The organism is Arthrobacter sp. ok362, assembly GCF_900102785.1.
Classification (GTDB): domain Bacteria; phylum Actinomycetota; class Actinomycetes; order Actinomycetales; family Micrococcaceae; genus Arthrobacter.
The window spans coordinates 54,964-112,046 of sequence record NZ_FNGC01000014.1; the positions used below are offsets into that span (position 1 = coordinate 54,964).

The window sequence follows — 57,083 nt, forward strand, 5'->3', positions numbered from 1 at the left end:
TCTTAATCACGATGTCTTTCCCCATCCATAACGCGGCTGTCCGGAGAGCATTATCCCGTCCTCGGTTGCCAACCGTAGATTTCGTGTTCTCATATTTTCGTGAAGCCGAGGTCCTGTATTTTTTGCAGCGCGCCCAGGATGAGTGCACTTTGGCGGTCTGTAGGGATGGAGGGGGTTGCCTTGGCCACGAGTTTGAGGACGCTGAGTTCTTTTTCCGTGAGCGCGCGGTGCTGCTGCCCGTAGCTGATGGCTTCTGCCCAGTCTGCGGGCTGGATCTGCAGTACTTTCATGGTTGCGTTGATTCCATTGTCTATTTTTTGAGTAGCGGCGGCTTGGCGCCGGCGGTCGATCTGTTTCGTGGGGGAGACCAGCACCTCCATGAACGATTCCGGGAAGTGGACAGGAATCTGCTGGATAAGGGTCCAGCATTCGGCGCGTTTGGCCCATTCAGTTACGTTGTCGACGGTTCGGTCCGGGGAAATTAGCGCTCCCAAGACGAGGCTGCCCACGTGGCCAGCAAAATCCCGGACCGGCAGAGGCAGTGATTGCTGCGCCCATATGGTGTTGAAGTCCATCAGATAACCACGGCCGTTTTTCTCGATTTCCCACGCGATTTTGGCCATTGTGTAGGTGACGATGTTTGCAAGGTAGCCCTTGTCGTACCACTCGGCCTTGGCAACGTCGGCGCGGATGGTGTTGAACATGATGGCACGGGCAACGACATTCTTGAAGTACAGCTCGTTAAAGTCCGCCTCCGAACGCTCCCATATGTCTGCCACGGAGTTGGCGAAGGCCATGAAGTTCTTCTGAGCGCCTTGGCTGACAATGTGGGGCTTTTGCTGCCATGAAAGCTCGAACTTCGCGACATCCGTTTTTGTCATCACCTGTGTCTTCGGATTGCGTGCCTCGAACGCCTTTGCTTGGGCAGCACCGCCGCGGGATCTTTCGTTCAGGTACTGTCCCCGGGTCCGCTCGTAGAACCAGTAGGTTTGGTAGGACTTGCCTGCCAATGCTGGTGCTACGACTCGCCGGGAGAGGTCTTCGATGCGGCGGTGGAAGGCGCTGTTAGAGAAGAAGTCAGCTGCGCTGACCTTGTTTTGGCTGTTCGCGTAGCGGGAGACGTCCGGAACGATCTCTTCTGCCTTGGCTGCGTCAACGACGATGAGTTTCATCTGGACGAAAATGTCGGACAGGTCCGGTTTAGGGGATGTGTCCTTCCGCAGGTTGTAGAGCGACGCTGTGGTTTGGCCGCCGTTGACAATCTGGAGGTTGTCTATGCCCCGAAGGACCGGCATGCCTGAAGACGCATCGACGGACACCGCCGTTGCGGTTGCAGTGATGCCGTTGTTGTACGCCAGGAACATCTCCGGCTTGGAAAGCGCCGTTGTTTTGATGCCTTTGTTTACTTGTCCACGGGCGCTGAGGTAGCTGCGCACGTTGCTTTCGAGGAGCCGGCTTCCATACTGACCGTACAGGTCGGCAACGACATTGCCCGGCACGGATGCGAGGTACGTGACGAAGTCATTGCTTCTTCCCTCGGTCTTCAGCACCGGAAGGCCTTGCGGGAGCCACTGGTCAAGATCGATTTCGATTTCTGACCGGCCACTGTTGGATTCCTGGATCTGGTGAAGCCGCCGCAGATCCCAGATATGGTATTCGATGGGAACCCCGTTGAGTTCGGTGCTGACGACGTCCTTCATTCGGTCGCTGGTGCGCCCGTCTGTCAGAAGGTAGAGGCGATAGCGGCTCACGTTGCGCCCGCGGGAGCGAAGGTCCCGGGCTAGCTGGTAGGCAATGGAACTTTCCTCCAAAGCGTCTTCAAGGAAGTTTTGAACGGATTCCGTGAGGAAGTACTCCAGTGCTTTGAGGTGTTTTTTAGCATCAGTGGTGGAAAGGACTGCGATGTTTTCGGAGTCCCTCCAGTCGACGACGGCGAGGGAGATCTGGCCATCGGTGTCGTCAAGGTCGAATCCGTCGACGGCAAGATTCTGTCGTTTGGAGCCTAAGCCTTCGTAGTGCATCACTTGAAGGTTGTCGATTTCTTCGACGTCGGACAGCCGCTCCGCCATCAGGCTGGCGAAGGCGCCGGCGGCGAAGTCGTTTTCTGCTTCCGCCCGTGCTCTTACGTCGGAGTTCAGGTTCAGGTGGAATTCTTCGATATTCACGGGCTGACTTCTCCGGGGTTGGGAAGGAATTCTGGTTCTCGGTTTTCGGCCGTGTACGTCAAAAAACGTTTCAGGGCAGGGATCTTGATGCTGTAGGAAACGTCGACTACGTCGGTGGCGATATTTGAGGCGCAGATCGACGGGAAGTCCGGGGAAACCGCAAATCCCCGGTAGTCCACTGGAAGGTAGTGATGCTCGGCGTAGAAGGGGTTGCTCTTGTCCACCCGCAGCTTTTGTTCCAGTTTGAAGGTCAAGCGTTCTAGGCTGGAGAGGTCGCCGGCGTGCAGCCCTTCCACGTGGGTGATGAGATCACGCAGCGTCCACGAACCATCCACCTTCACAGGAGTTTCGGTGAGTGTCACCAAGACGAGATCCATGGACGGTGCGTCCAACTGCTCGGCCGAGGAGATTCTGACTGTCGTGGAATCCGTGTGAACGGACTTGACCTCATAGACGTGATCCGTGAACTTGTAGTCTTGGTCGCTTCCCAACGGGCCTTGCCATGCCTTCTGAATCTGTTCGAGGGGAGCGTGGACATGGCCGGAGACGAACCCGAACCACATTTCCGCGATCAACCCGCGGACTTGGGACTCTGACAGGGTGTCGGAGTCGTGGAAGGTCATCAGTTTCTTCCACTCCCCCAGAGCGGCAGCAAATAGTGACAGGCCGTCGGCTTCGGAGGATGCGTCCTTGCTGCGTTCGGCAAGGTCCCAGCACAGACTCATGAACGTTTTCTTGAAGCGCAGGTCCGTCAGAGCGAACGTCATGGCCCACTGCCCGTCGTGCCGCAGGCCCAGATCGACGCGGACGGCCGCCGAGATCTCAGGTTTCCGCGGCCGGATGCTGGAACGGACAAAGAATATCGGTTCGCCATCACCTCCGTCACCGAAATGAATTTTCAGGGGATGCCCCACGGCCAGGAGCCGCTGCCGGCCCTCTTTGCGTTGGAGCAGCTCCTCCCATGATGCGACGACGCCGTCGGGAACCTGGTTATTCATCGGCCCCACCGTCGATATCTTCCAGGTCCATCATCTTGCGGAGCATCGATTTCGTGATCATGTACTCGATGTCTTCCGTCGCGTCCGACGGATCGGATGAACCGGGCGGGAATGCCAGTTTGATGGCAACAATGGGGTCTTTGGGCTTTCTGTGCCCTGAACCGTTGTCCTCGATCTTTTCGGGATCCATTCCATAGACGAAGAGGGCCGGGCGGTCCAGTATCCGGATGTACTCCGACTCTGGAGGGTTCGAGGAAGTGTTGTTTTCCGCGTACTTCTTCTCCATCTCTGCCACAGACAGGGAGTCCGTTACCAAACGAAAGTCACTGCCGCTGCCAAGTCGGCGGCTGCTTCCGGCCACGGCGTAGGTCTCGTCCGCCCAAGCGATCGTCCGTTGGTTCAAGGTAATGGTCCTGCTCCCGATTTCCCGGGTGGGCGCTTTCGCCGTTCCTGCCATAAAGACGACGTCCCAGTTGTCATAGCGGGATCCTGAACGCACGTGTCGTTCCAGAGCCGTCGAGAACTGGAAGTCCTTGACATGGGCTGTGAACCCATCGAGGAAGTCCGCGACGTGCCGGCGGTCGACATTCGTCCAGCGGTGACTGAGGGTCTTTTCCCGCGGGACGTACGTGGGCGTGCTGTCCTCTTCAATGGCGAGGACCAATTTTTCCGCCGCCGCGTAGTTGCTCTTGACGTGAGATGCCCGTGCGGACAGTTTCGAGGTTTCGGGTGACCGCCCCGCGAAGGACACCGGAACTTTCCACTCGGTTGCTGTTTTCATCTTATTCCGCGCGGTGATTAGCATGGCGCCCGGGTGTTTACGGACCGCGACACCGAAATCGGCCGGTGTGTAGCCGTCGTTGTGCATGCTGACCAAGTCAGCTCTGAGCTCCTTCACGGACCGGTCGATGTAGGCGAAGTTGGCAGCTTGCTCAGCGGTAATCCATACCCGGCAGAGATCCTCATAGCCCTCCCTGTAGCCAAACCAGCGCGCCATTTGAAGAAGGGTGTCCGTCGCCGTCGCATGGCGGAAGAAGTAGCTGACAATGAGGCCATCAAGTGTCAGGCCCCGGCTAAGGACGTCCCCGCCGACCACAATCTGCCGTGCCTGCTGTTTTTGACTCAACGGTTCGGCCGTTTGTTTCTTGTTCAGCGAGGAGTTGATCACCACCGGTGTGATGTCGGCGACGGCCGATGGCAGCTCCGCAAGCACTTGTTCCCAGGTGACTCCGGCCTTGGCGTATTGCTTGGTGTAAGTCGCCTTGAGCTGATCCATCACTTGGTTGGCCTGGCCGGCCGCGTAGGTTTTCGTGTGGAGTCCGATGGTGTTCTGCAGGTGGGTCAGTTCGCTGGTGACATGCGTGAGCACCTGATCCTGGACGTTGATGAACCGTGAAACATTGACAAGCATGGACCTCAACTCGTCTTTATCTCCCCGGATGTCCCGGATGGCGTTGGCAATCAGGTATGTCCTGATCGCCTCGCGCAGGCTCTCGGGGATCCCGGATACGGCCAGTGAAGACTTGTGCTTAGGAGGGAAAAACCCGTCGGCATCGGTCAGGTCCACCACATGGTCAGTTGCGTTGCCGTCTTCGGAGTTGAAGACCTTGTCCGCCCCTACATAGTTCGAGGGTGCCTGCAGAGCGTAGATGTAGTCCTTCGGAAACAGGTCGTCCTCGACATCGCTGTCGATGAAGATGTTGGCAAACGGTGTTGCAGAGAACCCGATGTAGGAGCTGCGCTCGAACTTTTTGAGCAGTTCCCGGATGAGGGCGTTGATGACCGTTGGATCGTCATCTTCCTTGCTCGTGTCAACGGAGGCATAGTCCGATTCGTCATCCAGCAAGATCATTGGCAGTTCGAGTTTTCCGTTGGAACCGGTCTGTTCCTGGAATTCGTTGACCAGGCTTTGGAGTATGTGTTTGTTTTTCTTAACCACAAACACGAAGGTCTGATCCGGCATTTTTCCGACATGAATCAGCGTCGTCTGTTGGGTGGCGGAGTTGAAGTCAGACCACACGCTCGTCCTCGCGGCGACCCGGCCGACGAGTTCCCGGTTGTTGACTCCGATGCCAACGTAGCGTTCCGGAGACGCATCGGTGCCGAGCTTGGACCCTGGCATGGGTTTGGACATACCCACGACACCTTCATCGACACGTTTTTGCGTCTGCTGGCGAAGGTATCCGGTGTGCCCGCCCAGAACGACGATCAACCTGTATCCGGCGTCGATCGCTTTGTTGAACAGCCCTAGATAGGTTCCGGTCTTGCCGGACTGGACATCTCCCAGTACAAGGCCGACCCTGTTCCATGCGCCGGAACGATGTGGGTCGCCCACGAGGTCAAGAATGTCATCGGTCAGCACGCCCATGTCTTTTACTACACGCGGGGAGATGTCCTTTTCGTTCACCAGCCAGTCCTGGTAGGCGGTCCATCGTTGCCAGTCAATCTGGCCCCGTTGCTGTTTCACCCACGGTTCATGACCCTCGGCTGCCAAGACTGTGCCGCGGTCCATGGAGACACCCATCGCGGCGTGGATGCGCTGGGTAATGCCAGCCAAATCGTCCGGCTCCAAGTGCTGTCCGAACATCCCGGCCAGCAGGACGAGGTTGTTGTTCACCATTTCTTCGGTCACAGACTCGCCAATGAGCTGGGATTTCAGCATTCGCTCCAGTTGAGCCGCCTCTTGGGCACGGATTTCTTCAAGATTCGTCATGGCGTAACTCCCAGTCCAGTAACTTCAGTCAGTAAGGCATGCGTGTCCCGGCATCGGGAAAACTGTTCGGCGGCCTTGAACCCGTTAATGAAGTCTTCAGCGGATCCTCCGCCCGCGGACCACTGCCGCCAGTATCCGATGGCGAGGTCCCTTAGAGCAGTCTCTGTGGTTTCGGGCGACTTCTGCGGCTGGTCCCCGCTCAGCTTCACATAGGCATCCGTGACGGGAAAGGAAGACTCAATGGCTTTCAGAGCCGTATCCAAGGCAAGCAACTGCTCCGCGTTGAGCTGATCCACAAGGTTTTCCACCAGAGGATGTTCCCGGTTGATCTGGTAGTAGAAGCCCTCCCTGCTGCTCAAACCCAGCCAAGTGCGCATCACACCGCGTCCGGAATCATCAGCGACACCTTTATGGCGGAACGCCCTTTCGCTGGGCTGGATAATGCGATCGATCACCTGCTTCAAGGCCCGACGAATCGCCGGCGGAGGACTGGCTGCGGACTTCTTGATGTCCAAGGCCCATAGGTGGTCAAGTGTGTTGGGAATATCAACCTGAACCCGGGCGAGCTTCCCCAGCTCACCTCTCGGAACCAACCGAAACCACGTTCCCCAGATCACCAAACGCTTGGCACGGTAGATATAGAACCCTTGGTTGTCTCGCAGTGGGCCATTGAGTTGTGCTTGGCTCCGTTCTTTGGCAGACATCCTGTTGATGAACGGCAGTGTGTACGGCCGGAAAGTGATCTCCCCGCCCTCGACAGGGATCCGTTCCCGGTGCCCTAGCTGGGTAGCCCTGTTTTGGCTGAGAAAAGGGTCCGCTGGTGCGATTCTGTCCAGGTTCAGTCTGATGGTGATTTTCTGCCCATCTTCACCTTCCAGGAAGCGGTGAAAGACAAGGGCCAGATGTTCCTTGGCGTCAGCCATCCTGGCCGTAAAATCTTCGGTGAACCCGGCCTGGTCGGGGTCTGAAAGGTCGATCTCTTCCCACAGGACAACTGTCCCGGACACTTTGTCGTCGAGATAACGTGCGTGTGGCAGCCCGAGAAGATCATCCTCGGAAAGGACCAGCAGTTGCCACTCGCCTGATTCAGCGAGATGGTCCAGGTTCCACTGGACGCCAACCAGACTTCCATTCCGCTTACTTATCAGCGTTAGAACTCGGCACTGTGAGAGAGAAGCCGTTTTCAGGCCAAGACCGAACCGTCCCAGGTCACCGGCTGCTCTGGCAGACGTGGAGTTCCGGCCAGCAAGTTTCATCGCCTGGCGCACGCCGTCGGCATCCATGCCGAACCCGTTGTCGCTGATCGATACGTAAGTGCTGCCTGCTTCTGCGTTGAAGCTGATGTCGATTGTTGTCGCTTCAGCAGTGATCGAGTTATCGACGATGTCCGCGATCGCCGTCTTCAGCGAATACCCCACGGCCCTCATCGATTCCATGAGCTGCGGCCCCGGCAGCACAACTTCAGATTCCAATATTTTCCCTATCCTTGAATACTTCGTAAACATATAGCAGGGCTGCGATATCAACCGATTCGACACCAGGATGTGCCGCCACTAGGTCACATGCCGGGTTCGCACGCCCCGTCGCCCGGAGCCGGGTGAATGCACCGGGTTTCGGCGACGTGATCGAATTTTCACTTTGGTGTTTCGGGGGGTTCGGCCCAGCTCTCAGAGCAGCGAGGGCTGCATGGGTCCCCGTCGATCGCGTTCCCTTGCCGCGCTGATGAAGTCGCCTACACTCATCAACCACTCCCGCTGCTCGGGTTTGTACGGTTCGTGCAGGGTGCGGGGGATGACGAGCTGGATTCTGTGGTCCTGCATCTCGTCTGTTTGGGCGGGGCTGATTGGGCTCTCCAATGTCAAGAGATGCTTGTCTTCGATGCGTTTAGCTTCACTGAGGACCTGCCGCCATCGGTCTTTGCAGGTGGTTTTGACTCCCAGCATGGTCAGATCGAGGGCTAGGAAATCCGGGTCCCGGTATTCGTTGATGCCGGGGAAGATGAAGTCCGGGCGTGCCCGGTTTTCCGTCACCGGGTTGAAGGTGTGGCGCACGTCCAAGGCGTCGAAGAGGGCGATGAGTTGGTTCTCCAGTCCCTTTCCGGCCCGGCTTTTTCGGCGGTTGTGAAGGGACAGGGAGACTTCAATGAACCGGTCCACGTCCACATGCCCCTCGCTGTAGAGGGCATCTAGGGTGTCAGTGGCCAGGTGACGTTCCAAGGTTCTGAAGAGTATTTCTTCCTGCTCCAGCCAAGCCATCAGAACCTTGTCGGGGTCGTCTGCCGGGTGGAGGTCAGGGAGGGTGGAGCGGGCGAAGGCTCCGAACTCGGCGGAGGTGGGGAAGCGGGCGCCGAATTTGGCGAGGATTCTGTCGAGCCAGTCGTCGTTGGCGGGTTCGATGGCGATGCCGAGCTTGTCTAGCAGGTACATGGCGGTCAGGCCCAGACTGTCGTGCCCGCTTTCCAGCCCGGAGCGGACGGAAAAGCCATGGTGCTCCAACACATCTGTGCCGAAGAGCCAGTCCAGCTGGGCGGCGATGCTGGATCCTGACGGGGCCACGATGAACAGGGCGCCCCCGGTCGTCTGTTTTGCGATGAAGACGACGTCGCCGGGCTGCGCCATCTTCATCGCGTCCACCGAGGCCGGGTAGTACAGGCGGTATTCGGAGCGGTTGGGGGTGTTGAGGCGGGCATCGTAGAAAGTCAGGGTGCCGTCTTCTGCAACGGGCTCGTCGGTGTCATCGGACACCAGCAGGAACCGCGTTGGGATGATCACCTTCTCCGTCGGGCGCCCGAAAAGCCCTTGGAGTGCTTTGACGCCGTCGAGTTCGTGCTGGTTTGAACTCCGTCCGACGGTTTCCACTGTGCTGAGGATCTTGGCGGCCACGCCGTCGAAGTGATCGGCCAGGTCACCGAAATCCATATATGTTTCCCCCAAAGCTGTAGGACAGATGTGTGCACGCCGGAATCGACCGTATCGTGGCGCCGTTTCAGACGGGCGCCACGACACGGCCGCACACATGGCGCAGGTCAGGCTGAGAGGGACTCCACAGCGGCGGGCTGGTTCATGATTTTGAGTACGTGCGGGGTCATGATTCGGGCGATCTCGCTCATCACGGGCGTGACGACGCTGTTGCCGAACTGCTTGTATGCCTGGGTGTCACTGACGGGGATCCTGAAGGTGTCTTCATAACCCATCAGGCGTGCGCATTCGCGGGGGGTGAGCCTGCGGGGGCGGAGCCCGTCCTGTGCAACGAGAATCTCTGAGCCGTCCTTGTAGTACCGTGCAGAGAGTGTCCGTGAGGTTCCCATCGGGTGAACGAGTCCGAAGCCGAAGCCGTTGCCGGCAGCCTTGTGCTTGGCAGCGTAGGCCTGCAGGTAGGCCCACAGATTCGGCGTCAGGGTGAATTTGGGCTGCACTTCGGCATTTTCGTGATCAAAGAAACGGTCTCCGTCCCATTCGAGGAACGGTTCAGTGCCGTCGGTCCTGTGCAGGATCGTGTGAAGTTTCGGCCCGACCGGCGGGACTTCCAGATCCTCCCAGCTAAAGTCCGTGGGTTCGCGGAAGCCGACGATGATGATCCGCTCCCGGTGCTGCGGGGTGAAGTTGATCGCGTCGATGACCTTCACGTGGACCTCGTAGCCGAGTTCCTCCTGCAGGGTCTCCATGATCACGGCAAATGTCCGTCCCTTGTCATGGGACCGGAGGTTCTTGACGTTTTCGAGCATGAACGCCGCCGGGCGCTTTTCGTTGATGATCCGGGCCACGTCGAAAAACAAGGTGCCCTGGGTGGCGTCCTCGAAGCCGTGCAGGCGCCCGAGGGAGTTCTTCTTGCTTACGCCGGCGATGGAAAACGGCTGGCACGGGAAACCGCCCAACAGAATGTCATGGTCCGGGACTTCCTCGGCGGGGTAAGGCTGGATGTCCCCGACAAACGTGTGGGAGTCTGCCTGATCGTCCGGGAAGTTGGTCAGGTAGGTCTTTTCGGCGTACTTGTTCCACTCGCTGGTGAAGACGCAGCGGCCGCCGTGGGCCTCGAAGCCCTTCCTGATGCCGCCGATACCGGCAAAGAGGTCAATGAACTTGAAGTCATCCGCGCCCGCGGATGTCCGGAGACCCAGCAGCTCTTTCAAGGCGGGTGCGAGCATGGTCGGGCAGGCCGTCTCACCGCTTTCCCAGCGCGCCACGGTCCGATCGGAGACGTTGAGCTGATCAGCGAGCTGTCGTTGGGTGTACCGGGCGCGTGCCTGGCTGAGGAGATTATTTGCAGTGTCCATCAATGTCCTATCTGGGCGATTCACCTGACATTCTGTCGCACAAATGACCCAGACGAGAATCGCCGCGCCGTACGGGCGGTAGATTCCCACCCGTGGCTCCAGCTTGTGAAGTATTGCCGCATGGAAGCATCTCACGTTGGTCTGACAGTCTTGTTTGAGCAACTCCCGCCACATCCATTGGCGACCGACGCAAACGATGATCTCGCTTGCGAAATTGCCAGTGACGTCGCCGATCCCGCCCGATAGGACCACGTGAGGCCAAGCAATCTAGTTGGGTGAAGTGACCGGACTGAGTATGTCGACCGTTTCAAATACATCGTAAAGCGTGGGCAGCTGGGTGTGGGTCACCCGGAATTGGTGCCGATGGTGCTTGTCCCAGCTGCCATCGTCGAGCTGTTCGATGTGCGAGCCTGGGTCGTAGAAAATGTGGCCCCGCGCCATTGCGGAAATAAACAGGTTGAAGCTTGTTCCCTCGCCAATCTTGACGCGACGGCCGAAGGCGAACTCGAGGTCGGGTTCGGAACGATCCAGTGCGGGGACATACACCGCTTGGCGATGCTTACGCCCCCAGCGATCGATGAGCTTTTCAAAGGTCCAGCCAGCAGCCAATTCCCCCGTCCGGTCGTCCCACAGCCCAATCATGCCGTTCCCGGTAATGATCTGGCTGTTCGGGTCATAGCCTTCGACCCGAAGGGTTAATTGGGTCGATCCGTTTCGTTTGAGGGCGCGGTGCCGTCCGTTGAAGTCGATTCGCTGCCGCGTCCGGATCGTCCCCCATCGTCGGACAAGCTCCTCGGGACTGTGTTCCGAATAGGCGCCCTTGTCGGGTGACGGGGTGAGGAGTGTCACCGGACTCGTTGGCTTCCGCTCCCAGCCGGCAACTTTGAACTTCTTTACCTCCCAGCCAGCGAAATCCGGATCAGGTTTGGCATTTCGGTTGACGCCTAGGTGAGCTTCGAGGGTCATGCCGCCGCAGGTGTTCCCTCGGCACGCCTTTATCTGACCGTCCTTTTCTAGGGCAATTGAGGGGGTCCACTTGAGGTGATGTATTCGTGAGAGCTCGGCGAACAGTAGCTCCCGATTTGTCATTCCAACGGGAGGTGTGCCGAGGAAATACGGAACGAATAGAGGACTTCCCTTTACATTGACGATGCGGAGTTCAGCAGCAGCGGGGCTGTGTTGCGACAGGATCAGAGCGAAGACTTTCTTGGCATGTCCAACCCCGAAGACAAGAATTCTCCCGGGCTCCCGCCCTCTCCTCCGCTCATTGAAAAGTATCGTGGGCCTGCCGGGTCGGCGACCGAGAATGCCTGAGAGGCGAACCTCCGGATACTGCGGGTAGTAGATGACTTGGGCGCCAGACACCGGGATGGTTCCCTCTGGAGATACCCAGTTCCAGTCCACGTGAGAACGGTAGACCAAGTCCGTCTCACCGCTATGGCGACTGTGTGATTCTCGCGCCAGGGTGCCGCTCTGCAAAGGCAACATGGAGAAAGTGGTGATGTCACCTGGAGCATAGATCTGGTTTTTGGAGTTGTCATTTGGCGCTAGAAATTTCAGGAAGACCTCACTGCAACCTTGACTTTGCAGCAACGCAGTCATTTGATCCAGATTGATCGTGTCCTGCCATATCCGTTCATCCATCTGGGCCACATTAGATGCATTGTGCGTCGCATTTACGCATTGACGTGCTCGGGTCGCCGCAAACTCTGATGTTTTCCAGGAGCCCATGCGTGGCAAGCGGTTCGCGGCGGAGCGTGGCGGTCCGAAAGGTGGAGTGGGTGCCGGCGGGCCTGACTCGCCAGTATTTCGATGCTTAGCAGATCGCCGCTGCCGAATCCGCCAGCGCACCGAACTAGCGCGTGAGTCCGCACCTATGGCAACCGAGTGGTGCCCTGTTGCGGACTGGGTTGGTGCTGCCGTGACGTTCCTGGGCTTTGTGGGTGCGATCGCCGCTCTCCGGGTCCAAAGGAAGTCCGTCGCCGCGCAGCTAGAGCAGCACAACAAGACAAAAGAGGCCGAAGAAGCCGAGAAACGCAGAAAATTGGAAGAGCGGGCGGCGACGGCTCTGGAGGAGAAGGAAAAGGACGCTAGGGCTGTCGAGCTCGCCGTTTTTGCTGGCCGTCGCAAGGCTGACCCGGGTTCTCAGTTCGTTAACGAGCCGCCATTTGTTGTGACGTGCCGCCTTATCTTCCCAAGGAATATCAAATACGCAGACGTAGAGTTCAAGCATCCGGACAAACCGGACGGATTCACCGTAAGCATGGACGACTTCGCCGACACTAACTACGGACCCGTTACTCGGGGTGCTCGAATCTTCTGGCAGATTTCCGGAGCGGCATGGCCGCTGGGTAACGAAGACGAGGCATTGGCCTGGGCGAAGGCCCGCACCTTTGCCACATTCACTGATTCATCCAGCCTCAAGTGGAAGCTCGACGGCCACGAGGAGCTCGCTGAAGTCACTCAGGATGTCGAGGTTGAAGTTTGAGACTGACCGGCCGTCGACCTGGATTTCGTCAGATCCCGCATTAGCAGTCAGCCGGTCGGGAGTATGAGGAAAGCCTCCGCGCGAGTCCAAGGACTCAAGCGCGGAGGCTCCGGCTCTCCACGCTGGGGGACTGAATAGCCAAATCTGAGTCTACTTGCAGGCGTGACGTCATGACCGCCGGCCGGCCGGGCAGGCGCGGCCTTCGGGTCATCGCCGGGGACGGCGGCCGCGGGTTCTCCCCGTCTGCCATCCGGGTACGGCGGCGTCCAGAAGCTTGACCTTCGCAGGGTCGAGCTCGCCACGGCGTCGCTTGAATCGCTGGGTATGGATCCAGACTCCGAGGGTGTGCTCACGCACTGAGTCATAGTCGTGGTGGCGGGGCCAGTCGTGGCCTTCCTCGCGGTATGCCGCGAGCTGGTCGAGGCGGCGGTGCCAGCGGGCTTCGTCCTCGGATTCCCTGCGGTTTTCCTGCCACCCCGGCACCTGGGCCAAACCGTCACGGTAGGCCGGGTCCAGGGTCCCCGCGGCCGCTTCGTGCCGGCGCCCGGACAGCCACCGGGCCATCGACCTTTCGTCCCGGTCACCCGAACGGTCCTCGGGGATCCGGCCTTCGGCCGAGACCCAGGCGATGATCCCTTTCATGCGGGCGAGATCCTTGGGGGAGGGGTAAGGAGCGGGCGCGGCGCCGGCGGCGGCCTGGTGCTCGGCCTCGAGGCCGAGATCTTGGCGGCGAGCGATAACCAGGTGGTATCCCACGGTGTTGGGCTCGGCGCGGACGAGGGCAGCGATGCGTTGCCGGCTCAGCCCGAGCCGGTACATCAGCACCCATTCGGCGTCAGGAGCGCGCCGCAACCGCCTGTCCATGATCGACATCCTGCCACGACCTCCCACGATTCGGGCGGTCACCGCGGATCCACGGACACGGCCTTCGGGCGTCGGCTGTCGCGGTCGGCTGTGGGGTCAGGGCGCGCCGTCGCAGAGCTCCGGACACCCTGGCCCTGCCCTGTCTACGAAGTTTCTGGCTGCTGTCCGTTGTTACCGGGTGCAGTTCCGCGGCCGTTGTAGGGTCGTGGCTACCCAGAGGAGGTGCGTATGGCTTTGGCGGGAGCGTCTTGCCCAGGTACAACAAATCTCATGAGGATGAGATCGAGACTCAGGCTGGAGTTTCAGCCGCCTTCGAACTACTGGCAATCCTCATGAGAAGAGCCCCCGCGAGGTTGTCCTTGATCTTCTTCCGCTGATCCCCCGTTGCGTTCGGCCATTGGCTGGCCAACACCTGAAAACGGCTGCTTGCGCCCTGCAAGGCGTCGAACGCCGCGTTCCTGGCGGCTTCGTTCTCGTGGTCTGCGTCTGCCGCCATCCTCAGCTCATACAACCACTGCGGCCACGCAAGCAGCAGGATGAGGTCCAGCTCGCCGGCGTCCTCAATGGCCCAACGGTGCGCCGCCGAATATGCCTGACGGTAGTTGGCAAGCAGAGTTTCACGGTCGCGCCGGTATTCAATACTCATTTGGTGCACCGCAGCGATCATGTCTGTGACGGCGACAATCATCCTGTCCCTGCTGGCTTCTGCCCGTTGATCCCGGAGCTGCTGTGTCAGGATGTCCTTCTGGGCTTTTAAAGCTGCCGCCGACTGAAGACGTTGCTCCTCTAGTGCCGCGTCAGCCAATACAGCTTGCAGCTCCAGGGCTTCCTTAGCCAGCTTTGACTGATGCCTGTGACTCCGGCCTTCGTTGCGTACTGGATCTTGCCTCTAGGGCCGTTGAAGGTATGCCAGCATCGCCGGCGTCGTCAGCAGAACACGCGGTGAAGACTTCGTCTGCAGCACTATACCCTCCAACTCCCCTCCGCTGTCCAACAATTCTGAAACCCACTTGGCTCGCTGCTTATTGACGTACCCGACCTTCGTCGCCCCGCGGTCAACAGTAATGGCCACCGCGTTGGCGTCGTGTTCGTTGTCCGGTTCCCGCTTGATACCCACACGCTGGCCGTTACGGAACTTGAACGGCTTGTCCACATCGTCGTAGTAACCCATGCCGACGACGCGAAACGCGAAAATGTTGAAATGCCGCAGAGACAAGGTCTTGTAATCGACAAGCTGCCCGTCAGGGAGCGCGAAGTCCATGCCATTATTCGAAGAAACTAGCTTCAGGGGCGGCATACCGTCAGGCCCGGCCACCAGTTTCGCCTTCGCCTTTTCGGCCGGGATATAGCCGGCTCTGTAACCCTTGACCGTCTGACCCGCCGCCTTGGCACGGGTCTTTTCGGCGTCGTAGAACCTGGCCGTCGCGTCGGTCTGCTTGTAGCTGCGGACTATGGCCGGCGCGGGTTCGTCGGCTAGTTCTAGAGCCGGCCCGGTCCGGACATTTGTTGTCGACGCGGGAGCCGGCTCCGGCGTCGCTGTTGTCTTGTCGTTAGCAAATACCGATTTGAACCGCTCCCATATCCCCATGGCCTGACTATAACGGCCCGGCAGCGTCTCCCCTGGGGTAAGGGGGTCCGAATCGCTGGGTCTGGGCTAGAAAACGCGAGTTGCCGGCAGTGATCCGTCTCCCCCTAGGCGATACCCGGGGGTCGCGCGCGCGAGAATATGTCCACGCCTGCTCCAGCCAGACAACGCGCTAACGTGTGAGGCATGACGCCCTCAACAGTAGCCGGGCCCTCCGGCTTCATCAGTCCTGCTTCCGCACCTCGAGCTTGGCTTGCGCTCTCGGTTGAGAAGCGTTCGCATGGCGGTAACGCCGGGTACGACGACAAGCCTCGAGAGCATTACAGCTGGGACAGCACTGTCGAGCGATGCAAAGAAGTTGCGGTGGGTGACCGCTTGGTGCTGTGGAATTCAAAGACGTTGCTCGGGGCCTCGGTAATCCAAGACATCGCAAAGGGGGAAGATATCAAGCCCCTTTATCGGTGTCCTAATCCTAATTGCGGCAGGGCAAAAATCAGGCGTCCGAAAAACGGCTCTGACGGTATGTGTTATATATGCAATAACCCGTTTTCCGAACCGACTACACTTCTGACGCCAGTGACGACCTACCGCTCCCGGCACGACTTGGCGTGGGTCGAGCTGGATGGAGCCTTGGACCGCTATCAGCTGCGGGAGCTCACGGAGAAACCGGACTCTATACATAGTCTGCGCCCACTCCGCTGGAACGATTTTGTCGCTGCCCTGCCCGATCCATCGTTGGCCGATTCGCTCCAAGTGCTGGACAAGGCAGCAGCCAGCATTCAAGGTGGACACAAGTCCGCCGTCGTCCGCGTCCGTGTGGGACAGGCTGCCTTCCGGGCCAGCCTCCTGGCCGACCTCGGCCCGGTGTGCGCGATGACGGGCATTGCTCCGCCCGCCGCGCTTGAGGCCGGTCACCTGTATAGCTTTGCCGCTACCGGGGAGCACTACGAAAAAGGCGGGCTCTTGCTACGCCGCGACATCCATCGGCTCTTTGACGCCGGTCAGCTTGCCGTTGACCCCAAAACACTGACCATAGATGTGGCCCCTTCGGTCCGTGACTTCCCTGAGTACGGGCGCCTGCACGGCCAACAGGTCGCGGTCACGGTGACCTCCGCCCACTGCAAATGGCTTGCCCGCCACTGGCAGCAATTCAGGGGTAAACAGTGAAAAGCTGCATACGCTCGTGCCAACTAAAAGGGGAACTCCGATGGGTATTTGGGACAAAGTACGACTGGTTGCTGTGGGGCACGGGTGAACGCCTGGCCGCTGGCCGTCTCCCTCCACGGGCAGAGATCGCGCGGGCCATTCGCCTGTCATTGGTTGGATTTAACTTCCCCGCAGGTAGGCTGTGGGCGTGGGTACAGAGATAAAGCTCGATTATGCGTTCGTAGCGGACTACGCGCAGGTGATCGACAACAAACTTACTGTCGTCGGGGCCAGCTACACTTATGTTTTCACTGACGTCTTTCCTTCAACGCACATGCTGTCCGTAGCCGGACGGCTCCGCGCACCTGAGGGCATCGACACTGTTCCTCTTCGCATCGAGGTAGTTCCACCAAACGAGGCCTACACCATAGGCGTCGACATGGAGCTGGACCACGGCCCCCACGTTCGACCGTACGATGGGAAAGTGGGCCTGCTCTTCGCGATAACCATGCAGGTCCCGCTTATCGCCCCTGGGTTGTACGAGGTATTCCTCTACGTCGAGGGGGAGCAGGTCCGTCGCCTTGCTTTCGAAGCTCAGGCAATTGAACAGCACAAGTGATGCGAATCATCTGGACGAGGCACGCCTTGGAACGGGCTGCCGAGCGTGGCATCAGTAAGGAAGACGCTGAGGCTGTGTTGTTCAATCACCACACGTCCCTACCGGCCACGCCGTCTGGAACCTGCTATATCGGGCAGACTCCAAGCGGTGATACGCTTCAGATCTGCATAGTCGGGAACATGCGTGACGGCACGATCGCTAGAATTAAGACTGTGTTTATTAAGGAAGGATGATAAATCCGTGAATCCAAAAATGCGCGTTCATATTGACCACGAAGCCGACGCCGCCTACATCGAACTTAGTCAGAACAAGGTTGTTCGGACTGTTGAAGTAACTGAAGCTATTTTGCTGGACCTTGATGAGTTCAATATTGCAGTGGGCGTTGAGGTCTTGGAACTTTCCGCTGAAATTCCATTTACGCGTCTGCACACGGAATTTCATGTGCACTCGGAAGTAGTAGAGCTTCTGCGCCTCGTTCGGCCAAGCGTCTCCGGTTTTATAAGCGTCACCAGCGGTTCAGATAGCGACACCGCTACCTCCGGTGCAAGGCGACTCGCGCACGCATAGTCAGCTTTATGGCCCCGATCCCTTTCTTTGGGGTCGGGGCTTTTTAGCGCCCTAAAACCCGGGCGATGGCTATTCTTGTTTGCTGAGGGTGCCGCAGTCCGTGGACCCAAATGAGAATAGGAACAACATTGTGACCATCCCATCGCGGTACGACGTAAAACCGACCATCCAGGACGACACTGAGACTGTCCTTGCAGCCAAAAAGTACCTACTCGAGAAAGTGATGTCTAGTTCGTCGTCCGAGGAAGCGCGAGACTGGGCCGAGGCGTTCGCGTACATAAGCGGAACCAGCAAGGTCTAGTCCACACACTGAAGCCGAACGACTCCTTGGCAGTAGGGGGAGTCGTTCGGCCTTCGTAGTCTCTTTCAGGAAAGAGATAACGTAATAAATCCCCGGATTGTCGCCTCGTTGTTCTGGCAGATACGCGTAGGTAGAGCCTCGGGACCGGTGGTCCCTGTGGTGTCCTCGTACCTGGGTGTCACGCCTGATACGGGACAAGGCGGGAAACCCAAGGCACCAACCGAATCTGATAACTTTCAGGAAATGCATGCTTCTTGCCGGGGAATGCCGTGACTGCCCCCGGGCCCTGGGCTGTAGGGCAAGGTTGGCGGCTGGGCTCCCGTGGCGCTGGAAGGTTTGCCAATTCTTTGCCAAAGGGCCCATTCAAGGCAAAGCAAAGGCCCCTGCTTCCCTTGTAAACAAAGGGAAGCAGGGGCCTCGTTACGTGGCAGTGACGGTGGGATTTGAACCCATTTCGGAGGTCAAGCCGGGTCAGGGTGTTGTGTCGAAAGCCCCGCAAGTTCAGCGATCTCTGCCATCTAGCTCACAGGAAAGCACGGGTGCTCACAGGCATTACTGCACCAAAATGCACCACGGTGGGTCACTCGTCTATCGCTGCCCGTCGTCATCGGTAACGTCGGGAGAAGCTGAGGGGCCGGCGCTAAGCCGGCCCCTCAGCTATGCCGCTAAGGCGGCGACGATGCGGGGAGGGAGCGAGACGGTATCCGCCACGTGGCGAACGAAGGTCGCCCCTTCCGGGTAATCAGACAACTGACCCGCCACCATGAGGATGTCCTGAGGAGAGGTCAAGCCACTGATGACGGAAACGTAGATATCCCGGACGGCCCAGCGGTTGTGTTCGGTACCCAACCGAAGTATGCGCCCCAACACCATCTGACGAACGGCGGGGTCGTCCGAAACACGGAAAACGCGCTCAAGGAACCGGGCGGCTGAATCCGTCCAAGAGAAGGGATGGCTTCCGGCGCATACTTTGTCGAATGCGCTGACTATCTGGGTGAAGGCACTCTGATCATGGGAGTGAATTGATGCCAGTACAGGAGGGGTCACTGATGGAAGGAATCCTCCGAGGAAGATGTCATCTGAGATGTTTGTCAGGACGAATCGGATTAGTCGGCTGACGGCATCGGGGTGGCCGGCCAAGACGTCCTCCGCGAGTTTCTGCGCATGGTCTATGGGGAGAGCCAGGTCATCTTGGGATCCTGTGAGCGCTTGTAGATCCGTCATGAAGGCTTCTACCGAGACGTATCTCCCAGCCGGTTGATCAGCTAAGCACTTGGTGATGATGTACTTAAATCGATCGGGCACGAGGTCCATCTGTACGCTGGGCCATGGGACTTTGCCGGTCAAGCATTCATAAAATACGCGCCCCATGGCAAAGATGTCAGCCGACGCATTGACATTGTGGGGATCCGTCCACTGCTCTGGGGACATGTAGGGCAGGGTGCCAAGTACACCCCCTGCCTTAGTGAATGTCGTGCTGTCGGAACCAAAATCGCGGCAGAGCCCAAAGTCAGAAAGAACCCATCTGTCGTTGAATCGCAGAATGTTCTCGGGTTTGACATCGCGGTGAATGACACCGTCCTGATGAGCGAAAGAGAGGGCCTCTGCAACCTCAAGGATGACGGCGGTGCATTCGTCTTCTGAGAGGGTCTTGCCAGACACCAAAATATCCCTCAGAGATCCGGCGGCCAGGGGCATAACAAACCACGGAGGAGAATCCACAAAGTTAGAGGAAACGACTGGCATTATCCCTGGATGAGTCAATGTGGACTGTGCCCTGACCTCACGCCCAAAACGTCGTTTAGCACTCTCGGCATCCCCATCGTGCGGGCCTGTGAGGAGAACCTTCAGTGCATACTGCTTCTCAGACCCCTCTAACTCGGCACGCCATACTTCGCCCTGGCCATGGCGGGCAATCAGGTCCTTTTTCGTAAACCTCATCACGCGGGGGGCGGGGGCGGGCTGTGCCCAGGGGTCAGGCATTGGCGTTGGGGTGGCTTGACCCCAAGGATCGGGTGCAGGCTGGCCCCAAGGGTCGGCTTCCGGCATGGGGGGCTGACCCCAAGGATCCTCGTTGGTGGCGTTGCCCCAGTTATTAGTCATGGGTTGAGGGTACCAAGGTGTGCTTTGCAGCTATTGCACCGCTAGGACAGTGTCGTCAAGCGGTGCAGGGTCAATCAGTCGGGACGGCTGGGTAAGCCACGAGAAATCAAATCAACCTCCTGGCTTTCATAGTGATGCGTCGCCTCCGGGCCTCAGGCTGCGCGCGTCAAGCAAATACCACCACCCTTTGTGATGGTCTCTTTGGCAGTTGGCTTCCAATGAGCATGATTCCAGAGAATTTGCAGAGTTCGAGACGATTACATTGGTTCGTCCCGAGCTCCTGGGAGAGGGCAGAAGCCTTGGCCGAAATTCAACAGCGTCAAAACGCCGTGAGCATCGGTTTTGGAAGATGATGAGCTGACTCTCGGTAGGATTCCTGTAGGAGCGCAGCCGTATGTCTTTGGTCTCTCATTGAGTGCTTTAGCTGGCGACTCCTCAACCAAATCCAAGGATCACGCGAAGGTGAAGCCGATGAGCGAAAGTGTTTGCCTAAATCTCTCTCCGGGTATGCCCGGAGGCATAGGAAGCATTCCATTACATGACGCGGTGGCACGAGTGGTGTCTTTTTGCACTCATCCGAAGAGTGGATGGCAGACCTATGACATGCTCGGCGCGATGGCTCGTCGCCGGGGACACTTTAACGAGATCGCTCCTTGGTCACTTCTGTGGGCCGACACGCTGGCCGGGCGACTTTCCGTTGCGGACGTAGCCGGCTTCACACACGAGCTCCGGTCGGATTTGGTGGAGCGACTCCGGGCGCTGCCCGCCAAGGACCTCCTCAGCATGGATGATGGTGAAGTCGATCGTCTTACTCGATTGTGTCGTTTCGGCTTTTCGGGGGTCTGGGCTCCGAAGATCACGAAGATGCTGGCCCTGTACAGGCCAGATGCGGTTCCGGTCCTGGACGGTTATGTTGCGATGGCCATGGGATTCACCCGGAATGGGTTCAGCTCGGGCAAGGAACCGCGTTGGCAGCGTATTCAGCAAACCCTGCTGGCACTTCGTACCGTTCTCCGCCATCAGTCGGCGGAACTCCAGCAGATCCGGAAGGAAGTCTCGCTTTCGGTGCCGGGTATCAGCGAAGCAACCGACCTGCGGCTGCTGGACATCATCATCTGGACCTCTCAGGACGACAGCATGCCTCGTCCAGGAAGCCCGGCGAACTACTGGCTGCACCGCGGGCCGGAGGAGTATCGGACGGTGCGCCTGGACCCGGTAACGCTGCAGTAATTCCTGGCACCTAAAAGGGCCGGATTGAAATCGATAGAACCAGCACGATTATTGATGTTCAGATACGCGTCGCCATTTGTGGCTGACCTTCTTCATCAGTAGTCTCAAAGATCTTTTTGTCTCGTAACTGCTCCACACGTTGCCGGCCGAGGGCGCCAACGACGTTGTCTAGGTCATCGGGGAACAGAGCGGCGTAGGTATCTTGCGTGACTTTGGCCGACTTGTGGCCGAGCATCCTCTGGATTACCTTCACGTTGGCCCCAGCGCTGATCGCAAGCGAAGCAGCCGTATGCCGCAGGTCATGGGGAGTGACTCGCCGGAATGTCTTATCGGCTGACTGGGCGCGCTTAACAGCCCCGGCAAACCAGCCCGAAGCAGCATTGCCTGGCCGCAGGTAGCCGCCCTCCTCGGAGTTCCACAGGCGGTCTTCCTGACCTTTGCCCCTGCATGCAGCCGTGACCGCGGCGTCGAGGAAGTCCGGGTATGCCACGGTGCGTCTCTCGTGGTTCTTGACTCTCCCCAGTACGGCCTTGCCGTTGACCTCGGCCACGGCTTCCCGGATGTTTACTCGGCGTGTTTTGGGGGCCACGTTCCGCACCCGCAGCGCCGTGGCCTCCCCCCACCGGAGGCCTGTGTAGGCGAGGAACAGTACAAGATCGGGGTGCCGCGATGTGCGCGCCAGTGCCTCGACCTGGGAATGCGACAGGAACACCTCATCGGGGATTGGCTTCTTTTTGATCGTGAGGTCGCGCGCTGGGTTTTTCGTGATTCTGTTGTCTTCAACGGCGTGGTCGAGGATGCCAGCTAGGAGGTCGCGGACCCGGGCAACGGTCGTGTGAGATCGTTTCTCGCCTAGTTCATTCAGCCACGCCTGTACGTCGCGCTTGGTGATTGCCCCGACCGCGTAGCTGCCCCACTTCGGCTTGACGTGGATGCGCCAGGCGCTTTCAACGGAATGATAACTCGATGGCGTGATCTTCGGCTTGTGCTGTTCGAGCCACTGGACGCCGAGCTCCGTCCGGACTGTAGCCCTGGCACGGGCCGCGAAGGCCAGGGAAGCGCTGGAAGCCCAGTGCGGCGCACGCGTGGAATCCTGGCGGCGTAACACGGCCGGCTCGGTGGCACGCCTGAAGCCGACGCAGCGCCAGGAATTTGAAACCATCTTCGCCCCCATCGGTTCGGCACTGGCCAGCGACCTCGGTATGCCCGAGACGATCTCCCAGAAAACGGAGATCCTGAACAAGGACACCGGCCTGGTCGAGGAGCTCCCGCTGTATGCGGGACATCTCTACGCGCTGCCCGAAACCAGGCTGTTCCCCGACACCTTCACCGGATGGGAGGAGAGTGTCCTTGAAGCCGAGCAGGCCTCCGGCTCGCTGTTGGGGTGGTACCGCAATCCTGTGGGCGGCAGCCATGCCCTGTCGGTGCACTATCTGGACTCCGAAGTGTCCAAGAACCTCTATCCGGACTTCCTGTTCTTCCACGATGACGGTGATGGCGGGGTGGCCATTGACCTGGTGGATCCCCACAATCACTCTCTGGCGGACACTTCACCAAAGTGGGCTGCCTTGGCGCGGTACGTCCGGGAAAACGACGGGGATTTCCGCCGGGCTGCCATCGTCATCAAGGACACCGCGGGAATGCTGTTGGCCATCCAGCTCTCCGGCCAAACCGACGACAGCCTGGAGAAAAAGTTGGCCGCGGCAACCTCCAAGGAAGCCATTGAGCAGCTATTCCGTGAGCTGGGCGGATCTTACTAGACAGTTGGGGAGCTTGCCAGGGGTGGAGGATCGTGTTTATCGGCGGCCCGGTCGCCCGCGGGTCCGTCCCGTCTGCCAGCCTGGGACGGTGTCATGAAGGAGCCTGATCTTTTCAGTGTCGAGTTCCCCGCGGCGGCGCTTTTGCCGCTGGGCATGGACCCACACTCCGAGGGTATGTTCCAGGTCTGAGGCGTAATTTCGGTGGCGTGGCCAGTCGTTACCTCCGGCGCGGAAGTCGGCGAGCTGGGCGAGACGGTCGTGCCACCGGGCGTCGTCGGCCGCTGCCCTGGGGTTCTCGGCCCACCCGGACATCCCTGCCAGGCCGTCACGGTAGGCCGGGTGAAGGGTGCCTCCGGCTGCTTCGCGGCGTCGGTCCGAGAGCCACCTAGCCACCGACTGTTCCCCCTTGTCTTCGGAGCGGTCACGGGGGAACCGGTGCTCGGCCGAAATCCAGGCGATGATCTCATCCATGCGGGCAAGGGACGCAGGGGAGGGGCTGGATTTGGTGCCGGCGGCGGTCAGATGTGCTGCCTCAAGCTCCGGGTCCCGGCGGCGCGCGATGACCAGGTGGTAACCGACTGTGGCGGGCTCGGCGCGCACCAGCTCAGCGATGCGTTTCCGGCTCAGCCCGAGCCGGTACATCAACACCCATTCCGCGTCAGGAGCGCGCCGCAACTGCCTGTCCATGATGGGTGCCATCCTGCCACGGCATCGGATCGGTCCTCCACTGGGGCGATATTTTTATGCGTCCGGGTCGTGACTCTGACACTGAGCAATTTGTTCAGCATCCACCCCCGCGCGACAGGGACATCCAAACCAGACATCGTCAACCAAACCAGCACCGCCCAGAGGCACTCCATGTCCAACTATTGCCACTTATACGAAGTTATACGGAGTTATAGGGGGTTATAGGAAAAACCCTATAACCCCCTAGAACTCCGTATAAGTGGGGGGTGAACCTGGTGGAACCCCTACAGCTCCGGCCAGGTGAAAACGGCAGTTTGATTCAGGACCGGTGTGACGGCTGGAACGACCGATGCCACCCCTTCGTCCGGACCAAGACCAGGGAACGCGACATTAGATCCGAAGGGCACCTCCTGTCGGGCTACTGTAGATCGTCCGGGACGCCGAACCGCCTTCCAATGAGTACGCGAATGGCCGCGAGTAGAGGCTGATCTTCCAGCGCAATGCCCTCGCCCCCGTAATGCACACCCGTTTCTTCACCCACTGCTTCTATGTCAAAAAGGTTGAGGACCTCGGCCACGCGAACCTGATACTCGGTGGCGTTCATTTGGCGAGACACGCGAACTGGAATTGTGCTGAGTTTGCGCGCGACCTTAGCAGCGGAATCATTCATGGGCGCACTCTTGCATGGCGTTCCGCCATTTCACAAGGGGGGCGCTTCGGACCTGGTCCGGGAGCATGAGGCGACGTTAGGCTCGCGGGAGCTGGGCCCATCCTCCCGCGGCACCCGCCGGCAAAACCTCGTCGGCGCAGGTTCCTATAGCGGCGGATCGTCCTGACACCCACCAGGCTGCTGGCCGCTTCTTCGCCCGAGAGTGCGCAGTCAATCCACAACATAATGACCGTTATGTTGTGACTCCATCACCCAACGGTTTGAGCAGGACCAAATCAAGGTCGGTTGCAACCGGGCTTGACTCTGGCATTCACGGAAGTCATACTCAGAGGGTCAACCTCAGTTACAAGCCACCTTGGAGTTCAAGTGATTATTCCCGTTACCGTCCACGTCCCCGATCACCGCGTGGAAGAGTTCTACATCCGCTTTGGAGAGTTCGTAGCCGACGTCCCAAATCCCGATGCGCCCACCCTGTTGCCGTCCGGGACCGTTCCCTCATGGGTTGAGACTGACGAAGCCCCTTCCATGGCCGCAAAACTATGGGATGAGATCTCGCTGCCGGGAAAGGGCATTCTCCGTCACATGATAGAAGCGGCCCGTAATGAGACCGCGCACCTCCTTCCAAAAGAACTCGCCGATCTAAGCCAGTATCCGAAAGGCGCTCCGGGGGTAGCTGGCATTCTCGGTGGCGTGGGGAAGGCAATTCGTCGTGCGGGCCTTCCCGTGTACACCACTCCAAGGGGTACTTCTTGGCACTACATCTGGGATTGGGACGGTGAGCGCTACTCCATGACGCCGGAGGTCGCTCGCCTCCTGCGCAAGGCCTCGCAACCCGGAGGGCGAGCGTCAGACAGATAGCCTACGTAGAAGTGCTTTGGGGGCGGCTCCCGCCTCGTTGACGGGAAGCCTTGGAAGGTGTTGCCCTCTCTGGAATGATGAACGCAACCTGCAGAGAGGGCGAGCCCATGTCCGCTGTCAATAAGGAAGCCAGGGCGTCCAAGGAACAATCCATTCTCCGGATTCGGAGGGGTATCCGGGCAGCCCAACTTCGGGTCACCCTGGACGAGATCCGGGGGCGACAGACGCCAGAAGCGGTCGTGCGACTGTCGCAGTTAACGCCCCCGCGGCTGCCGTCGCCCTCCGATACGCTGAGAACGCCGGATGGGACGCTCCGGAGGGACCCGGAGGCTCGGAGGGAATTGGCGCTCCACATACGCCGCAATATCCTGGCCGCGCAGTTGAGGGTCGCCCTGGACGAGCAGCGGGGCCGGCCGACCCCCGAGGCCGTGAAGCGACTGGCCCAGAGAAAGCTTCCGGCACTGGAGTAGTCCTCCGACGCCTTACCTAGGGAGAACTCCGTGACTATGTATCAAGAGGTTTAGCGGCAGGCTTCTTGATGGCTCGCAGTCTTAGTAGGGTATCTCTCCCCATTTCCGTCAGCCGCCAATACTTGTTTCGATCCGCAACTCCACGTGGCTTTGTGCCGTGAGCAGTGACGTTGAGCGCGAACAGTTGCATGAGGATGTCGTCCAGTGCCTGCCTTGACAGTCGGACGTCCGAGAGCTCACCTAGCGACGGCGGCAGAAGTTCTTTGTGATCGCCCAGCACTAACCGCTCAGCATAGGAATTCAGGGCGGTGACAAGCTCTTGCTCGCTTGCCTCATCTACGAGTCGCGGTGCTAGTTCGGCCATGATTTGATTCCAGGTCACGGGCACCGTGGTTGTGTGTTGCAGAATCTCCGCCGGTTCAAACAAGGTTTCCTGAGCACGCAGTCCCGAGACTGAGTAGTAGTCAATAAGGAATTCCATCTCATAAACGTCGTCACCCGAGGCAAGGTCGTCAGGAATCTGGGCCTCCGCTGCCTTGGCGGATTGAGCCTCTTGTTTTAGCTCGGCGACCTGGGCGCGGAGCTGTGCCACTTCGGTCTCGGCCTCCGGCGTCAGGGCATAACGCCCGCGTACCCAACCTTCGGCGTCGGTACCGCGCATCGCGATGTTGAGCGCGCGCGACACCTTTGATCCCAGGTCCTCCGCCCCGTTGTACATCTTCACGTGCTTCGTCTGGACCTTGGCGCGGAACTTCTCGAGGCGCTCTCGTGCTGCAGCGTCCATTTCGGTTTTGTTGGCCGGAATACTTCCGGGGTCGGCATGGACGAAGCCCAGGACGGGGATACCTTGTCCCACAGCGTAGTCGTACTCCATTTCGGTGTAGCTCATGCCTAGCTCGCTCATGCTGCCATAGCGACCGCCCACGACAACGACGTAGAAGTCGCTCTGGTCGATGACCTTCTTGATGAGCGTCCACTGGTCCTCGTCTGCGGCGGGAAACATTTCCATGCCAGCCGGGAGGCAGTCCAGTTCCAACAGAGCTTGGATGACTTCCCTGCGCTCATCGACGAGGTCGGTGAAGGTGGAGCTGATGAAGACTTGGTAGCGGCGATCCATAGATGATGTCTAGCACACCAGGACGGCTTCCAATGTCATCAGCCAGGGGGAAGCGCAGTTGTTAGCAGCGCGATGGGGAACCTCCAGTGAGACCCGAGCCTGGGCGTTAGAACTTCGGAGTGGTCTGGATCTTTTGAAAATTGCACCAAGAATGCACCACGATGACCTTGAGAATGCAGAAAACCCCCGGTTTCCCTGGGGTTTTCCTTGGCGGTGACGGTGGGATTTGAACCCACGTTGGGTCCGGTTCCCCAAATTGCGGGACAATGGAAGTCCCGACCACGAAAGCGGGCCACCTTGATTAGTCCAGCAGGATGCCGACGGCTTCACCCGGCTGACTCCATGGGGCTGGGCGGGGCCGGCCGCGCCGGCCATCTCGATCCGCTGCTGTATCCGTGGGACCCGCCCGTGGCCTCGGGGGTCATGGACGGCAATGACTTCCGGCCCCTTGAGCTCTCAGCCGGACTGGATGAAGCCCTCGCGCAAGCCAGCGCGGCACCGCTGGAAGCCCGTTCCCTGGTGGTCGCCATCGGCTCGAATTCAAGCGCCGACGTGATGCGGAGGAAATTCGCCAACTACCACCAGCCTGTCAGCGCGGTCCTGCCGCTGGTCCGGGGGCAGCTCCACAACATCGCCGTTGGCCACTCCGCCCACGTGAGCAAGGCCGGCTACATCGCCGCCGCCCCGTATCCGCTGCTGGGAGAGTGCACGGCGGTCTGGCTTTCGTGGCTGGACGACGTCCAGCTGATGGCCCTCGACGACACGGAGCCCAACTACCGGCGGATCCAGGTCGACGGCGAAGCCTGCCCGCTCGTGGCGGACCTCGGGGACCGTCCGGAGGAGTTTTCGCTGTTTACCTCGCGCTGGGGCGTGCTGACCGACGGCGACGGCGGGAAGCTTCCCTTCCTTGACCAGCCTGCCCTCTTCGGGCTCCTCGCCAGCAGCGGCACCGGGGACCTCCTGGAGGAGGGGAAGTCCGTGTTCGACGGGCCGCCGGAGCGTGTTGCCGAGCAACTCGCGATGCCCTCGGTCCAGGCCTGGGCCAGGGAATGGTTCAGCTCTGCCGGCCTCGCCGCGGCCGTGGACTTCGACGGGCCTTGCGCTGGGTAGCCGCCCCTGTGGAACGTCGCCGTCACCGGGCGGCGATGTTCCCGGCGATGTGCTGCGCAATGTACCCGGCATCGCGGCCCACGCCCGCCACGATGGACGAGCCGTGCCCGGTCAGCCACGGCAACCCGACGGCGTACAGGCCCGGGTGTTCGGTGACGCCCCGGTGGTGCCGGGGGTAGTTCCAATCGTCCAGCACCGGGATGTCCAAGATGCTGAAGTCCAGCCGGTAGCCCGTGGGCCGGAGGACCGACGTGACGTTGGCGGCTTCGAGATTCAGCCGCGCGGGCTCCGAAGGAAGCCAATCGTCCTTGCGCGGCGGCTCCGGCTCCGGTGCCGACATGCCGGTGGCGGCAATATAGCTGTCGAACATCGGCTTCATCCGCTGGTAGAACGCCGCCTCCACCAGGCCCAGGCGTTCCGGAAGGTCATCACTGAAGACGAGGCCGCCGTCGTCGGATGCTTCCAAATGGCCGTGCAACCGGACACCGCGCCGGCCGAGGTCCCGCAGGTGGATATCGTGGCCGCCGTCGGCGCCGGACACCAGCGGGTTGCAGGCGAACCTCGCCGCGGGGGAGGGCAACTGCCCCACGGTGAGGCCGTTCAGTCCGTAGTCGGGGCCGAATTGTGCAAGCTGCATCGTCCAATAGAGGAGGTCCTGGCCGCGGTATCTGCGCGGTGCTTCCGGGCACGTGGACACCGCCAGGTGGATTTCGCGGCCGACGGCGAGCAGTTCCTCGGCGATCTGGCCGCCGGACTGGCCGGTGCCAACGATGAGCACGGCTCCGTCGGGCAGTTGGCCCGGGTTGCGGTAGCTGTCGGTGTGAAGTTGCAGGATGGGGCTGGGCAGTTGCGCCGACAGTGCGGGGATTTTCGGCTTCTGGTAGCCGCCGGTGGCGAGCACCACGTTCCGGGCCCGCCAGCTGCCCTGGGTTGTGGCCACGTTGAAGCCGCCGCCGTCCGCGGGCGCGATGCGAGTGACCTCCGCACCCGTCCGGACGGGGGCGGCAATGCTCTCCGCATAGTGCCGGAAATAGCCGATGAGGTCATTTCGCAGCATGAATGCTTCCGGGGCGGGGCCGTCATACGGCATGCCGGGCAGCGCGAGCGAGAAGTTCGGCGTGTTCAGGCAAAACGCGTCCCAGCGGTCCTGCCATGCCCGCTCACCACGCAGTCGCCGAAGCAATATGCCACTTTAGAAGCGATCAGCCGAGAGCCTGGCGCTCGCCAACGGCAACCGCATCCAGCGTGACGTACGTCCGCCGCCGTCGCTCAAGCCTTTGCTGCTGGGCGGGCGAGGGAATCCGGGCGCCCTTGGCGCGGTTGCATCTGCTGCACGCGGCCACGAAATTCTGCAGGCTCGTGGATCCGCCCTTGGACCACGGATAGAAATGATCACCATGCTCCGCAGGGCGGGAACAACGACGGCGGAAGCCCGCCTCCATCTCGCATTGTCCGTCGGCTCGGGCCATCCCTTCGCGGCGCTGTTGCCGCGTGAATTGCCGGACGGGATCCCTCCGCCGGACGTCCCGTGCCTGGATGATGAGCACGGTGACGATCAGGACGACAACGAGCACTCCCGGGAACGCCACCGCGGCCAGTACTCCGTCGAACATTTGGCTGAAAATTGCGGTCACGGTAGTGGCTCGCTGACCAGCGGTTGGCTTCCGAAAGTTTGCCAGAAGCGCGAAGATAACCCCGGCGAAGATCCAGACTGTCAGGCCGGCCATGGCCAGCCGGAGCGCCTGACGTATCCAGTAGATGCGCTTCAGTTCCAACATTTAGTCTCTCCCCAATAAGACTCTGGCCCAGTGATTTGCGACATCACGACCGCCGAGAGGAATCGTAAATGGAACTTCGTGGAAGGGCGGTGCTAAGGCGCTCGTCGCGGCGACAGGGATAGGCGTCCGTAATCGCAACCTCCCTTGGTGTCGATTACGACGAGTCCAACCAGCTCAACCAGCGGAATCGGCTTCGCATTCGACGGCTTCAGTCGGCGGGCGCGGTTTCTACAGGCTCAGCCGGCGGGCTTGGTTTCGGCGGGCTTGGTTTCGACCGGCTCAGCCAGCGGCTGCTCGCAGGCAGCGTCCCGGAGGGCCAGCGCTGCCTGGACCAGCGCCGCGTGGGTTAGGGCCTGGGGGTAGTTTCCGAGGAGGGCGCCGGTGGCCGGATCGATTTCCTCGCTGAACAGGCCCAGCGGACCGGCGAACCCCAGTAGCGCCTCGAACATTTCCGCGGCCTCGGCTGCCCGTCCCGTGAGGGCGAGGGCCTGGGCGAGCCAGAACGAGCAGGGCAGGAAGGCCCCTTCATCCCCGGGAAGCCCGTCCTTGCCCGGCGGGTAGCGGTAGAGGAAGGGGTAGCCGGCCGACAGCTCCGTCCGGACGGCATCCACCGTCCCTTGGAGCCTCGAAGAGCCGGGTTCCTCGAAGCCGGTCACGGGCAGGATCAGCAGGGCCGAGTCGAGGTCGGCCGACCCGTAGGAGCGGATGTACGTGTTCCTGTCCGGGTCGAATCCCTTAGTCCGGATATCCGCGGAGATCGCGCTTCTCGCCGCTTCCCAGCGGCGCCGCCGCCCGGCGCTGAGGCGGTGGCTTTCGGCGATGCGCAATGCCCGGTCCAGCGCGAGCCATCCCATGATCTTCGAGTGCACATGGTGCGCGGGATCGCCCCGGATTTCCCAGATGCCGGCGTCCGGTTCTCGCCAGCGCCGCGCGACGAGATCCGTGAAGCCGCGCATCGCCCGCCACGTCTCCGAATTGAGCCGGTGCCCCTGCCGCACGAGGTTCCAGGCGGCGTCGAGGACCCAGCCGTAGCCGTCGAGCTGGTGCTGGTGGGCGGCGCCGTTGCCCGTCCGCACCGGGGCGCTGCCCGCGTAGCCCGGCCAGTCCGCCAGCGTGCGCTCGCGGGGGACATGCCGGCCGGTCAGGGTGAGCAGGGCCGGCAGCCGGGGCCGCTGCAGCCGGCTGGCGTGCAGGAGCCAGTTCAGGAAGTTCAGGGCCTCGCCGTCTTTGCCCAGCCCGAGGAATGCGGCAATGCCGATGCTGGCATCCCGCGGCCAGGCGTACCGGTAATCCCAGTTGCGGACTCCGCCCGGGTCCTCCGGCAGGGACGTGGTGGGCGCAGCCACCGGCGCGCCCGACGGGGAGTAGGTCAGCAGCTTCAGCGTCAGCAGGCTCCGCAGGACCGCTTCGCGGAACGGAACGTCCTGGCTGATGCCGGAGGCCCAGTCCCGCCACCGGGACTCGTCGGCTTCCACCAGATCCCACGCGGTGTCGGGGTCGACCCAGACCAGCGGTTCCGTATAGGCCAGAGCGAGCACCATCACCACCGGACGGCCGGGCACCACGGTGACTGCCGTCGTCGTACCCGGCTCCACCCGCAACCCGCCGCTGCAGCCGAGCGACATGGCCAGGGCACCCCACTCGCACACCAGGTGCTGCCCCCGCCGGACGCGGGGGCGGAGGCGGCGCTCGCCCAAGCGCGGGTCAAAGTCGACGGCGGCCTGGACCGGTGCGCCGTCGGCGGCCAGCCGCCGGATCAGGAGCGTCGTGGGCAGCAGACGGCCCGACACCTCCGCCACCATCGCCTCGGTGAGCGTCAGTGTGCCGCCGTCCGTGGCCCACACCGTCTCGAGCGTCGCGGTGTGCGGCCGGTACCGGCGGACGAGGCGCTCGGCGGGCAGGGCGGGGCAGGCGCGGAAGGTGCCCGCCTCCGGGCCGCCGAGCAGGGCACCAAAGACGGGATCGCCGTCGAAGGTCGGCGCGCAGAGCCAGTCGATGCCGCCGTCGGCCGAGACCAGGGCGGCCGTGCGCGTGTCTCCCAGCAGCCCGTAGTCGGCAAGGGCGGGGGAGCGCATGTTCCCGGTTTCCATGTTCTGGTGCACCTTCTCTCGCGCTGGCCGGCGTCAATGGACCGTGAGGAGCAATCCGAGCAGGGTGCCGTAGACCACATGGGCTGCCACGGCCACCGCCGGCGTCTGGATCCCGTAGTTCAGGCCCAGCAGGCCCGGCGGTTCAAGCGCGGCGCGGCTGGCCGGACCGGCCCTGGTGCTGGCCATTCGGGGATGGATGCCGGGCAGCAGGGGCAGGATGACGGTCAGCGCCACGGCCACGTGCAGGAGCCCCAGCAGGGCGCCGATCCACCACGTGGCCCTGCCGAGCAGCGCAAAAACTGCCGCGTAGCCGAGGGCGAAGACCTGTCCTGCCGCGAGGTGGATGAAGAAACCGGCGATCCGCGCCCTGTCCGGATCCGGCGTGACGAGGCTGCCCAGGACCAGGGGCAGGTCGAGCCGGGTCCAGCCGGCCATCTGGCAGGCGATCATCACCGCGGTCAGGGCCGTGGTGGCGAGCAGCCCGAACAGCGCCCAGCCTTGCCAGTCCATCTCAACCGCCGCCCCGCTGCTTGCGGGTGGGACCCGCTTGTGCCGCTTCCATAACGCACCTTCTAAAACTTGTTTGTTTAATTTTAGAGGGTGCAACGAGCGGCAGGCAAGGCCCGACGGCGGCAAGGGTCAGGGCAGCTCCCGGCGTTCGCCGACTGCGACTGCCGCCTCGGACTCCAGGCAGGCCATCCGCCGTCGTTCCAGGCTTTCCTGCTGTGGAGGCGAGGGGATCCGGGCCCCTTTCGCCCGGTTGCACCTGAGACACCGAGTCGGATTAGGAGAAGGAGTCGGCCGCCCGCAAGGGGATCCCTGGCCGTACGGCGACGGGTCGACTGGAGCCTGCAGGCGGCGCCTCAGCCGATGAAGGCTGTCATGCGGATCGAAACGAGAATTCCAGGCAGATCGACGCCGAGCTGGGCAACATAGCGTGTCGGGGGGTCATTCGGAAACCACCGTGCGTACTCCTCATTCAATCCCGCGAAGTCCGAAGGACTACTCAGCAGCACGCCGACCTCGACGACGTCTCCCAGGCCTGCACCCGCTGCTTGAAGGATAGCCTCGCAGTTCGCAAGAGCCTGGCGCGTCTGATCCTGAATGCTGTCGCCCGCGAGGTGGCCGTTGTTCGGGTCGGTGCCAACGATCCCCGAGACAAACACGAACGGCCCCGCTTTGACGCCCTGGCTGAAGAGCGGCGAACTCGGCGCCTTGGCCGACTTAACGATCTCCCTAGTCATGACTGGTCCTTTCCCTGGCCCAAATGGATGCTGGAAGCAGAATCACAGTCGTCGCTGAATAGCGCAACCATTGGCGCCCCTTTGTACGCACGGGAGTTGCCGCGTCCGATGAGGCATCGGGCGGCCCGCACCGGTTCCGACCTGCATCCGGCAAGCCTCCCATTTTGGTCCGTGATGTGACTTGCAGCGACAAGTGGCGGCATACTGTCAGCGCTAAATGCCGCCTATGGTGTTCGTGAGCCGATCGGCTTGCGGACGCTCTCTCAGTCTCCTCGTTTGCCGGGGCGGGCACCCCACGTGAGGCGGCCCCAGACCGGTTTCAGGTCGATGCGAATCAGAGCTGGCCCGTGGCCTTCCGCACCAGCTCCGCGATGACCTTCTCGTCGGCCGATGAGAGCTCGGTGATGGCGTAGGACGTGGGCCACATCGTGGCATCGTCGAGCTGTGCCGGCCCGAAGAACGCGAGGTTGCCGTAGCGAGCCTTGAACTTCGCGCGCTCCTGGTAGAACAGCACGGGCTTGCCGTCCGCGTTGGCATAGGCGGGGCTGCCATAGAGCAGCTTCGGGGCCAGCGATGGTGCGACTCCCGTGACGATCGCGTGAATGCGCTCTGCGTTCGTCCTGTCTGGCTCGTCGAGTGAGGCGATCTTGTCGAGAACCGACTGTAAGGCCTCGGCGGCGCTCTGCTGCGCCTTTAGCTCCTTGGCGCGCTGCTTCATCGCGGCCCGCTCCTCAGGGGTGAACTTGGACCCAGAACTTTTCGACTCAGCCATGCGCTCATTCTTGCAGGCGAGGGTGAGCCCTGCGCTTCGTAGCGGCGTTTTTCAGGGCTGCTTGTCGCGCTGGGCGTCGCGTAAGGGGGATCGGTCTGCGACCCGTGTGTACGGTACTGATATGGTTTCTCCGCAGACGCTAAGCGAGGCCGATCGCCGCGTCGTCGCGACTTGGGCCGCAGACTGCGCTGAGCGAGTCGTGGCCTTATTTGAGGCAGAGGCTCCGGCAGACGCTCGCCCCCGCGACGCCATCGCCCGAGCCCGCGCCTTCGCTCGCGGTGAGCACAGTGCCGCCGAAGAGATCCGCCAGCGGTTTGTTGCTGGCCGTGCCGCACGCGAGGTGACTAGCCCTGCTGCGGTGGCTGCCGCCCGGTCTGCCACACAAGCCGCAGCCGTCGCTCACATGGGCGCGCACGCCTTGGGGGCAGCCGCGTACGCCGCGAAAGCGGCCGGACTGGCGGCGCCCGGTCGGCCCCAGACGGTCGACGACGAGATCCACTGGCAACTCGAGCACATGAGTGCCGAAGCCCGGTCCGCGCTTCGGCGTTTGCCACCTCTGGGTGGGAATTCCGCCGGTCCGCTGGGGCCAGGACTTCTCGCGTCCGGAATCCTCGCCTCGATCATCCGCGCGATCCAGGCCGACTTGGCTCGCCCTGACCAGCCTGCCTCCTCCAGCTGAATCTGCCGCCCGCAAGCTGATCGGCTTACGGGCGCCAAGGGTGAGATTTAGCGCTGCGAAAATGCCGCCACTTATCGCTGCAATTCACACGCCATCAGCACTCGCGACAGTCTCACGAACGGCCGTTAGCGGACGGACCGAAGTTCATTGCCCGAGTTCATCCTTTGAGGGCCAGCTTGTATATCCCAGGACTCTTTCTGCTCGATATTTTGGGGATGGACAGACGAGCTGCGCACGCGCCGGTTGCGACTTCGAGGAACAACAACGCGGCGGATACGTAAAAGTACCAGGGAGGAGACGAGCTGCTACCGGCCGATGCGAAGGCACCCACAATGAAAAATGGGACCGTTCCGAAGAGGAACCATGTCACCCCTTTCCCGGGGCCGGAGCACAGCTTCTAGCCCGCGGCGCCCCGCGCGGCCCTTGCCATCCCCGCGGCCGTTCGGGATGATGCCTAAGGCGCGGTGCTTTAGTGCCTAAGCCGAAAGGGGCGCCGATGCTACAGGCATTTGGCTGGGGTCTGGTTGCCGGGTCCTCGTACTTCCTGGGTGGGCTGCTCGCCCTGCGGTGGCGCGTCGGCAACAGCGTCCTGCTCGGCATCCTGACCGGGCTCGGTGCCGGCGCCCTGCTCTCGGCCGTCGCCTACAAGCTCGTCGCCGAGGCCGGGCGGCTGGCCGGCGGAAGCGGTTACGTCGGGGTGGGACTGATCGGCGGGGCCGTGACGACGGCGTGGGTGGTGACGGGTGCCGTGCGCGGCCGGCGGCTGTCCGAACCTCCCGTCCACGAGCCCAGGTTCCTTGTGATCGGGCTGTCCGTGGTCGCCGAAGCGGTTGTTATCACCGGGGCGCTACTCAGCGGCTACGGCATCAGTGCCGCGGTGCTTGCCGCTGTCTTCCTCTGCGGCGTGCCCGAAGCCATGGCCGACACCGGACCGCTGCGCAAGTCAGGCATGACCACCCGCCACGTCATGTCCGCCTGGCTGGCCATGACGTTCTTATGCGCCGCGTCGGTGGCCCTCTTCACGCTGCTGCTGCGGGCAGCCCCGCCCGAGGTGGTGGCCTTCGCGCTGGCCTTCGCCGGCGGCGGCATCCTGACGAACGTAACGACCCGCATGGTCCCGGAGGGGCTCCGGGACGCCGGCGCCGCCACCGGCATCGCGATCGCCGTCGGCTTCGGCCTCTCGTTCGCCCTTGTGGAGATCCTCGGCGGGCACTGAGGCCGCGGCCGGTTTCATCCCTGGCAGCTGATCATGGGAGCCGCCCCATGCGGGCATCCCCGGCTACCTGCCCAGCCACGAGACGATATTCGGTCCCTGAGTCGTCAGTGATCTGCACTTCGACCGGTTCGAAAGCCAGCACACCGGGCATGGTTGGCATAGGTCCAGCGCTCTCTGCGCCGTCAGTCCTTCTCCGCTCCACCCATTGGAGTCGAGCCTGGTCATAGCGGTGATCTCGTAGCCCGGTTTCGTGGCCGCGAATGGCCTCAAGGCTGATCTTGACACCCCGTTCGCCGGGCCCTACTTGGACATGCCCCGGGATGTCCGACGTAAGCTCAATGCCCGCAAAACGCACGTCCACGCCGTCGATCGTCGCGACAACGAGATCTCCCGGAGCTGAAATCACCTTCGTCATGGACCCACCCTAACGGCACGCTCAGCCGTCCCGGTTGGGGAATCCTCTACGGGACACTGTCTTCTGTCGGCGCTGGAATGCTGTGAATCGCAGACTCATCTGGATCGTTTTTCGCAGCGCTATTTGGCATGGCCCACTGATCCCCGCCGGTCCCGTGAGCGGGTGGGCTTGTACTTAGAATTTCGCTCGACCTACGCCTCAGGAGCAAGTTTGAAGGAGGCTCGTGGCACCAGGGCGTTCGTGGAAAGTCACGGTGTGGCCGCTGTCGTCGTGGAAGACGGCCTGCGAGCCTGCCACGGTGATGGTGCCCGATTGGTAGGGGTTGCCCCAGCCCGCAGGGGGATTTCCGTGGCCGTCGTTCAGCGGTTGGTCGGCGAGGAAGAAGGTGTCCTGCACCCGTGCCTCATAGATGCCGCAATGAGTGAAGAGGGCGAAAGGGACACTCGAGACGGGGGTGGTTGCCGGACTTGTCGAGGCATCGATTGTCGGCGGTGCCGGCGCTGCACATCCACTCATCACCGCCATCGCGGCTGCCGCAGCGGCGATGCACCGAACATATCGAGTTGCCATGCGCCAAGGCTCGCTTACGATGGGTGCGCGGTCAAGAACCTGACCATCTCGATTATGAAAGTAGTTCTGCTCGGCGCCGGCTTCTCGCGAGCAATCAGTCCAGAAATGCCCCTGATGAAACGGCTCGGACCATTGGTGCTCAAGGTGATCCCGAAACTGGTCAAACGCGACATCAAGCGGCTGCGCACCGCCGTCCAGGACGCCAAGAACCACCCCGCCGGAACCGGCGATCACCCGGCCCTCCACGAAGCTCGGAAGACGGCAAACGCCTGCGCTACGCGGCCGAAGCAGCCTCCTCATCAACCCGAAGAAAGCCTCGCAACTGGTGGACGCAGCCCACAAAGTCCAAAAGGTCCTGGGAGACCACCAGGACAGGACCAAATAACAACACCCAGCCGTCGACGAGTCTTCTAACCCGAATCCCTCGCGTTCCGGAAAGCCCTGACAAACAGACTCTGGACCCAACAGCCGGCGGCCGCGCCAGCGGACGCCCAACAACTGGTTGAAGCGCAGCGGAAACGTCGTAGACACAACAGGGCCAGGGTGTGACGGAGCTCTGCGACGGCACGCCTTGACCCCAGCAGCCGCGTGCCCCGCCGAGATGTCGGGTTGTCCGTATGTCAGCGGTCCAGAAGCTATTCCAAAACCGGAGGCCGGCTTCCCCCGGCCTCATCGCCGCGCGCTGACCAGCCGCGGAGTAAGTAAGAAGCGCCGCGACCAGTCCAAGCCAGGCGCGGTGCAGGCACCGAGCTCGAGGATGCCCTGCGCTGGGCATGGTGGACCGCCAGCTGGCTGCAGCCAGCTGTGGATGCTGTTCTCTGTGAGTTCAGCGGCGCGTAACTGGCTCGTCACAGGGACGCAAGACCGGGCCGGGAGGCTTTGGGGGCCGGGATCCCGCCCCCATGTATTTGCGTCCCTCAAGCCGCCGGGGGAGAGCCTCCCGGGACCGAACGTGGAAACGCCGCCCTCAGTGTCTCGGGCACTCAGGGCCGAGATGAGGAGAACCGCAATGGCCAAACCGCCAGAAACCACCCGAAAATCCCCCCAAGAGCAACGACCCAGTCGGTGGGGCCTGCATCGGCTGCCGACGTCACTGCACGGCCGCAAGCCGCTATCAATGGCGGCCGCGAGCTGCGCGCTCGTCCTCTTGGGTGGAGGCATCGCCGCCGCGTCGACGATCCCGTTTGGGCAGCAGCAGGTCGGGTCCCAGAACGAAAACGGGGAGCAGATCTCCTCGAATCAGGTGATCAAGCCCATCGGTGACCGTCTGATGACGCCGTTCGGCAAGATCATGGGCTCGACCCTCAGCCCGAATGGCCGTTATCTCGTCGGGACGAGTGCCGACCGCTCGGTCGACCTGCAGGTCTTCGACCTCACAACGTATAAGCCTGTGGCTGCTGCGGGCACCCTCGCTGCCGCCTCGTTTGCTACCGCGGCGGGCAATGCGGGCTACGCGAACATGGCGTACCAGCACATCACGGATGGTTCCGTGGGTCAGGATGGCCCGGTCTTTTCGCCCGACGGGAAGTTCCTCTATGAGCCTGTCGCGACCGGCATCGTCCGTTACCCCTTCAACCCGGACGGCTCGCTCGGGACCGGCACGACGATCAGCATTCCGAACGCGGGCGACAAGCAGGCCCTGACTGCCGGCATGGCGTTTTCCCCCGACGGCTCAACCCTGTACGCGGCCGTGAACGGCCAGAACGCGGTCGTCGCGATCGACCCGGTGGCCGGTACGATCAAGCAGACTTTCAGCACGGGTATCGCCCCGCGGCAGCTGAAGTTCGTCGGTACAAAGCTGTACGTCTCCAACGAGGGAGGCCGCCGGGCCCTCCCCGGGGAACCGACCATGGACTCCTACGGCACGCAGGTTCCCGCGGACCCCAAGCTCGGAACCTCCACGACCGGCACGCTGAGCGTCATCGACACGGCCAATGCCACGGCGGCGGTTTCTTCAATCGACGTTCAGCTGCACCCGACCGCGATGTACCTTGACGGCTCCACGCTGTACGTGGCGAACACCAACAGCGACACCGTCTCAGTGGTGGACACGGCAAGCAACAAGGTCATGCAGACCATCGGCACCCAGCCGTGGGCCTCATCCCAGGTCGGCTATGAGCCGACAGGCATCACCATGCAGGGGGACCACCTGCTGATCTCGCTGGGACGCGCGAACGCGGTCGCGGTCTACAAGGTCAACAAGCAGGACCCGAAGGACCCGGCCAGCTACATTGGCCTGCTCCCGACGGACTACTACCCCGGCAACGTCACCGCGGTGAAGGGCCAGATTGTGGTCACCAATATCCGCGGCATCGACGCGCTCGGCCCCGAGCAGAGCATCAGCGAGGGCCCGGGCACCACGGCTGCGACCGGCCACGGCACGCACTCCACCACGGCCTCGCTCACCAAATTCACGCTGCCCGGCGACGACCGGATCCAGCAGTACACCGACACCGTGTTCCAGCAGAACGGCTGGGACGGCAGCGCCGTCAAGCAGGCAACAGAGGGTCAAGCCGACCACGGCGCGGCCGTGGCCGTGCCGAAGCGGATCGGGGAACCGTCGGCGATCAAGCACGTGTTCCTGATCGTGAAGGAGAACCGCACCTACGACCAGGTCTATGGCGACATGAAGCAGGGCAACGGCGACGCGTCACTGGCCCAGTTCGGCGCGAAGGTGACCCCGAACCAGCACGCTCTCGCCAGCCAGTTCGGCCTGTACGACAACACGTACGACATCGGTACGAACTCGGCCGAGGGCCACAACTGGATGATGCAGGGCGACGACCCGGCGTATACGGAGACCAGCGCCGGTGAGTACAAACGCTCGTACGACACCGAGAATGACGTCCTGGGCCACCAGCGCTCCGGGTTCCTCTGGACCGCGATCCAGGATGCAGGCAAGACCGCCAGGAACTACGGGGAGTTCGACTCCACTGAGGGCAAACCGGCCGGCGCGACCTGGCAGCAGTACTACTGCGCGGCCACGAGCACGATGGCCGGCGGCGACCCGGCACAGCTCTTCACCCCGGCACTGCAGATGCACGCCGGCTCGTCCATCCCCTCGCTCAGCGCGATCACGGACCCGAACGCGGCCCCGTTCGACACCTCGGTCCCGGACATCTACCGCTACGAGACCTGGAAGCAGGACTTTGAAAAGAACGGCCCGAAGAACTTCCAGATGACGTGGCTCTCGAGCGACCACACCGGCGGCACCGCCGACCCCAGGGCGCAGGTCGCCGACAACGACCTCGCCGTGGGCAAGATCGTTGACGAGATCTCGCACTCCCAGTACTGGAAGGACTCCGCGATCTTCATCGCCGAGGACGACAGCCAGAACGGCACCGACCACGTCGACGGCCACCGCGCCCCGGTCCAGGTCATCAGCCCCTACGCGGCGCACGGCAAGACCGTCAGCACCTTCTACTCACAGATCAACATGGTCCGGACCATCCAGCAAATCCTCGGCGCCCAGCCGCTGAACCAGAAAGTCGCCGCGGCCACACCGATGTTCGACGCCTTCACCAACAAGGCCGATCTGACACCGTTCAACGCCGTCCCGAACCAGATACCACTCACCGAGGGTGTCAAGACCGCGCCCGCCTGCGGCCCCGACACCTTGGGCCAGACCGGGCCCGGCGCCGCCGCGGTCAACGACGACGCAGCCAAAGCCGTCGCTGTCCCGGCCCCGATGAAGGAAACTGCCGAACAGTGGGGCAACTGGTCCGAGCAGCAGCACCTGACAGGCAACGGCGCGAAGGAAGACTCCGCGAACCCCAACCTGTTCAACCGCTGGACCTGGTACCAGACCCACAACTGGAAGAGCCCATACCCCGGCGACGACAAAATCTACGGCCCGAACGACGTACCGGACATCCCCGCCGGCTCGACAAACCACGAGGACGGCTGATCAGCACCTGACCATCCGACAACCGGCGATCACCGATCCACAAACCTGAAGGCCACCTCCAGACGGAGGTGGTCTTCAGCCAATGATTCGGAAAACTACCCGACCAACCCAGAGACCAGGGCGTCTGGACGACCGCACATTGAGGCATCCTTATCGGACACGCGCTCGACCCTTAGGCCTAAAAATACAGGCCAATGGGCCTGTGGATTTGATCGCTTCGTGGCGGCGGCCCTGCCGATCTGCATCGCAGTGGCGCCCCTGAACAACCCTTACCTCAACTACCTCCCGTAGCCTTCGCCGGTACACCCAGCTTCGCTTCTTGGCTCGTTTGAACCTGGGACGGCACCGTGGAGATCCTTCTTCACTTGAGTAGGCCACCCAGCCGCATAGTCGTCTTGCGATTCAAGGCGAATATGAAGGTCACCGGAAAAATTCTGGGCTTATTTCCCCGCACCGTGCGCAGGGAACTGTTCGATGACCTTCCCTGTGGATGTGTCCACGATGACGATCGTGTCCCGAGGCCAAGCGGCATCGCGTCTGACTTTGTAGCTGACGTCGGACCTTTCCGGTGTTGGTATCTACCGTTACCGTCTCGCGCGGAAGTCCGCTAGCGTCCCCCGATGCCGGCGTCGAGTTCCACCACCCCTCATAACCCCCAATGTCGGAGCCTGCCCCGGCAGGGTCTTCCGGGGCCGGCGCCGTTGCTGCCTGAACCGCCATCGAGGTGCCCATAATGGTGCCGAGCACCAGCAGGCCCGTTGCGGCCAGGTACTTCTTTTTCAATTGACCCCCGAGTTGAAGCTATGCAGTGACTGCAGACGCTACCAGAAGCCATCCCAGCTGCCGCACGGATCCGCGTGTCAGGCGGACAGCCCGCGTGGGTCGGTCAGCACCAGAGTCACTTGGACTTTTCGAGTCAGAATGGCTTGGTGAGGCAACTTGGTTATTTGTCAGTTTCCGAAGTCGACTGCACAGCCCGCCCGGTGGAGGATCCTTTACCGGGCGGTCTCCGGGACTCTCGAAATGAGGCGCGCTTCGGTTGGTCCCCGTAATCGGCAGGCAAGATCCACAGAGCTAAGAGCGACACGGAGGGCTCGCCCCGTACGCTAGCCGCATGACCGACGCCGCATTCTCTGCTGTCACCTATGTAGGGCTTCCAATCGGGAGTGGAGGCGCGCATTCGCTCGGCGGCATGTCGCGCCGGGCCGCTTACGAACAAGCGACGTCGTTTCTCGAGACTTGCACCGAACTCGTCAGCCCCAACAAATACACCTTCGAGGTGCACGAGGTGCCCGATCTTTCCCGGCAGCTTGATCTTGAGGCCGAACTCGAGCGTCGGTTCGGTCAGGGTAAGCGGGTCGCTGTCCCGGCCGACCGAGTCAACGAGGCACTTGAATGGCTTGACGACATCCATCCTCAGCCTACGAATCAGTGGGGGATGGCCCCGATTTGGTTCCGTGCGCAGTCGAGTTTCCGGATCGTTGACCCCGCGACGGGACAGGTCTTGCCTGGCCAGAATGCTGAGCGATTCGCGGGTGCGGAGTATGTGTGGAGCGTTCCCCTCGGAACCAGCGACTTTGGGCTAATACTCGATAACAGCGCCAGACTGGCTATCGATCTTTGCATCCCGGACGCTGACGGTGAAATGCTCCGACGGGTTGTGCCGTGGTTGCAGGATCACCTGCCATTCAAGTTATCGGCCAAGCAGTGGCGATCTTGGACGCCAACAAAGTTCGGATCCTTCAAATCGCGTCGGATGGCAGCGCCTAGTTAGGCGGCATGGCTCCTCGGTTGCCACCGTATCGCGCCTCCGACTGGGGACCTCATGGCCGCCCGCAAGCCGGTCCCTCAGCGGACGGCTCCCACTCCTTTCTCCGTGAGTGCCGTTCAAGGGTCGATCAGAAGATGGTTCAGCTGTAATTGGCGGCGATGGTCCGGGTCGTTCCGTCGAGTTGAATGATGCCGCCGTGGGGAATGACCCATTGAGGTCTGGTGTGGCCGAACGGGACTCCGACGCAAACAACCGCTTCGGGGTTGTATCGAGCGATCTGCTCGATGACAATGTCGCGCTGCGCAGCTCGTAGCTCGGCGCGCTTATCAGCGTCGGGGATTGGTTGTCCCAACTGACTTGTCGGCGGGCGGGCAACGAGTACACCGGCAGCGGCTTCGAGGATCCCACGCTCGCCTAGGGCGCGTATCCACCGCTTCACCTCGGACGCTGTCGGCAGCTCCTCGCTGGTCTCGAACAGCAGAACCGCGCCTTGCAGGTCGGCTACGGAGGGCATGCGGCCTGCGACCGCGATCTGGTCGATCACTTCGAGACAGCCGCCCCAAGACCGGCCCTCCACAACGGTTTTCGGGCCGGCCCACGTCCACGGATCGGTCGCTTCGCGAACACCGAAGTGCTGTAGAGCGCGGGGGTCGGTCCACGGGATACCGAAGTCCTCGGACTCTCCGGGTTCGGTCAGGTCGACGGTTCCACCGTCCATGAGTGCGGCGCGGAGGGAGAGCAGGTGCACCCCATCGAGGTTCGGTCCCGCACCGAGGTGTACCTGAGTCGAGCCTCCGTAGAAGCTCGGGACGCCAAGGCCCCACAGGAGATTGTGCAGGTTCGTGTTGTCGCTGTATCCCAGGAACGGCTTTGGGTTCTTGGCCAGTACCTCAGCATCGATGTGCTTAATGACAGTGACCTGGTCATCGCCTCCGATGGTGGCGAGCACGCCTCGAATGGTCGGGTCCGCGAACGCGGCAGTAATGTCGGCAGCCCGAGCCTGGGCACTGGCACCAAGCTGCCGGGTCGTGGGGTACTCGACCGGAATCAACCCGGTGATTTCGGTCAGCCGATTCATTGCCTGCTCATGGACGGCCTCTGACACGGCAGGTGCTGCAAACGCCGGCGACAGGATAGCGACGCGATCACCGGCAGCGGCTTTTGGAAGGGTACCGAAGGTTTGCGACGTCATTGCGTAATTAGATCAAAGGAACGGTCCCGACAACGACTTGCGAAGCCGTCCCGGTAAGGGATCCATTACCGGGCGCACCGTCACGGGCTCCTCGGGCAGTCTCTATCTGTCCGCAGTTGCTACGGCCGGGGTGCCGGGCGGCATCATGGTTGATGTCGTCGATGCCGTTTCCGGGAGGCTAGCCGCGCGCCGGTCATTCAAAGTCGCCGACGTGGTCGCGGGGCTGGAGAACATCATCGCCGAAACCGGTACCGCCCCGAGCTATGTCCGGTGCGATAACGGGCCCGAATTCACCGCCGCAGCACTGAATGACGGTGTAACACCGCCGGCGTGGATACCGCATTCACCGACCCCGGATCGCCCTGGCAGAACGGCTTCATCGAATCCTTCAATGCCCAGTTCAGAAGGGAGCAGCTCTCCGGAGAAATCATGGACACCATGGTCGAAGCCAAGTATTTGGCCGAGGAATGGAAAGGTATCTACAATCATGAACGGCCCCACGGATCCCTGAACGGCATGCCGCCGAAACGCTACTGGGGAACCTGGACGCAAGAAAACCAATTAGCTATCGCATAGGCGCTCGACTGCTAACGGAGGCCCAACCAACTCAGTGTAAGAAGTCAGCTGAAAGGAAAAATGAAATGACCGGATTTGGTTCAGTATTTAGTCGAGAACCTGGTATCAAGAAATTCTACCGTAGAGTTATTGAAGATGCGTCTGCTGCAGGGTCGTATGATCTGTTGAAAGATGAAAGGTATTCGGCAGTCGTTGATGAGCTAATAGAAGGCCGGGATATAAAGGCCATTGAGGTTTACTGCGACGTGACCGGCGGAAATATTGCCGAAGGGAAGGCCGCGGTCGACGAATTCCGCTATTTACTCAGCGAGAAGTAGTTTGGATTGATTTGAGCCGGGGCAGTCCCGTTTGAAGCAGTGTTCGCGGCCTCCGAGAGACTGCCACGAACAGGTGTTCTTCGTACCAGTCAAAAGCATGGTTGATGTATGCAAGCGGATTGGCGGCGCGTTGGCATTCTCACGAGCATCATCGTTGCCGGAGTGCTTTCTTTGCCACGCCTCATCCGCTGGTTCATTCGGGAAATCAGCTGCGCCCCGAGAGGATGCTCATGGGCACCCTAAACTTCATCGATCGAAGAACCTCATCCAAGTACCAGGGCCTGCTCTAAGGAGGTTCTCATCTATATGGTCCTGATCCGTTCACTCTCCACCGGACTGCGGTTCATGCAGTTCCAAGGTGATGCAGTTGAGGAACCAAAGCGCGATAGTTTTCGGACCGGGTATACGCGAATCTGGAACCCGAGTATGTGACTTTCGGCGATATATGGCGGTCTTTTCAAGGCGCTATTTGGCGCACTGAGCATCCCACAAGGGGATCCTTATCCGGACGGATTGCCTGGCGGTTAAATCGCAGCTCTGATCGGTGCTTCATGACCGCCTGCCTTCAGATCCAGGCCGCCGCCGCGAGTTGCACTGGTGTGTCTTGGTCGTCCCAAGTTGCTGGGAGAATCCTCTGCCCCAAGGATCTTTCGAGGGGATTGGGTGCCCGACTAATCGACAGCTCCAGGTCACCCGCACGAATGGTTGTGACCTGCCCCACGGTATTAGGAACTGCTGAGTTGATGACCGGAACTCCTGTGCCTGACGTCCCCGTGCTGTGCAAATACACGGATTCGGGAATTAATTGAAGCCTTCCATCGACCTCAAAGTACTGGTCGGCCTGTGGCTGGCCAGTCAGAATAGTGGCCGCCAAGGCCGATGCATAGACGGGATCAACGGGGGCGTCGTAAATCCATCTCGTTCCGAGAAAAGAGTGTTCCATGATGCCGACAAGGCACGGGTCGGCGCCTGGAAGAGGCGAACCCCTGTAAGTCAGCGGAACCAGAAAAACGGCGCCCTCGTTTGCAACAAGAAGCGTTTCGATGCCGACTTCGCCGTCCGGATCGTCAAAACGGAAGGAACCGACACGTGCCAGGTTCATTGACCCGATGCCCCTGAACCACTGTTGGTTGGGCAGCCACTGTTCGAGGAGTTCCATTTTCGACGGAGTCAGAGTAGCTCTATGAACGGTAGCCATTAGCCCAGCATACGGGCGGGCGAAATCCGGGGAGTAAGACTCCCTGGACACTCGCGGCCAACACGTTCCCGTTGGCCGATCCCTTAGCGGACGCCAACAGGTCCAGCGTTGCGCTTCAAGGCCAGCGTCATAAGCACTTCGTCTCTATCGCCTCCGGGTAACCGGAGGGCTTCTGGCCATCGTCCGATTTCGCGCCACCCGCACGACTGGTAGAAGCCCTCGAGACCCATACCCGCCCGCACTTCGAGGCGCAGCTGTTCCAGTGCGAGATCCTCGGTCGCTGCCCTGGACACCTCCTCCATGAGCGCACGCCCGACGCCGCAGTTCCGGAAATCCAGAGCTGTCTAGACCCGAAGAACCCGCGCCCAATGAGCTGTTAGTTCACTCGAATTGCCGGCCAAGAGCAGCCAACCGGCCAGCTCGCCATCCATCGTAGCGATCAGGATGCGATTCACTTCCAAGTCCAATGACCGGACCATGGCGTCAATCGAAGGTAAGACGTGCTCATCAGAAACCGGCGGGAAGGGAAAGCCCACCGCGCCCCCGGCGTTGGATACGTCCCGCCAGCACTCCAGAAGCTGATTCCGCACGCGGGGCCCGACCATCGCCGGAGTGTTCAGCCACGACATTTGAAGTAGTTCAGTCATCGTCAGAGTCTTCCAGAGGAAAGTTCGGCCGTTAGTCGATCCTTCCGCGTTCGTGTCTCGTTACTCTCACTTGTATGGATACTCCGTATCAACCGAACGGGACAGGCTTCGATGCTTTGGACGAACTCGAGCAGGTCGACTGGAGCGGGCTGGAGCACTGCTACGGAAAAGGTGTCGTTTCGCTGGGCGCCGCCGGAGACATGTCACTCGCCATCGCAGGCGACGTGTCGCGATCGTTGGCTGCGCTTCGAGCTGATTCCTCCCTGGCAATCAGTGACGGGCTTTCCTCGAACTGCCATCAGGGCACGGTATATCAAGCAACGGCCTATGCAGTGCCGTTCGTCGCAGCTGTCGCGGCCGGCGACGTTCCGGACGGGATCCGCGTACCTCTGCTAGCGCTCCTGGGCGACATCTCGATCGGAGGGAGCTATATAGCTCCCGACGGTTCTCACGCTGGCGCCCTCGGAGACCACGTAGACGACCCCGTCGCGGAATCGCTTGCCACTTCGATGGAACGCCTTTCAACGATCCGAGCGCCCAGGCTAGTGGCGCTGATCCAAGCTATCCAGTCGCTTCTTGTCCAAACGACCGACGCGCGCAGCGATGCAGTCGAGTCCGCCATCGACGTTGCACTTACACCGCCGGGCACACCCTAGGACCGGCGCCCGTAAGCCGGTCGTCCACCGGTCGGCCCAAAGACTATCTACGGACTCTCCCAATGCCGGTGATCCCTGTCTTCCGGATTCCCGTAAGACCCGCCCGCAAAACTGCCCGGTGAGGGTGCCCTAAACGCTCCACTCCAGTTCGTCTCGCAACCCTAGGGATACGAGGCGTCTTGGCACATTCGTTCCAGCAATGAAGGTGAAGAAGCCAAACGCCCGGCCGGGGTCCAAAAAGTCGTGGCGCATGTCTGCTGGGAACCTGACCAGCCGGACGAGGCTGAGCATCAGGATCGCGGCGTAGGAGACCGCGCAGACCACAAGGAGTACCGCTGATAGTACGTGGAAGCCTTCGAGCTCGAGCCCCACCGAGATGATTCCGCTGGCCATAGTGAGGGCGAAGTACCCCGGGGTGAGGGTCTGCACCGCCTTTGAGACGCGGGAGCCGAAAGAGTTCGGAGCGTCAGTGGCCGTATTCATGGCACCAAGCTTAGGGCTCAAGATGTCGCGGGTTGTGTCGCCAAAGACCTCGCCGTACCGCCCCGGATGCCTCAATCGAAGGCCGATGGGCGGCAGAAGGAGCGAGCCGTTCCGGAGCCGGCGTGGAAACGGCAGGTTGTACGAAGTGTCAGCCTGCAGGCTTGATGTTTTGGTTGATGTGGAAGAGGTTGCCGGGATCGTACTTGGCCTTGACTTCGGCGAGGCGGGCGTAGTTCCCCGCGTAGGTGTCCTCGATGTGTGACTGGTCGTCGGCGTCGAGGAAGTTCACGTAGCCCGCACCGGATCCGAGGGGGTGGAGCTCGGCATAGTAGTCGCGCACCCACTTCGTATTGGCCTCATTGTGGGCCGGATCCTCCCAATGGCAGGCAATGTCCACTGCGAAGTTGACGTCGCGGTACGGGAACGCGGTCTCGTCCCGCCCGACCCGCTGGACGGCACCGTTGATCGGGTAGAAGTGGTTGGCCGTCTGGACGCTCGGAATGGCCTCGCCGAACTTCTCAGCGACACGGACGACGTCGTCGGTTAGGCGGGGCAGGAACACTGACTTCCAATAGGCCTGCAGGCCCTTGGTGTACATGGGGTCGAAGAGTGTGTTCAGAACCGTGTAGGGAAGGGGGCCCAGGAAGGAGCCGGCGACGGGCGCAACGTCAAGGAACGGCTGCCATTGACGCTCCCCCTCGTCGTGGGGGCCCGCCCAGCCGCCCACCAGCACCACCACGGGCTTCCCGTGATACTCCTCAGGCAGGAAGGGGACCGGCGGTCCCTGGTGGAAGCCCAGGAACACTCCCATTTCCTCCGGTGCGGTGGCGATGTAATCCCGGTAGAGCCGTGCAACCGCGTCGGCGTGCTCCAGCTGGTAAATGATCACTCCGCCGTAGAGAACATCCACGGGGTGAAGGTTGAACTCAAAGGAAGTCACGACGCCGAAGTTGCCGGTCCCGCCGCGAAGCGCCCAGAAGAGGTCCTCATTTTGCGTGTTGCTGGCGACCAGAAACTTCCCTTCGGCGGTCACCACGTCCGCGGATTTCAGGTTGTCGCACGACAGCCCGTATTTGCGGGCGAGGTAGCCGATGCCTCCGCCGAGAGTTAGTCCAGCAACACCCGTTGATCCAATGATGCCTCCGGTGGTGGCAAGGCCGAATGCGCCCGTGGCGTAGTTGAAGTCCGCCCATGTCGCTCCGGCTTCGGCCCGTGCTGTCCCATTGGCAGGATCCACGCGCACGCCCCGGCAGCCCGTGAAGTCGATGACGAGGCCGCCGTCGCAGGTCCCGAACCCGGGCGCGCTGTGGCCGCCGCCGCGCAGCGCCAGGTCCAAGCCGGTGTCACGCGCGAAATTCACGCCTGCAATGACGTCCGCGACTTGCGACACGCGCAGAATGGCCGCGGGACGTTTGTCGATCATTCCGTTGAAAACGGCCCGCGCGGTGTCGTAGTCCGCCTGATCACTCGTGATGACCTGGCCCCGCACTTTCTCCTGGAGGGCCTGGAAAGAGCTGTTGTCCACCGTGTACTCCGATTCACCCAGGCGGGCATGCCCGGGCAACTGGGCGCGGCCCCTGGGGTCGTGCCGGGTGATTGGTTTAGCAGCCGATGGGGCCCTGCATCTTGGAGGGCAAAAGCCTATGCCGCAGGCTTCCACAGCGGCGGAGACCGGATGCACCTTGGCAACGCAGCATCGCCGCGCGGTTTGCCTTGGCGTGATTCAGAAACGCGGTTCGCCCTCGTCTCAACGGGTTACAGCACGGCTACTCGTAAAGTACTCCGGCCCCAAACGGCGGTCAATAACCCGCTCATCCGGAGCTTTTCAAATCGACCGATAAGCCGCCGAAGGTTGGACAGCACCGCACTTTCCGGGGATTCATCAGGGACGTCAAGAGACGCCACCATTGCATCGAAGACGTCAGGTGCCATGAGATTGACATCGGAGCGCGAGATGACCTTTTCTGCAGCCCTCCGCTGCGTCGTGTTACATGTAACATTGATCCATGAGCGTCAGGGATCGTGTAGCACGGCACCGAGCTGCCATGCGGGAGCGAGGCTTCCGGCAGATACAGATGTGGGTTCCGGATACACGGACAGAGGAGTTCAGGCGTGAGGCCCGGCGACAAGCGCTGGCGGTCGCGGCCTCCGACCATGCCAGCGATGACCAAGATTTCATCGAACAGATTGCGGAAGACTGGCCGGAGTGAATCGCGGTGAGCTGTGGACGGTTTCGGGGGGAACATATGCGCAGAAACCCAGGCCAGCACTCATAATCCAAGATGACCTGTTTGCAGCCTCGGAGTCGGTCACCCTTCTGCCGCTAACGACGCACTTGACTGATGCCCCGCTGCTGAGGCTGACCGTTGACCCCGGACAGCTCACCGGCTTGAAGCAACTCAGCCAGATCATGGTGGACAAGCTCACAACAGTGCGGCGTGCCAACCTCGGGCAGCGGATAGGCCGAATAGATTCCAACACCATGGTTGCCGTTGAGCAGTCCCTTGCCGTCTTTCTTGGGCTGGGGCGTTGACTGGTTCAGCCACGGAGCCGCTCCAGTGCCCAGCCCCAGCGGATCAGCTCCTGTTCGAGGCGGACGGTTGGACCGTACGTGTCGTTGCCCAGCGCCTTATAGAGAGCGGCTTCCTCCGCAGTCAGTCTGGTCAGCACCGCCCGCGACGGCGCCGGCTCGCTGCCCCACGCGTCCCTGTGCGCGAGCAGCGTCTCCTCGTCCATCAGCACGCTCTCCACATGCGGGTGCACCGCACGGAGCTGGTCCAGTATGCGGAATCCGTGCGTATCGATGTCACCCCAGTACAGGACCTCGCAGTTGCGGAGCCATGCCGCGTCGCGCAGGGACGAAAAGCCATACCCGGCCCCGTAGAGGGCGAGCGTTCCGGGACGCTCCGGCAAGGCAAGAAAATTGACTTGGTTCTCGGTGGCCACCACGGTATGCACAGGCAGTTGCAGCGTGCTGAACGCATTCGCAGTCACGGTAATATCCCCGGCGCCGCCCAGCACCTCAACGTATGGGTCCAGAACGCGGAACCGGACGAGCTCAGGCGGATGCAGGAACCCGTGCCGGCGGGCAAAGCGTGCCGCGGCAGTACGGCCGGCTCCGTCGTCCAGTGCAACAACATCCGGCTCGGCCGCCTCCACGGCAGCTTCGGCGTCGGCCTCCACCTCATCCATATCTGAGCCGGGCGCGACGGCGGCCAGCAGCTGATCTATCACTTGCCGGTGGCGCTCAACGAACTTCGTGTGTACCCCCGGCAGCCTCAGCTGCCGGACGTAGATTCCCGGCGCGGGATTGTCCCGAAGCCACAGCGCAGCCCGCGCGGCGGGCAGAACGTCATCGCCCAGCTCGAGCAGCTTCAGCGGACGCCGCGCCGCCCAGCCGGGCAGCAGCGGATCCAGCGCACCAAGACCCAGCGCCAGCTCCCGGAACCGCGCCGCCTCGTGCGACTTGCCAACAAACCCGATCTCGTCCTCCACGGTAGCGAACACCGCTGCGGCCGGAATTCGATTGGAGCCGACTGTGCGGCGCCCCACGTCCACTGTCTCCAACGCGTAGGGGCCGGCCCCGGCAAACAGCTCTGCCGCCCACTGCTGGGCCGCAGAGTATTGGCTGAGCAGCCCCGCCGCCGTCGGACGTTTCAGTGAACGTCGGCGCGGATAAGCGCCGGAGGGTTCCAGCAGCTCCCGCAGCAGCACACCGCTGGTCCAGGCCTTCAGAGATTGCGCCCGCAGACCTGCGGCCGTGGTCCAGGGCTGGGACTCAGCGCGGAGGTCCCTTCCCAAACCTCGCAAGCTCGGTTCGGGGCCCTCGGGACGCCGCTTAGGCACGCCGGTCCCGTTCGTCGCGGTATTCCTGGATGGTCATGTTGCGCAGCTGGGAATCGTCGCCGTTGATGTTCGCCACGAACCCGACGTGCGAGACGAAGGGCTCGATCACGTGGATCTTTTGAAGGGGCGTGACAATCAGCAGCTGGAGCTTCATGCGCTGGAACAGCTGCAGCCCGTACCGCGCGGACTCGTCGGACCCGCGGCCAAACGCCTCGTCGATCACCACGAACCGGAAACTCCGGCCGGACTTCTTCCCGGCCGCACCCGCAGCCGTACCGCCGGCCCCCGACCCCAGCCCGAACTGGAACGCCAGCGCCGCCGCGAGAATCGTGTAGGCCAGCTTCTCCTTCTGGCCGCCCGACTTGCCGCCCGAATCGGTGAAGTGCTCGAACTCCTCACCGGTCTCGGTCCATTTTTCCGAGGCCGAGAATGTAAACCAGTTGCGGACGTCCGTGACCTTGGCGGTCCACCGTTCATCCAGCGTGGTGAGGCCATCGCGGCCGCGGAAGCGCTCGATCAGCCGTTCTACCTGCAAATACTTCTGCTCCGAGTACTGGTCCTCGTCGCCGATAGTCCCCTCCGAGCAGGCCCGCAGGTCAACACCGAATTCGCGCACGTCCTGGTCCGAGGTGTTCTGGTGCTCCAGCTGGATGTGCCGGCCCGGGTTGTATTCGATCCCCGCCAGCGATTGGTTGATCTCGCCGATGCGGTTCACGATGTCCTGCCGCCGGCTGTCCAGGAAGGCATTGAACGCCACAACCTCGTGGATGGTGTTTTGATTCAGCGACTCCTTGAAGTGGGCCTCGAAGCGGGGAAGATCGTTGCTGACCAGCTGGTCCAGCAACCGGTTGTAGTCCGCCGCCGCCTCGAGGGCGGCGTCGATGTCGGTAGTCTCGTTGGGGTACCTGTTGCGGAAGTCGGCCATCAACCGGACCGTGCTTTCCGCGGCCCGGGCGATCCGTTTAGACAGTGCATCGATGGTGTCCGTCAGCCCCGAGCGGACTGAACTCTCCACCGTGCCCGTGTTCTTGTACGTCAGCGTCTTGTCCCCAAGCGCAGCGGCGGTGAGCTGTTCGACGGCGCCCAGCACCCCGCCCTCGTCCGTCAAGGGAGTCTCCGCGAGAATGCCGCGGCATTCGACAATCGCTTCCGCGATGTCCTTCGCGTCCTTCTCGTTGGCGCCCAGGCGCTCGCGCAGCTTACCGGCCCGCTCCTCCAGCCGCTCCAGCTCCGCGGTCACCGCGGACTCCTTGGCCGTCAGCTGCTTCAGCACGTCACTGGCGGTCTCCAGCTCGACCTTCTCGGCCTTGAGCTCTTCGATCTTCCGGGCCGTGAGCTGCCAGCTGATCTCGCCAAAGTCGGCCACCGAACGGAGGATTCCCAGCTGCTGGTTCTGCCGGCCCAGCGCGCCGAGCGCGGCGTCGACCTTGTCCAGTTGGGCTTCGGTGACCCGGAGCTGCCCTTTGACCTCGTCCTGCTCGGCGAGGAAGCGGCTGATCTTGTCGTGGTTGTCCCAGCCGAGAACGTAGTTGCGCCGGTCCGTGAGCTCCCGCCGGTCGTCCTTTTCGTGTCTGCCCCGGCCGCCCTTGAGCTGCCCGTTGACGGTCAGCGCCTTGGGATAGCGCCGGAAGTCCTCGAGGGTGTCGCAGCAGAAGTGGTCGAACCGGGTGGCGAGTTCGTCCAACAGGAAGTTGCGGAATGGCGTGCCCGGCTTGATCGCGATCTTCGCGGCCAGCGTGCCCGGCTCCGCCGTCCTGGCCGCGGGGGATTCCCCGATCCTCAAGTAGACGAGCCGACCGCGCAGGTTGTTGGCGTCCACCCAGCTGCTCACCGCGGCGTAGTGCTCGGCCGGCACCAGCAGGGACAGTGCGAAGCCGTGCAGCGTGCGTTCGGTCGCACCTTCCCAGGCGCCCTCACCATCACGGACCCGCAGCAGTTCGCCGGCGTACGGCAGCGCCGCTTCCGCGATTCCGGTGCCGTCGCACAGCCGACGGCGGAGCTCCAGTTGGGGGAGCGGGAGCAGGTTGGGGCGGGACTGCAGGCTGCGCAGCTCGGCGCCGATCCCGGTGAGCCGCCCGTTGAGCTCGGTGCGGGTGATGGTCAGCGACGTGCGGCTTTCCTGCAGCTCATTCGACTGGGCGCCCAGCTCATCCTCCACCCCGCCGAGCCGGGCGCGGTTGGCATCGAAGAGCACCCGGTCCTCGGGCGGCCGCAGTCCCAGGTCCTTGGCGGCGGCAGCATACGTGTCGAAGCGCTGCCGCTGGGTCCGGGAGTCATCAGCCAGCCTTGCGACATCAGCATCGATGGCAGCCAGCCGGCCGCCCCCATTCGTGCGGATGTCTTCCTGCACAGCGGACAGCTCGTGCCGCCGCCGGGTGATCTCGGTGCGCAGTTTGGTGCTGTCCTCCTGCAGTCGTTCGCCGGTGCGCTCCAGCTCCGACTGGTGCTCCAGGCTCAGCTGCAGCTTCCGGTCGGTGAACCAGGGATGCAGCTGGTCCCGCTGCTGGCGGGCCAGCTCGTCGTCGCGGCTCAGCTTCGCGTGAAGGGCGGCGCCTTCCTTGATCGGCGTCAGCAGGGCGATCTGGTCCTTGGCCCGCAACACCGCGTCGTGGGCCTTTTTCAGGTCGTCGAAGTGGTGGATGAGGCTGCCGATGCGCTCGCCGACGTTGTCCTCCTCCAGCATGTTGGTACGCACGAAGGAGGTGATGTTCTCCACCTGCTTCATGGACACTGTGCGGTGGAACAGCTCCATGGCCTGGTTGCCGCTGATCCCGAACTGCCGCTTGAAGGCCGCGGCGTAGGGCTCGAAGGTGTCGTGGACCGCAGCACCTGCCGCACGCAGCTTCTTCTTCAGCTTGGCGGGGTCCTGGCCGAAGTTCGAGAAGTCTGCCGCGATGGACTGGTCAGCTTCGGCGAGGGAGTAGAACCGGGTGGGCTGGCCGGCTTCCTGGGTGGCCCAGAGGGTGATGGCCAGGGTAACCGACTTGTCCAGCACGGCGTTGTGGAAGACTGCGAGCACCACGGTCAGGGCGCCGGTTCCCCGGAGCGCCACGGGCTTGGAGTACTCACCGCCGGTGCTGCGCGTGCTCTTGTGGAAGCCGCGCACGTACGACATCAGCGAGCGTTCCTTCTTCTGCGCGCCGGCGGCCTTGTTGTACTCGATCCGGTTGGCGGGCAGCAGCAGGGTGGTGATGGCGTCGACGACGGTCGACTTGCCCGAGCCGATGTCGCCGGTGAGCAGACTGTTGGCGCCGTCCAGCCGGAACGTCCGCACGCCCTGGTGGAAGGTGCCCCAGTTCAGCAGCTCCAGACGGTGTAGCCGGAAACCCGGGGGAGTGCCGCCGTCGTCCGTCTTTTCTTCAAGGTTGAAAAGCGTGTCCTGCAGGTCAGTGGTCATTTGGTGTCCTCCTCCGCAGTCCCAGCACCTGTGACCGCCGTTCCGGCGAGGGTCGCGCGGTAGTCGGCCAGCCGCGCGTCGAACTCCTCCAGCCATTGGGCGTCCACGAACGCCTTGAGGATGCGGGCCACCTCGTACGTGCCGGGCTGGCCGCGGAGTTTGCGCAGGAAGCCGAGTTCCACCACTTTCTTGACGTCGGTGGCGAGCCGGTCCATGATTCTGGCCTCATTGCTGGACTCGGGCAGGAAGACCGCGACCATGTCGGCGATGTCCTGCTCGGTCATGATGAGCCGGAGTTCGCCGCTGTTGGTGTCGAACTCCAGCATCCGGCCGCGCAGGAGGGCGAGCAGCAGGCTGACGTTGAAGGTCAGCTGCCGGCGCGGGATCAGCCGCGGGAGTGTGCCGTCCGCGTCCTCGCGCGATTTCAGGAACGCGTAGCCCTCAGATTCGTCCAGGATCAGGTCAAGACCCAGCACGGAAACGTAGTCGCGGACCTGGGAGGACAGGCCGAGCAGCGACTGCCACAGCTTCTGGTCCCCCTCGGCGTAGAGGACGCCCTTGAAAAGCCGGGTGACGACGCCGGGAAGTTCCTCCGGCGTCCGGAGTTCGGTTTCTGCTGTGGCTGAGGAATTCGCTGCCGGATTCATGCGGGCCTTCCGAAAATGATCTGCTCGAGGGTGGCTTCGCGGATGCTGCCGTCGGGGAGTTGCCAGGAGACCTGCTGCGAAGCGTCCGGGTTGATGCTCGCCCAGTCCGATTCCGTGGCCAGCTGGTAGTAGGCGACGATCTCCGCGAGCCCCTGCGAGACGGGGTAGGCGGCGGTGACCTCCGCCAGGGTGGCCTGTTCCGCCCCGGCGAGGACGGCGTCGATGTTGGCCTTCAGGCGCTCCTTGTCCACATGGAACTGGCTGAACAGGGCGCCGGCGTCCACGTCCGCGTCATCGGCGGTGATGACGTCGTCGTCCACCATGACCCGCCGGCTCGGCTCGTACAGCGGGCGTTCGAACGGCAGGGTGATGTCGACAGACGGCGCCGCAATGGCCATGAAGTCGCCCGACGGCGGCCGCTCGCGGGTGGCGAGGGCGCCGGACTCAACGCTCCGGATGAGCTGCATGATGCGCTTGTTTTCCAGGAACACCTTGTCATCCAGCAGCCGACGCATCTGCTGGGACAGCTGGCGAACAGTGCCCTGCGTCTGCTCGACGGCGGGCAGCCAGTCCTGGTGCAGGTTCACCACGGCGTGGAGGTTGTCCATATGGGCGAGGGCCTCGATCTGGGTGGCGCGTTGCAGGAGGTCCTGCAGTTTTCTCCGGGACTCCGGTGACATGAGGTAGTCCCAGAAGCCCTGGAACGTCCGGCCCTGCAGGGAGCTGCTGATGTCCTGCTGGTTGGCGAAGATCGATTCCAGCAGCTCGCCCTGGGTGCCGTCCCACGTGGCGATCTGCTCGCGGACCTGGCGGTCCAGTCTCCGGAAGTTCTGCTCGACCTCGCGGAAGTCGGAGAGGAGGTCCTTGGCGAGGCCGGTCAGCTGCTGGAAGTGGTCAAGCGCTTCGGGAGCCGTCATGACCCGGATGTTGCCGTCGCGGATGCGTTGCATCTCGGCGTCGATCCCGTCGCGCTGCCGCTGCAGTTCAGCGAGCCGCACCTCAGGGTCCGTCTCGGACTGCTGGACCAGCCGCTCGAGGACGGCGAAGATGCTGGTGAGCCGGGACTGGGTGGCGACAAAGTCGCGGCCGCGCAGGCTCTCCACCCAGCGGACCACATCCTCCGCCGCGGCTGTGAGGTCATAGCGGGGCTCGTCCTGGCCCTGGATGTAGTACTTCCGCAGCCACGCCCTCTCAGGTGCGGCCCAGTCGTCCAGGTACTCTGCCGCCTGGCGGGGGAACTTGTCTTCACCGTAGGCATCCCGCAGGCCGAAAAGGACATCGTCCAGGCTGTCGATGAGCTGTTGGCGGCCAAGGTTGCGCTGGTTTGGCCCGGTGAAGGCCGTCATGAAAAACGAGATGGCGAGCGGCGCGTTCTGGGCGCGCAGCAGGGACCAGCCTGCATGGTTTTCACGCAGTGCACTGATTGCGTAGTAGTCCATCCGGTCCTCGCGGTGTTGCGCCTCACGTCCAATGTTCACTCTAGATGGCACCGTGGACATTTTCTGTGGAGGAAGGGTGGGAAGGGTCATGATGCTGTCCCTTATGTGGAGCGGGACCCGGCGCCTTTACGACTCGGATTTGTTGACGCTGCCACACCGTTGACGCCGTACCGAGGAACTGCCAGTCCGAGCAACCGCCCCCCGGGGGATGGAGGTCGAGACGCCGTACGCCGACATCTGGCTCAGCGCCGAGGAGTGGGCGGAGGCGTTCGAATCGGCGGCGGCGCGACGCAGACGCCACCTTCATCCGCTGCCCGCCCTGGGCGGGCCCGTAGCCGTGTGCTGCGGCTGACAGAACGTGCAGTGCTCAAGGCATACCCACGTACCAATCCGCGCATGGACAGGCAAGGTGGCGAATAAATATAAGTAGCCCATACTCGGGCGTCCGAAGTGGCACCTGCCTATCGTTCTACCAGCGCACAAGCGGTGTGTGGGCGTTGAGCGGGATCTATCGCTGAC

At 62.1% G+C, this 57,083-nt stretch carries 51 protein-coding genes and 1 pseudogene (1 of these 52 running past the window's edge); 18 read left to right on the forward strand and 34 right to left on the reverse strand.

From position 1 onward, the window contains the following. The 8 genes from BLQ10_RS17395 to BLQ10_RS17430 form a co-directional block, all read right to left on the reverse strand. On the reverse strand, positions 1-10 hold the beginning of the coding sequence (locus BLQ10_RS17395; RefSeq protein ID WP_175558669.1) for a type II restriction endonuclease. It extends 1,250 nt beyond the left edge of the window; only the first 10 of its 1,260 coding nucleotides appear in the window; the start codon lies at positions 8-10; the stop codon falls past the left edge of the window. Positions 11-89: 79 nt separating this feature from the next. Continuing rightward, entirely contained in the window at positions 90-2,165 is a 2,076-nt protein-coding gene (locus BLQ10_RS17400) for an AIPR family protein (RefSeq protein ID WP_091564209.1), read from the reverse strand. Further along, positions 2,162-3,163, reverse strand: a complete 1,002-nt coding sequence (locus BLQ10_RS17405; protein ID WP_139164272.1) for a PD-(D/E)XK motif protein — start codon at positions 3,161-3,163, stop codon at positions 2,162-2,164. Before BLQ10_RS17405 ends, BLQ10_RS17400 begins: the two co-directional genes overlap by 4 nt. Next, positions 3,156-5,876 (reverse strand): Z1 domain-containing protein, encoded by a 2,721-nt coding sequence (locus BLQ10_RS17410; RefSeq protein WP_091564213.1) that lies wholly within the window; start codon positions 5,874-5,876, stop codon positions 3,156-3,158. Before BLQ10_RS17410 ends, BLQ10_RS17405 begins: the two co-directional genes overlap by 8 nt. Continuing rightward, positions 5,873-7,348, reverse strand: coding sequence for an ATP-binding protein (locus BLQ10_RS17415; RefSeq protein ID WP_175558670.1), 1,476 nt, complete (start codon positions 7,346-7,348; stop codon positions 5,873-5,875). Before BLQ10_RS17415 ends, BLQ10_RS17410 begins: the two co-directional genes overlap by 4 nt. 195 nt (positions 7,349-7,543) lie before the next feature. Further along, positions 7,544-8,794, reverse strand: a complete 1,251-nt coding sequence (locus BLQ10_RS17420) for a type II restriction endonuclease (RefSeq protein ID WP_091564216.1) — start codon at positions 8,792-8,794, stop codon at positions 7,544-7,546. Between the two features lie 107 nt (positions 8,795-8,901). Further along, complete coding sequence (gene dcm, locus BLQ10_RS17425; protein ID WP_091564219.1) at positions 8,902-10,149, reverse strand: DNA (cytosine-5-)-methyltransferase; 1,248 nt, start codon at positions 10,147-10,149, stop codon at positions 8,902-8,904. A gap of 267 nt (positions 10,150-10,416) precedes the next feature. After that, positions 10,417-11,793, reverse strand: a complete 1,377-nt coding sequence (locus BLQ10_RS17430; RefSeq protein WP_175558671.1) for an MvaI/BcnI family restriction endonuclease — start codon at positions 11,791-11,793, stop codon at positions 10,417-10,419. Positions 11,794-12,025: 232 nt separating this feature from the next. Between BLQ10_RS17430 and BLQ10_RS17435 the strand changes: the two genes are divergently transcribed. Next, the gene (locus BLQ10_RS17435) at positions 12,026-12,637 is read left to right on the forward strand and encodes a hypothetical protein (RefSeq protein ID WP_091564223.1); all 612 of its coding nucleotides are present in this window, start codon (positions 12,026-12,028) and stop codon (positions 12,635-12,637) included. 207 nt (positions 12,638-12,844) lie between these two features. Here the strand turns inward: BLQ10_RS17435 and BLQ10_RS17440 are convergent, their stop codons facing one another. The 3 genes from BLQ10_RS17440 to BLQ10_RS17450 all read right to left on the reverse strand — a co-directional run bounded on the left by BLQ10_RS17440 (position 12,845) and on the right by BLQ10_RS17450 (position 15,089). Then, complete coding sequence (locus BLQ10_RS17440) at positions 12,845-13,501, reverse strand: helicase associated domain-containing protein (protein ID WP_091564225.1); 657 nt, start codon at positions 13,499-13,501, stop codon at positions 12,845-12,847. Between the two features lie 289 nt (positions 13,502-13,790). Then, positions 13,791-14,306 carry a hypothetical protein gene (locus BLQ10_RS17445; protein ID WP_091564227.1) on the reverse strand — a complete coding sequence of 172 codons (516 nt, stop codon included), beginning with the start codon at positions 14,304-14,306 and terminating at the stop codon, positions 13,791-13,793. Positions 14,307-14,390: 84 nt separating this feature from the next. Beyond that, entirely contained in the window at positions 14,391-15,089 is a 699-nt protein-coding gene (locus BLQ10_RS17450) for an HIRAN domain-containing protein (RefSeq protein ID WP_091564229.1), read from the reverse strand. Between the two features lie 183 nt (positions 15,090-15,272). Between BLQ10_RS17450 and BLQ10_RS22130 the strand changes: the two genes are divergently transcribed. From BLQ10_RS22130 to BLQ10_RS17470, 4 genes are all read left to right on the forward strand, one after another. Continuing rightward, entirely contained in the window at positions 15,273-16,253 is a 981-nt protein-coding gene (locus tag BLQ10_RS22130) for an HNH endonuclease signature motif containing protein (RefSeq protein ID WP_139164273.1), read from the forward strand. A gap of 187 nt (positions 16,254-16,440) precedes the next feature. Beyond that, positions 16,441-16,851: a DUF6941 family protein gene (locus BLQ10_RS17460; protein ID WP_139164274.1), complete on the forward strand. Its 411-nt coding sequence runs from the start codon at positions 16,441-16,443 to the stop codon at positions 16,849-16,851. Next, positions 16,851-17,084 carry a DUF4258 domain-containing protein gene (locus BLQ10_RS23135; RefSeq protein WP_091564234.1) on the forward strand — a complete coding sequence of 78 codons (234 nt, stop codon included), beginning with the start codon at positions 16,851-16,853 and terminating at the stop codon, positions 17,082-17,084. The genes BLQ10_RS17460 and BLQ10_RS23135 overlap by 1 nt, the downstream gene beginning before the upstream one ends. Before the next feature lie 7 nt (positions 17,085-17,091). Beyond that, the gene (locus BLQ10_RS17470) at positions 17,092-17,418 is read left to right on the forward strand and encodes a DUF2283 domain-containing protein (protein ID WP_139164275.1); all 327 of its coding nucleotides are present in this window, start codon (positions 17,092-17,094) and stop codon (positions 17,416-17,418) included. Positions 17,419-18,376: 958 nt separating this feature from the next. Here BLQ10_RS17470 and BLQ10_RS17475 read toward each other — a convergent pair. Then, positions 18,377-19,822, reverse strand: coding sequence for a serine/threonine-protein kinase (locus tag BLQ10_RS17475; RefSeq protein WP_091564237.1), 1,446 nt, complete (start codon positions 19,820-19,822; stop codon positions 18,377-18,379). A 471-nt stretch (positions 19,823-20,293) separates the two neighbouring features. On the opposite strand from BLQ10_RS17475, the gene BLQ10_RS17480 reads away from it, so the two are divergent. Next, on the forward strand, positions 20,294-21,052 hold the full coding sequence (locus BLQ10_RS17480; RefSeq protein ID WP_139164276.1) for a DUF6308 family protein: 759 nt from the start codon (positions 20,294-20,296) through the stop codon (positions 21,050-21,052). Positions 21,053-21,110: 58 nt separating this feature from the next. On the opposite strand, the gene BLQ10_RS17485 is transcribed toward BLQ10_RS17480, so the two are convergent. Beyond that, the gene (locus tag BLQ10_RS17485; RefSeq protein ID WP_175558672.1) at positions 21,111-22,214 is read right to left on the reverse strand and encodes a tyrosine-type recombinase/integrase; all 1,104 of its coding nucleotides are present in this window, start codon (positions 22,212-22,214) and stop codon (positions 21,111-21,113) included. On the opposite strand from BLQ10_RS17485, the gene BLQ10_RS17490 reads away from it, so the two are divergent. Further along, entirely contained in the window at positions 22,171-22,812 is a 642-nt protein-coding gene (locus tag BLQ10_RS17490; protein WP_139164277.1) for a hypothetical protein, read from the forward strand. The two genes, BLQ10_RS17485 and BLQ10_RS17490, sit on opposite strands and share 44 nt — an antisense overlap. A 36-nt stretch (positions 22,813-22,848) precedes the next feature. Here BLQ10_RS17490 and BLQ10_RS17495 read toward each other — a convergent pair whose 3' ends face one another. After that, complete coding sequence (locus tag BLQ10_RS17495) at positions 22,849-23,499, reverse strand: helicase associated domain-containing protein (protein WP_091564244.1); 651 nt, start codon at positions 23,497-23,499, stop codon at positions 22,849-22,851. A gap of 418 nt (positions 23,500-23,917) precedes the next feature. Beyond that, positions 23,918-24,169, reverse strand: coding sequence for a hypothetical protein (locus tag BLQ10_RS17500; protein WP_091564246.1), 252 nt, complete (start codon positions 24,167-24,169; stop codon positions 23,918-23,920). 366 nt (positions 24,170-24,535) lie between these two features. Between BLQ10_RS17500 and BLQ10_RS17505 the strand changes: the two genes are divergently transcribed. Further along, entirely contained in the window at positions 24,536-25,027 is a 492-nt protein-coding gene (locus BLQ10_RS17505) for a hypothetical protein (protein ID WP_091564247.1), read from the forward strand. Positions 25,028-25,531: 504 nt separating this feature from the next. On the opposite strand, the gene BLQ10_RS17515 is transcribed toward BLQ10_RS17505, so the two are convergent. Then, positions 25,532-26,614: a DUF4062 domain-containing protein gene (locus BLQ10_RS17515; RefSeq protein ID WP_091564251.1), complete on the reverse strand. Its 1,083-nt coding sequence runs from the start codon at positions 26,612-26,614 to the stop codon at positions 25,532-25,534. A 342-nt stretch (positions 26,615-26,956) separates the two neighbouring features. Between BLQ10_RS17515 and BLQ10_RS17520 the strand changes: the two genes are divergently transcribed. Beyond that, a complete protein-coding gene (locus BLQ10_RS17520; RefSeq protein ID WP_091564252.1) occupies positions 26,957-27,724 on the forward strand; it encodes a hypothetical protein in 768 nt (255 codons plus the stop codon). A gap of 22 nt (positions 27,725-27,746) precedes the next feature. Here BLQ10_RS17520 and BLQ10_RS17525 read toward each other — a convergent pair whose 3' ends face one another. The 6 genes from BLQ10_RS17525 to BLQ10_RS17550 form a co-directional block, all read right to left on the reverse strand. Further along, a complete protein-coding gene (locus BLQ10_RS17525) occupies positions 27,747-28,907 on the reverse strand; it encodes a flavin-containing monooxygenase (RefSeq protein WP_254785645.1) in 1,161 nt (386 codons plus the stop codon). A gap of 19 nt (positions 28,908-28,926) precedes the next feature. Beyond that, positions 28,927-29,502 carry an HNH endonuclease gene (locus tag BLQ10_RS17530; RefSeq protein ID WP_091564254.1) on the reverse strand — a complete coding sequence of 192 codons (576 nt, stop codon included), beginning with the start codon at positions 29,500-29,502 and terminating at the stop codon, positions 28,927-28,929. Positions 29,503-29,738: 236 nt separating this feature from the next. Further along, positions 29,739-31,592 (reverse strand): glycoside hydrolase family 15 protein, encoded by a 1,854-nt coding sequence (locus BLQ10_RS17535; protein WP_254785646.1) that lies wholly within the window; start codon positions 31,590-31,592, stop codon positions 29,739-29,741. A 33-nt stretch (positions 31,593-31,625) separates the two neighbouring features. Beyond that, the gene (locus BLQ10_RS17540) at positions 31,626-32,102 is read right to left on the reverse strand and encodes a hypothetical protein (protein WP_091564257.1); all 477 of its coding nucleotides are present in this window, start codon (positions 32,100-32,102) and stop codon (positions 31,626-31,628) included. A 353-nt stretch (positions 32,103-32,455) separates the two neighbouring features. Then, positions 32,456-32,836: a RidA family protein gene (locus BLQ10_RS17545; protein ID WP_091564259.1), complete on the reverse strand. Its 381-nt coding sequence runs from the start codon at positions 32,834-32,836 to the stop codon at positions 32,456-32,458. A 334-nt stretch (positions 32,837-33,170) separates the two neighbouring features. Then, positions 33,171-33,608 carry a DUF1801 domain-containing protein gene (locus BLQ10_RS17550; protein WP_091564261.1) on the reverse strand — a complete coding sequence of 146 codons (438 nt, stop codon included), beginning with the start codon at positions 33,606-33,608 and terminating at the stop codon, positions 33,171-33,173. A gap of 121 nt (positions 33,609-33,729) precedes the next feature. Between BLQ10_RS17550 and BLQ10_RS17555 the strand changes: the two genes are divergently transcribed. Both BLQ10_RS17555 and BLQ10_RS17560 read left to right on the forward strand, forming a co-directional pair. Beyond that, positions 33,730-34,287 carry a putative immunity protein gene (locus BLQ10_RS17555; RefSeq protein ID WP_091564263.1) on the forward strand — a complete coding sequence of 186 codons (558 nt, stop codon included), beginning with the start codon at positions 33,730-33,732 and terminating at the stop codon, positions 34,285-34,287. A gap of 496 nt (positions 34,288-34,783) precedes the next feature. Further along, positions 34,784-35,503: a ZIP family metal transporter gene (locus tag BLQ10_RS17560; protein ID WP_091564264.1), complete on the forward strand. Its 720-nt coding sequence runs from the start codon at positions 34,784-34,786 to the stop codon at positions 35,501-35,503. A gap of 31 nt (positions 35,504-35,534) precedes the next feature. Here the strand turns inward: BLQ10_RS17560 and BLQ10_RS17565 are convergent, their stop codons facing one another. Next, positions 35,535-35,918, reverse strand: coding sequence for a hypothetical protein (locus BLQ10_RS17565; protein ID WP_091564266.1), 384 nt, complete (start codon positions 35,916-35,918; stop codon positions 35,535-35,537). A 198-nt stretch (positions 35,919-36,116) separates the two neighbouring features. Beyond that, entirely contained in the window at positions 36,117-36,722 is a 606-nt protein-coding gene (locus BLQ10_RS22555; RefSeq protein ID WP_217635828.1) for a hypothetical protein, read from the reverse strand. Between the two features lie 775 nt (positions 36,723-37,497). Between BLQ10_RS22555 and BLQ10_RS17575 the strand changes: the two genes are divergently transcribed. Both BLQ10_RS17575 and BLQ10_RS17580 read left to right on the forward strand, forming a co-directional pair. Next, entirely contained in the window at positions 37,498-40,395 is a 2,898-nt protein-coding gene (locus BLQ10_RS17575) for an alkaline phosphatase family protein (protein ID WP_091564268.1), read from the forward strand. A 1,114-nt stretch (positions 40,396-41,509) separates the two neighbouring features. Further along, entirely contained in the window at positions 41,510-42,169 is a 660-nt protein-coding gene (locus BLQ10_RS17580) for a hypothetical protein (RefSeq protein ID WP_091564269.1), read from the forward strand. 136 nt (positions 42,170-42,305) lie between these two features. Here the strand turns inward: BLQ10_RS17580 and BLQ10_RS17585 are convergent, their stop codons facing one another. Beyond that, positions 42,306-43,358 carry a S66 family peptidase gene (locus BLQ10_RS17585; protein ID WP_091564271.1) on the reverse strand — a complete coding sequence of 351 codons (1,053 nt, stop codon included), beginning with the start codon at positions 43,356-43,358 and terminating at the stop codon, positions 42,306-42,308. A gap of 187 nt (positions 43,359-43,545) precedes the next feature. Here BLQ10_RS17585 and BLQ10_RS17590 point away from each other — a divergent pair. Both BLQ10_RS17590 and BLQ10_RS22135 read left to right on the forward strand, forming a co-directional pair. Then, positions 43,546-43,934 (forward strand): annotated as a pseudogene (locus BLQ10_RS17590) (integrase core domain-containing protein); the annotation flags it as partial. 65 nt (positions 43,935-43,999) lie between these two features. Then, on the forward strand, positions 44,000-44,251 hold the full coding sequence (locus BLQ10_RS22135) for a hypothetical protein (RefSeq protein ID WP_139164278.1): 252 nt from the start codon (positions 44,000-44,002) through the stop codon (positions 44,249-44,251). 565 nt (positions 44,252-44,816) lie between these two features. Here the strand turns inward: BLQ10_RS22135 and BLQ10_RS17595 are convergent. The 3 genes from BLQ10_RS17595 to BLQ10_RS22565 all read right to left on the reverse strand — a co-directional run bounded on the left by BLQ10_RS17595 (position 44,817) and on the right by BLQ10_RS22565 (position 46,096). Then, positions 44,817-45,410 (reverse strand): maltokinase N-terminal cap-like domain-containing protein, encoded by a 594-nt coding sequence (locus BLQ10_RS17595; protein WP_254785647.1) that lies wholly within the window; start codon positions 45,408-45,410, stop codon positions 44,817-44,819. Positions 45,411-45,532: 122 nt separating this feature from the next. Then, entirely contained in the window at positions 45,533-45,787 is a 255-nt protein-coding gene (locus BLQ10_RS23140) for a GNAT family N-acetyltransferase (protein ID WP_368086527.1), read from the reverse strand. A 6-nt stretch (positions 45,788-45,793) separates the two neighbouring features. Then, positions 45,794-46,096, reverse strand: coding sequence for a hypothetical protein (locus BLQ10_RS22565; RefSeq protein ID WP_217635830.1), 303 nt, complete (start codon positions 46,094-46,096; stop codon positions 45,794-45,796). A gap of 74 nt (positions 46,097-46,170) precedes the next feature. On the opposite strand from BLQ10_RS22565, the gene BLQ10_RS17605 reads away from it, so the two are divergent. Beyond that, positions 46,171-46,752, forward strand: coding sequence for a hypothetical protein (locus tag BLQ10_RS17605; RefSeq protein WP_139164279.1), 582 nt, complete (start codon positions 46,171-46,173; stop codon positions 46,750-46,752). A gap of 129 nt (positions 46,753-46,881) precedes the next feature. Here BLQ10_RS17605 and BLQ10_RS17610 read toward each other — a convergent pair whose 3' ends face one another. Both BLQ10_RS17610 and BLQ10_RS17615 read right to left on the reverse strand, forming a co-directional pair. Continuing rightward, the gene (locus BLQ10_RS17610; RefSeq protein WP_091564316.1) at positions 46,882-47,235 is read right to left on the reverse strand and encodes an SLAC1 family transporter; all 354 of its coding nucleotides are present in this window, start codon (positions 47,233-47,235) and stop codon (positions 46,882-46,884) included. 148 nt (positions 47,236-47,383) lie between these two features. Continuing rightward, positions 47,384-48,760, reverse strand: coding sequence for an FAD-binding oxidoreductase (locus BLQ10_RS17615; protein ID WP_254785648.1), 1,377 nt, complete (start codon positions 48,758-48,760; stop codon positions 47,384-47,386). A gap of 481 nt (positions 48,761-49,241) precedes the next feature. On the opposite strand from BLQ10_RS17615, the gene BLQ10_RS17620 reads away from it, so the two are divergent. Continuing rightward, the gene (locus BLQ10_RS17620; RefSeq protein ID WP_091564276.1) at positions 49,242-49,445 is read left to right on the forward strand and encodes an antitoxin MazE family protein; all 204 of its coding nucleotides are present in this window, start codon (positions 49,242-49,244) and stop codon (positions 49,443-49,445) included. Next, complete coding sequence (locus tag BLQ10_RS17625; RefSeq protein WP_091564277.1) at positions 49,442-49,768, forward strand: type II toxin-antitoxin system PemK/MazF family toxin; 327 nt, start codon at positions 49,442-49,444, stop codon at positions 49,766-49,768. The genes BLQ10_RS17620 and BLQ10_RS17625 overlap by 4 nt, the downstream gene beginning before the upstream one ends. Positions 49,769-49,773: 5 nt before the next feature. Here BLQ10_RS17625 and BLQ10_RS17630 read toward each other — a convergent pair whose 3' ends face one another. Genes BLQ10_RS17630 through BLQ10_RS17645 form a run of 4 tightly spaced genes read right to left on the reverse strand, consistent with a single transcriptional unit; the run spans position 49,774 to position 56,603 of the window. After that, entirely contained in the window at positions 49,774-51,036 is a 1,263-nt protein-coding gene (locus BLQ10_RS17630) for a Wadjet anti-phage system protein JetD domain-containing protein (protein WP_175558673.1), read from the reverse strand. 37 nt (positions 51,037-51,073) lie between these two features. Continuing rightward, complete coding sequence (locus BLQ10_RS17635; RefSeq protein WP_175558674.1) at positions 51,074-54,478, reverse strand: ATP-binding protein; 3,405 nt, start codon at positions 54,476-54,478, stop codon at positions 51,074-51,076. Then, on the reverse strand, positions 54,475-55,125 hold the full coding sequence (locus BLQ10_RS17640) for a DUF4194 domain-containing protein (protein ID WP_091564283.1): 651 nt from the start codon (positions 55,123-55,125) through the stop codon (positions 54,475-54,477). Before BLQ10_RS17640 ends, BLQ10_RS17635 begins: the two co-directional genes overlap by 4 nt. Further along, the gene (locus BLQ10_RS17645) at positions 55,122-56,603 is read right to left on the reverse strand and encodes a DUF3375 domain-containing protein (protein ID WP_175558675.1); all 1,482 of its coding nucleotides are present in this window, start codon (positions 56,601-56,603) and stop codon (positions 55,122-55,124) included. Before BLQ10_RS17645 ends, BLQ10_RS17640 begins: the two co-directional genes overlap by 4 nt. Positions 56,604-57,083 lie beyond the last annotated feature (480 nt).

Excerpts from the sequence above, each read along its gene's own strand:
- BLQ10_RS17535 (WP_254785646.1), bottom strand. The coding sequence starts at position 31,592 with ATGGAAACCGGGAACATGCGCTCCCCCGCCCTTGCCGACTACGGGCTG.
- BLQ10_RS17495 (WP_091564244.1), bottom strand. The coding sequence starts at position 23,499 with ATGGACAGGCAGTTGCGGCGCGCTCCTGACGCGGAATGGGTGTTGATG.
- BLQ10_RS23135 (WP_091564234.1), top strand. The coding sequence starts at position 16,851 with ATGCGAATCATCTGGACGAGGCACGCCTTGGAACGGGCTGCCGAGCGT.
- BLQ10_RS17560 (WP_091564264.1), top strand. The coding sequence starts at position 34,784 with ATGCTACAGGCATTTGGCTGGGGTCTGGTTGCCGGGTCCTCGTACTTC.
- BLQ10_RS17515 (WP_091564251.1), bottom strand. The coding sequence starts at position 26,614 with ATGGATCGCCGCTACCAAGTCTTCATCAGCTCCACCTTCACCGACCTC.
- BLQ10_RS17450 (WP_091564229.1), bottom strand. The coding sequence starts at position 15,089 with ATGGGGATATGGGAGCGGTTCAAATCGGTATTTGCTAACGACAAGACA.
- BLQ10_RS17585 (WP_091564271.1), bottom strand. The coding sequence starts at position 43,358 with ATGACGTCGCAAACCTTCGGTACCCTTCCAAAAGCCGCTGCCGGTGAT.
- BLQ10_RS17565 (WP_091564266.1), bottom strand. The coding sequence starts at position 35,918 with ATGACGAAGGTGATTTCAGCTCCGGGAGATCTCGTTGTCGCGACGATC.
- BLQ10_RS17420 (WP_091564216.1), bottom strand. The coding sequence starts at position 8,794 with ATGGATTTCGGTGACCTGGCCGATCACTTCGACGGCGTGGCCGCCAAG.
- BLQ10_RS17620 (WP_091564276.1), top strand. The coding sequence starts at position 49,242 with ATGAGCGTCAGGGATCGTGTAGCACGGCACCGAGCTGCCATGCGGGAG.
- BLQ10_RS17500 (WP_091564246.1), bottom strand. The coding sequence starts at position 24,169 with ATGAATGATTCCGCTGCTAAGGTCGCGCGCAAACTCAGCACAATTCCA.
- BLQ10_RS17575 (WP_091564268.1), top strand. The coding sequence starts at position 37,498 with ATGGCCAAACCGCCAGAAACCACCCGAAAATCCCCCCAAGAGCAACGA.
- BLQ10_RS22565 (WP_217635830.1), bottom strand. The coding sequence starts at position 46,096 with ATGACTGAACTACTTCAAATGTCGTGGCTGAACACTCCGGCGATGGTC.
- BLQ10_RS17580 (WP_091564269.1), top strand. The coding sequence starts at position 41,510 with ATGACCGACGCCGCATTCTCTGCTGTCACCTATGTAGGGCTTCCAATC.
- BLQ10_RS17475 (WP_091564237.1), bottom strand. The coding sequence starts at position 19,822 with ATGACTAATAACTGGGGCAACGCCACCAACGAGGATCCTTGGGGTCAG.
- BLQ10_RS22130 (WP_139164273.1), top strand. The coding sequence starts at position 15,273 with ATGACGCCCTCAACAGTAGCCGGGCCCTCCGGCTTCATCAGTCCTGCT.
- BLQ10_RS17410 (WP_091564213.1), bottom strand. The coding sequence starts at position 5,876 with ATGACGAATCTTGAAGAAATCCGTGCCCAAGAGGCGGCTCAACTGGAG.
- BLQ10_RS17430 (WP_175558671.1), bottom strand. The coding sequence starts at position 11,793 with ATGGATGAACGGATATGGCAGGACACGATCAATCTGGATCAAATGACT.
- BLQ10_RS17605 (WP_139164279.1), top strand. The coding sequence starts at position 46,171 with ATGGATACTCCGTATCAACCGAACGGGACAGGCTTCGATGCTTTGGAC.
- dcm (WP_091564219.1), bottom strand. The coding sequence starts at position 10,149 with ATGGACACTGCAAATAATCTCCTCAGCCAGGCACGCGCCCGGTACACC.
- BLQ10_RS17635 (WP_175558674.1), bottom strand. The coding sequence starts at position 54,478 with ATGACCACTGACCTGCAGGACACGCTTTTCAACCTTGAAGAAAAGACG.
- BLQ10_RS17555 (WP_091564263.1), top strand. The coding sequence starts at position 33,730 with ATGGTTTCTCCGCAGACGCTAAGCGAGGCCGATCGCCGCGTCGTCGCG.
- BLQ10_RS22135 (WP_139164278.1), top strand. The coding sequence starts at position 44,000 with ATGACCGGATTTGGTTCAGTATTTAGTCGAGAACCTGGTATCAAGAAA.
- BLQ10_RS17520 (WP_091564252.1), top strand. The coding sequence starts at position 26,957 with ATGGGGCTGGGCGGGGCCGGCCGCGCCGGCCATCTCGATCCGCTGCTG.
- BLQ10_RS17405 (WP_139164272.1), bottom strand. The coding sequence starts at position 3,163 with ATGAATAACCAGGTTCCCGACGGCGTCGTCGCATCATGGGAGGAGCTG.
- BLQ10_RS17485 (WP_175558672.1), bottom strand. The coding sequence starts at position 22,214 with ATGGTTTCAAATTCCTGGCGCTGCGTCGGCTTCAGGCGTGCCACCGAG.
- BLQ10_RS17545 (WP_091564259.1), bottom strand. The coding sequence starts at position 32,836 with ATGACTAGGGAGATCGTTAAGTCGGCCAAGGCGCCGAGTTCGCCGCTC.
- BLQ10_RS17480 (WP_139164276.1), top strand. The coding sequence starts at position 20,294 with ATGAGCGAAAGTGTTTGCCTAAATCTCTCTCCGGGTATGCCCGGAGGC.
- BLQ10_RS17640 (WP_091564283.1), bottom strand. The coding sequence starts at position 55,125 with ATGAATCCGGCAGCGAATTCCTCAGCCACAGCAGAAACCGAACTCCGG.
- BLQ10_RS17610 (WP_091564316.1), bottom strand. The coding sequence starts at position 47,235 with ATGAATACGGCCACTGACGCTCCGAACTCTTTCGGCTCCCGCGTCTCA.
- BLQ10_RS17550 (WP_091564261.1), bottom strand. The coding sequence starts at position 33,608 with ATGGCTGAGTCGAAAAGTTCTGGGTCCAAGTTCACCCCTGAGGAGCGG.
- BLQ10_RS17435 (WP_091564223.1), top strand. The coding sequence starts at position 12,026 with ATGGCAACCGAGTGGTGCCCTGTTGCGGACTGGGTTGGTGCTGCCGTG.
- BLQ10_RS17440 (WP_091564225.1), bottom strand. The coding sequence starts at position 13,501 with ATGGACAGGCGGTTGCGGCGCGCTCCTGACGCCGAATGGGTGCTGATG.
- BLQ10_RS17530 (WP_091564254.1), bottom strand. The coding sequence starts at position 29,502 with ATGTTGGAACTGAAGCGCATCTACTGGATACGTCAGGCGCTCCGGCTG.
- BLQ10_RS17540 (WP_091564257.1), bottom strand. The coding sequence starts at position 32,102 with ATGGACTGGCAAGGCTGGGCGCTGTTCGGGCTGCTCGCCACCACGGCC.
- BLQ10_RS17595 (WP_254785647.1), bottom strand. The coding sequence starts at position 45,410 with ATGGAACTCCTCGAACAGTGGCTGCCCAACCAACAGTGGTTCAGGGGC.